Raw genomic sequence first — 57,671 nt, 5'->3', positions numbered from 1 at the left:
CGCAAAAAATTGGACGGAATACTTGGCCTAGTATATTAAGCTGCACTGCCTTTGTAATGATAAGAACTTCCTGATCTATCAATCCTGAGAAATCATGGGATTGAATCTTTTTTTTATTTTTCATTCTTTCTGCCTCCTCTTACTTTTCCACCAAATGATTGGAGCAACGTTCTCATCTCTTTTTTCCAAAAGGAAACTAGTGAGATAGTAGATACAATGCGAATTTCCACTAAAGGAATCTTGCGTACTGTGCCAAAGCTCGTGAGCAGTAACTCGCTCTTTGTCGTATTCATGATCTTTCCGCTTACGGTTTCATTACTCAAAACGGCTTCCACTCTCGTACCTTTCCATGAAAGAAAATTGGTCCGAAAAGATTCCTCAAAAAACTGTTGGACGAGTACTTCTCTTTTGTTAACCGTTTCGCCAAATCGAAGCGTAAGATTTTTTTGCAACTGATTATCATATAGGTGATGCTGATGCGTATTGGAATAGGAAGGAAAACCAAAGGGGATATTTGCTGTTTCAATATACGTGTAGGGAATCCATATTCGTTTCTGTAGATTCGTCAGCATAACAAAATCTCTACCAATTGCTGCGACTTTCCCCTCTGTTTCTAGACTACTGTCCACCTCGCCAAATGATGAAATGACGACTTGCTGGTTCCGTTTGCTTTTGAAGAACTTTTTGAGTGTCAATGATTTCCTGAGGGGCTCATGAATTCCGGCTATTTTAAATAAATTTTTCTGGCTGATATAATCTGTTAACACTCTAGTTTGTTCATCAGGCCCATTACTTGTTGGCGAGGAAAAAGCGGGATTTCTACTAACTTCCTTTATGAAGATCACCTCCTTACTATCATTCGAAAAGTAACGCTAGAACTATTTGATAAGTTGTTGTAAATGATTAGCGATTTCCTCAATGGCTACGCTATTTTTCCCTGTTGCCATATTATGATGAGCTCTTACCAAATCCTGATCATCAACAATATACATAGACGTCGAATGCGTAACGAAACCATCTTCATTTTTGTCGTAATAAAAATTCAGGTATTTTGAGAACTCTTTAGTCGATTCTTCTGTACCTCTAAAGAACAACCAGTTAGGGTCTTCGATAGTAAATAATTCTTTATAACGTACTATTTTCTCTTTCGTATCATATTCAGGATCTACGGTGATAGCTATGATGAAGTACTCATCTTGGGATATTCCCCTACCTTCCATTACCTTCTGCAAGGCTGTCAGATCCCACATAGTAGTTGGACAAACATCGGGACACTTTGTGTAGAAAAATGTGACAAGCTTCGGTTTGCCCTGGAAGTTTGTCTCGTTCCCGCCCACTTCGGTAAACGGCCATTCCGTTACTTCCCCAATTTTCGGTAGTTCCACTGCCTTTGACCACACGGCGTATATAATCCCGAAAAAGATAGGCAACATCAAAATGATGATGAACTTTTTCACTACTGTTCTCCTCTCCTGCCCAAATGATCTTCACCCTCTCATAGAACGGCGGATGAAGAAACAAACCAACGAATGAGAAAAGGCTATAAATATAGTGATGGTGAAAAGATTACTCGCAATCATTGAATTAGAATCAAGAGGTATATTGCAAAGTGCAGGATTTTTCAGCACTGCACCAAGCATCATACCCATTACGCCTCCTATCACGCCGTTATATAGACCATTTAATGAAGCTGGTGCTTTAATAAGCGAGCCGAATTGCCAACCGATAAACACTCCTAGTAATACGGGTAATAAATAAGTAGCGATTTGATCTTCCGGTAACAATAATTCGAAGTACAATGCTGTTGCGAAGGAAGAAATGGACGCAATTGCCATACAAATCGTTTTTGTGAATCGGTCTTCAAACAACAGTCTTTTCTTCCTCACTACTCGATAGTTGATTAGTATTTCACCAACACACCACATGAACAGCAAAATTATAAGTAGCATAGCCCCCTTCACGCCCTTTTAATAGAAATGAACAATACACCTAAACTACCGATGAAGAAAGCATGTAGAAACCAGACAAATAGCATTTGCATCTCCAAAACCGTGCCAATCATTGGTGCCATCAGCCCGACAATCAGACCATTTGTCAATCCAGTCACAAACGTCTGATAATCAATCAACAAGCCAAACCAAGCTCCAACTGCTCCTCCGATAATTGCCGAGAGTAATGTAATATACGTAAAGTGAAACGGCATATGCGTGATAAGCATGATTCCAAATAACAATGCGGCCATACCGCCCATAACCATGCTCATATTCATACCTAAATGAAAACCAATCAATTTCCTCATTTTTCGGATGTACATATAAAAGCCAATGATCAAACAGATGTCTGCATACAATAAAAACAGCAAGATCGACTGTTCCATAGGTCACCTCGAAATAGCATATGGAAGAACAGACAAAATGTTAACCTAATTGCGTAATATTTTTCCAAAAATAAAAGATAGAATTAAACTGCATACTTTCTTTTATTCCATGTACTTGTATACTTCCAACACTATTTTTTTGTACAAATAAGCGAAGATTTCACTGCTGATTACTCATCACACAAATATCATGCGAAGTTGCCTCTCGTTTGGTACACTTAGATATGTAGTAATTTTAAAAAGGGAAGTGTTTTTATGGTTGGACGTAACGATCCATGTCCATGTGGCAGTGGCAAGAAATATAAAAAGTGCTGTGAACGAAAAGAAGCTGTGACAGTTGAGGATTTGTTGACAGATGAAATGGAGCACTTATTGCAAACGTTTTATGATATTCATCCACAGCGATCAGATATACCTGCGTTCGTGGAATTTGCAAATACATGGAAATCTTCATTGAATAGTTATTTACCACAAGAAATGATTGAAACGATTGCGCTTGATGAATTCTTCTTCCATCAACGAAGAGATATTTGGGACGACTATGTGGCAAAGCAGAAGAAAAAACATATTCGGCCATCCATTCTAGAATTGCTTGATAGATGGTCAGAGCCGCGGGTATTTGTCGGTGAAGTAACTGCTGTCGGAGATACATATTTAACAGCTACAAGTATTCTTGGTGATGAAACGATTAACTTGTGGAAAGAAAGCGATAAACCTGTTCCCGTTGGCGTACACTTCTATTGCTTCATACTTTCCGATGGGACGTCTGAAGGTAATTATCTAGCAGTCTCAAGTTTAATTTTCTTCCCGATTGATCATTCGGAAGCAATCAAACAGTTTGCTAAAACACTTGCAGATACAGAGAATCCTTCACTAAAAGACTCCATCATGAAATTCTGGATTGCACTTGGTGAAAGTGGCTATACCGGAGATGAGTTTACCGAATTTGAAGCAGGCGTTATAGAGTCGGCTAGTGAATTTTTAAAGCAACATGACCGAGAATCGAACGCTTTGCTTGAAGTGCTCGAAGACTTCTTAGTAGATGAACAGCCGAAAGCGCGTAAGAAACTAGCGATCGCGGCGGGTGCAATCCGTTATGGACAAGACAATAATTATTACGAATCGCTTGATATGACATTAAAAGAGATCGCCGAAGCATTCGATGTTTCTACCTCTTCGATGAGTAAATATGCGAAGGATCTAGCGGAATATGCTAGCGATAAAAATTAATGAATATAAGGAGTTAGAAACATGGTACTATCACATTCCCGTTTATCAGATGCATGGGAAGCATATCAAGATGTAGATTTGCACGGTAAGCAAGTCCTATCCAGCATAGAATTCACGACGACCTATCTCTGCAATATGCGTTGTGAACATTGCGCGGTAGGTTATATGCTACAACCGAAAGATCCACAAGCATTACCAATCGAGCTGTTGTTGCAGAGGTTGGAGGAGATCCCCCACTTGCGAACGATTAGCTTGACTGGTGGAGAACCGATGTTCTCGAAGAAGTCCGTAGAGCAGTATGTCGTACCATTATTGCAGTATGCACATGCGCGCGGGATCCAGACACAGATGAATTCAAACCTAACTATGCCAATTGAACGTTATGAATTAATCGCACCGTATTTGAATGTACTGCATATTTCACATAACTGGGGTACAGTGGATGATTTCATCGATGGTGGATTCGCTCGGATGGAACGCAAGCCGCCACGTGAACGCCGTGCAGCACAATTCGGACGAATGATCGAAAACAGTCGCGCCTTGTCTGAAATGGGTGTTATGGTGTCAGCGGAAACGATGCTGAATCGCCGAACATTGCCTCATTTACAGACGATCCACGAACAAATTGTCCATGAAATGAAATGCGGACGCCATGAAATACATCCTATGTATCCTAGCGATTTCGCTTCTTCATTGGATGTGCTAACTTTAGATGAAACACGCACAGCAATGTTCGATTTGCTATCATACCGTGATCCACAAACTTGGATGCTATTTGGAACATTGCCATTTTATAATTGCAGTAACGACGCGAGAGACCAAGAATTATTTACGAAACTTGCAGCAAGTGAAAATGTCACTGTACGAAATGATCCAGATGGACGTTCCCGGTTGAATGTCAATATGTTTACCGGAGACGTGATCGTGACAGATTTCGGAGATGTTCCCCCACTTGGGAATATTCAAACCGACCATTTGACTGATTTATATGCTAAATGGCAACAACATCCATTAGCAAAAAGCGTAAGCTGTCACTGCCCTGCTGTTCGTTGTCTTGGACCCAATTTACTCGTGAAAGATGCCTATTATCCAGATGTAGATTTTTTGAAGCGACAGCAAAAATAAGGAAGACGAAAAAACCACGTATGACTCATAGTTGAGTCCATACGTGGTTTTTATTTTCCGAAGCCTTGGAAATGTTCATCAATAGCTTCTTGGAACTTCTCTGATGCGACAGCTTCTTTAATCGCTATGGCAAAATCCTTCTCACGATCTTCTTCTCTGACCGCAACAATATATTGCAATTCTTCACCAAGCTGTTCATGTGCAAGAGCATCTTCCAATTCCATTTCATTGACAATGACATAGTTGTCTGGAATGATCGCCAAATCACCACTTGCCATAGATGGAATTAGCTGAGCAATCAAGACGGGCTGGATATTCAAGTTTTTTGGATTACTCTCAATGTGTTTTTCTGTAACCGCATAAGTCGAAATATCTGGATCTAATGAAATTAACCCCTGCTGTTCGAGAAAGCGTAGTGCTCTAGCTGTGCCTAGTTCATCATTCGGAATAGTAATCCATGATCCATTAGGTATATCATCCATCGATGTCAACGAGTTGGAGTATAAACCAAGACCAACGCTTGGAACTTCCGTCAGAGCAACTATAGGCAAATCATATTCTTCGTTAAACTGATTGAGATTAATTTGTTGTTGGTTCATGTTGGCATCGATTTCGCCATCAGCCAACTCTTTATTCGGCTCGATTAAATCTACGTATGATTCGACTTCTACATTGTAACCTTGTTCTTCAAGTGCTGGTTTTAGTGCCTGATCGATGACTTTTGCATAAATTCCTGCCGTCGTACCAATTTTTATCGTTTCATTGCTACTTGTTGGACTACACGCTGTTAATAGCAATCCAACGATCGTCATCAGACCGAGTACTTTCATTTTCATCTTCAAATCGTTCCCTTCAAAAAACTGCTATCTTCATCATATTCGCTGTAATTTTCACTGTCAAACCAAATCTTGAAATTAAAAAGATGTGCAACATTGTACACATCTTTTTGCTCGCTATGTAATTTTACCAGACTGCCGGTTTTTGTACCATAAGCCAAAGCATCACCATAAGCAATCCAATATAGATCCAAGCAGTGCGTTGCAGTTTATTGACAACTGCATCCCTGTCATTGCCTGACTCATGGAATTTCTTCAATACAGAGGAAAAACCGGTAGCCAGGAAGAATCCGGACAGCAACATGACGCCTATTGTGAGAACAACCCACGAAGTGTGCCATGGCCACGGACCAAATAAAATCAGTAGGATACCGGACACAACAAGCACATGGCCTGAATGCATAACGAGTCGGATAATGACTCGGATAAACGCCAGATAGATGTCTTCCGCTTCTGCTTTAGCAGTACGTAGCCGGCGTATTAATGGCAGTAGGAGGAATAAAGGTCCTACTGAAATTATAGCCGAGACTACGTGTGCAAAGACAATCGCTCCGTAATAATAGTTCATTTAGGAGATTATTTCTGAATTGGGCTATATTCATGCACCCAAACTTTCATTTTAGGAAGCCAAGGCATTTTGTCGTGGATCGACAACATCGCCTGTTTATACTCTTCAACTGTTGTATGACCTTCTGATTTGGCGTCTTCATCTGTTAGTTCTCCGAGTGTTTGTTCATATAATTTATCAATTTTATACTCTTTACCTTCTAACGTCATCGTTTCGCCTGGGTATGCATAGACACCATTACGTCTAGTAGCCCACTTTTCACCGTTAAGTACTTTTTGTACGTCCTCCGGAATGGTTACAAGTCTTTCAATGGAACATGTTTTTTCTGGATAATTTGTCATGCTAACACTCCTCTTGATTCGTTAATCTTTCACATATACTAGTGTAACCCTTTTCATCAATGAATTACAGCTTTTACTTCCCAATAAAATACCCTCGCCACCGGAGTGACGAGGGATGGTACTTATTTCACTTCTACTGTATGTTCTTCGTGCTCGTGAATATCTTCATTTTCGATATGGATAATCACTTGATAACTGCCTGCTTTAGGGAATTGATAATTTGCTGTATATTCACCAGGCTTGGATTCATCCGTATCTACCCATGTAGTTTCTTTGTCTGCAGAGATGATTTCATAACGGACCTGTGCCTTAATTGCTTCGCCGTCAAGCTGCGCATGCGTCATCAACTCTGTATCTGTCGTTGCTTTTGCTTCCTCAGGTTGCACGAAGTGAATAGAAAGTCCTTCTACTCCATCGCCATGTTCATGATGTTGACCTTCTTGTGCGCTTTCGTGTTCATCCGGTTGTTGAGTAGCTTCTCCGATCTGAATTTGCTTTTCAGGCATGACGTGCATGCCCCGTGCAGTAACGTGAACTTGCACGTGATACAACCCGTCAGTCTCAAATGTGTTTTCTGCTGAATAAATACCTTCCTTATCATTGGTTGTTTCTACGAGAATGCTGTCTTCTTTCTTGCCTTCTTCCCAAATTTCATACTCTACTTCTGATGCATCATCTACATATTCTTCACCTTGCGTCACGAGCGTAGTGATCGTTACCGGTTCATCCACATTTCCTTGTTCAGGTACTGTAAGTTCAACTTCAATTGGTTCAGGTAAAACAGCTTCCGTCGGTACCTTCTCGTCTTGACCACACCCAGCGAGAATACCAATCATTGCCGTACTCATTACAAACATTCCGAAACGTTTCATCTTTTCATTCTCCTATCTATTCATTTTACTGTTATGATTATAAAATATGATTACGAAATTTCAATGAAGTTTCGACAACTTATTGAAACTTCATGTGGATTTCACATCTTTTCCGGAAAATTGGCGTATAGAGATTTTATGAAATGAGGCGTATTGAATTGGGTTACCAATTATTAGTCATTGATGATGAACCGCAAATGCGTGATTTAATTCGAGTGATTCTGGAAGATGTGGGATATAGCGTATTAGAAGCCAGCGACGGTTTGCAAGCTTTGTCAGTAATTAAGCAACATACTATAGATTTATGCATAGTCGATGTGATGATGCCCTATATGGATGGCTTCACATTTGCAGAGGAGATGAAACGAACTTCCTCGACCCCCTTGATTTTCCTATCTGCACGAGGCGAGGAATGGGATAAAGTCCAAGGGTTGAAGCTTGGTGGAGACGACTATATCGTCAAGCCCTTCTTACCAGGAGAACTTGTGGCGCGTATCGAAGCCGTCTTGCGCAGAACCTACCGTCATAATCCTGTTCCACTCGTATTACAAGCAGGTCCCCTTACCATTAATGAAGACTCGTATACCGCACAGCTTAACGGAAAACCTTTAAGTTTAACTTTGAAGGAGTTTGGCTTGCTATTGTTGCTAGTCAAACATAAAGGACGTGCATATTCCCGTGAACAATTACTTGAATTGGTCTGGGGCGACGATCACCAGAGCAGTGAGCGTACAATTGATACGCATATCAAAACGCTTCGATTAAAACTAGGAGACGCAGGTAAAATGATTGAGACGGTATGGGGGATCGGCTACAAATTAGAGGACTGTGAATGAATAATTTGAATCTAAGCAAAAAGATGTTGATTGTGTTTTTAGGTAGCATCACCTGTACCATATTATTCTCATTTTTCTTTATTCACTACTTGTATACCGATTTATATAAAGAACAGATTAAAGAGTCCATCATGTATCAGGGAAATCGAACAGCTTCTCACTATCATTACGGCGAGCTAAGTGATTCCATCATCGAAAAGATTCAATGGTATAACATCGTCTCGGAGTATGAAATCATCGTCGTGGATCGTCTGGATGATCTAACTTCCTATTTCCCTTATCAGATTGATTATCAATCACTCATTAATGAAAGCGACGAGAAGATACTAGAAACGGGTCAGCCTGTTATGAAAGAAGGCTATGTGGATGAATTAAAACGGGAAATCTTTGGTGGGATTTTCCCGATTAAAGGCGAAAATGGACTAATCGGTTTTATTTATATTTATGTTCCGCTCGCTGCGATTCAAGATGTTTTCCATGACAGTCTTCCAATCATGTTACTTGTAGGCAGTATTTTCTTTATGGTTCTTTTTTTAATTTTGCAACGTGTATGGCGTTCGTTATTCGAGCCGTTACAAACATTGCAGACCTATTCGGCAGAAGTGTCTAAAGGCGATTATTCGAACCGACTCAATACAGGACGGAAAGACGAAATTGGTAAACTGGCCACTGCATTCGACACAATGAGCCGTTCTCTTGAAGAACAAGATCAGCGCAAGAAAGATTTTACGTCAAATATTGTACATGAGCTCAGGACACCTTTGACGTATATTAGCGGCTACGCACAACTTTCACGCGATAAAATTGATTTGTCTCCTGATGATGTAAAACACTACTTATCGACCATCGAGAAAGAAACAGAACGCCTGAAGAAACTCATACATGATCTAGTCGAGTTGAATCATTTAGAGCAAGATATATATACACTCGAAACGGAACCGATTGCAATTGCACAATTACTATTGGATACATTGGAATTATTTTCAATACGATTACAGGATAAAAATATTCAATTGCACACATCGATTGATGAAGAATTAATTTTGGAAGGTGATCCTAAACGATTGCAACAAGTCTTTTATAACACGATCGATAATGCCGTAAAATATGCAGAGCAATTCATTTCTGTTCATCTCACCGCCAGTAAACAAGGTGTACAATACCGCATCGCGAATGACGGTGTGACCATCGGAGACGAGGATGTAGAGCGGATCGGAGAACGCTTTTTCCGTACCGATAAAGCACGAACTCGCACAACTGGCGGTACTGGACTTGGTCTATCGATTGTCAAAGAAATCGTCCGGTTACATGTAGGTACATTCACGATTTCCAATGAAACAACAGAAACTATTGTGGTGATTGAATTACCGGGGCAAATGCAAAGGAGTGAAAGCAGTTGAAACGTCTGATTCCTTTTCTGTTGCTGCTCGTAGTGTTCGTCAGTGGTTGTAGTCAACCTCTTGAACGTGGGAAACAAATCCGTGAATTCACCTTCACGGATCAGCATAATCAACCATTTAGTTCCAAGGAGCTTTCTGGTTCGCCATGGATTGCAGACTTCATTTTCACGAATTGTACAACAGTTTGTCCGTCGTTGACGAGTGAAATGGCGGATCTCCAAGCCGAATTGAAAGATCTGGACATCGACATGAACTTCGTCTCTTTCTCTGTAGATCCTGATACCGATACACCTGCAGTATTGAAAGACTATATCGCACACTTTACTGATGATGAATCGAACTGGCATTTTCTGACGGGCTACACCCAACTAGAATTCGAAGCATTTGCTCGGGAAGAATTCCAGACATTTGTGTTGAAACATGAATCTTCTACACAAGTTGTCCATGGCACAAATTTTTATTTAATGGATTCCGAAGGCTATATTCTCAAGGAATATAATTTCTCGAATGAAGCCTATAAAGAAGAATTATTGGCCGATCTAAAACGCATGAAATAACAGTCGGGTTGCGTGACGAATTTCGTCGATTCCGCTATACTAAGTAAGGAAAGCAGGTGTACGTGTTGGATTCTCGTTATTGGAAGGTCGGTTTTTTTACGGGATTGATTTCATTTGTTCTACTCATTTTAGGCGTGCGGACAGTCCTTGGACATGACTTGGTTGTCAATAACTATTTGACGTTTGCAGTGTTCGGTCTGATGGTCGGCATTGTCAGTTCCCTTTTATTGTTCTATGAACTATCGATTGCATTTAAAATGTTCATGGTCGTACTTGTTCTAGCATTTGCTGAAATGTTTCGCAGCTTCCTGATGATGGATAATGAATTTTCGGAAGCCATTGGCATTTTATCTTTGTTCATTATTTCATCATTCGGACTAGCCATTTCCGTTATCGTTCAATTTATCGTGAAATTAGCTCGTAAAAATTAAAAACCGGTTGGAGAATTATTCTCCGACCGGTTGTTTTTTTGTTTTTTTGATTTGTTTACTTCGTAGTTGACCGCATGCTGCATCGATATCGGTACCATTTTCAAGACGCACACCACCGTTGATGCCTTTGCGTCTAAGTGCCTCGTAGAACGATTTAATCGCTTCCGGTTCACTGCGCTGATACTGACCATGTTCATCTACCGGATTGTACGGGATCAGATTGACATATGACAAGTGACGCTTATCCGCGAGCAATCGACCCAACTCTTCCGCTTCTTTTACATGGTCATTGACGTCACGCAATAAAATATACTCGAATGTAATCCGACGATTCGTCTTTTCTAAATAGTAGTTGATTGAATCCATCAACTTTTCGATCGGAAATGCTTTGTTGATCTTCATGATGGATGAACGCAACTCATTATTCGGTGCGTGTAATGAAACCGCCAAGTTCACTTGAAGTTTTTCATCTGCGAAGTCTTTGATCTTTTCCGTCAATCCACTTGTTGAAACCGTAATATGACGCGCACCGATCGACAGACCTTTTTGATCATTTACGACATGAAGGAAATTCATCAGATTCGTATAGTTATCGAACGGTTCCCCTATGCCCATGACCACGATATGACTGACACGCTCATCTTCGCCCTTACCATCAAGATGCTCTTGCACTTTCATAATTTGACCCACGATTTCACCTGCATCAAGATCGCGGTTTTTGCGCAAAAGTCCACTTGCACAGAAACTACAACCGATATTACATCCTACTTGAGTTGTTACGCAAACTGAATGGCCATATGGGAATTTCATCAAAACCGTTTCGATTAAGTTTCCATCATGCATTTTAAATAGGAATTTCACTGTGCCATCCTGTGAAACTTGCTTGACGTTTTGTTCAAGTGTTTGGATCGCGAAGTTTTCATTCAATACATCAATGGTCTCTTGATTTATGTTTTGCATTTCATCAAATGATAAGACGCGTTTTTTATAAAGCCAGTCCCAAACTTGTGCTGCACGGTACTTTTTTTGTCCGTTTTCTATGAGAAAGTCTGTCAATTGTTCAATTGTCAAACCATATATCGATTTTTTCATGTGATTTCTAGCCTCATTTCAAAAATTACAATCTTTTTATTATACTACAAGAATCCGGTTAAAGGAACAACTGATTCGTTTTATAGTGGTTTTTGCTGAACGTTTTTGTCAGTTCTAAGTTTCAGGAAAAATGCCAATAGATTCAATGCCGCAAGCACAACGAAGAATATTCCCATTCCGGTATGTCCTGTAGCGATTCGGTCATATGCAAAATACGCCATCACCAGACCAATGACGAGATCAATGATTTTTGAATTAAACAAGTTACTACCTCCTTACTGTCCTACCTGTAGTATATCAGAAAAAAGCACCTGCAGACGAATTTCCATTCGAGACAGGTGCTGGATAAGTTATCTATTCTTACACATTTGTTGCAGTAAGATTATGCTCTTTGATGAAATCTGTAAGAACTGACTCAAGATTTGGTGTTCCGATTTCATCCAAGTCATAATAGACTCGTGTACAAGGCTTGTTGATGTTGATGACACGTGAAAGATCCATAGGTGTACCGATAATGACTGCATCTACATCAGCTGCATTGATCGTCGCTTCCAAATCTTTCAACTGCTCTTCGCCGTATCCCATTGCCGGTAAGATATTTTCGATGTGCTGATACTTATCGAAAGTTGTAATCAAGCTTCCTACCGCATATGGACGTGGGTCGACAATCTCAGCTGCACCTAGACGCTGTGCTGCAATTACACCTGCACCCAGTTTCATTTCACCGTGAGTCAATGTCGGTCCATCTTCAACAATTAGCACGCGCTTGCCTTTAATAATTTCGGGATTATCTACAGAGATTTTGGATTCAGCTTTAATAATTGTGCTATTTGGTGCCGCAAATTTAATATTGTTTTCGACCGTCTGAATTGCTTCTTCAGATGCACTGTCAATTTTATTTATAATTGATACATCTGTTGTACGCAAGCAAACTTCACCTGGATAGTATTTCAACTCATGGCCAGGACGATGCGGATCAAGAACTGTAATTGCCAAGTCTGGCTCGTAGAATGAAAAGTCGTTGTTCCCGCCATCCCAAAGAATTACGTCACAGCCGTCTGGATCATTTTCAGCAGCGTCTAGAATATCTTGGTAATCTACACCTGCATAGATGATATTTCCACGGTCAACGTGTGGCTCATATTCTTCCATTTCTTCAATCGTACATTTATGTTTTTTGAAATCTTCTACTGTTGCATAACGTTGTACACGCTGTTCAGCCAAGTCGCCATAAGGCATTGGATGACGGATCGCTACTACTTTCAAATCATGCTCGAGTAATGTTTCGATGATTTTACGTGATGTTTGGCTCTTCCCTGTTCCTGTTCTCACTGCACAAACAGAAATAACTGGTTTATTACTTTTGATCATCGTTGCTTTTGACCCAAGTAGTGTAAAGTTAGCGCCTGCCGAGTTTACAATCGCACCAATCCCCATAACTTTTTCGTAACTAAGGTCACTATAAGAGAATACACATTCATCTACTTCTAGTTCTTTAATCAACTCAGGTAGTTGATCTTGTGAATAAATAGGAATTCCTTCAGGATACAATTCACCGGCTAATTCAGTTGGATATTTACGTCCATCGATATCCGGGATTTGCGTAGCTGTAAATGCTACGACATTGTATTCCTCTTTACCACGGTAGTATGTATTGAAATTGTGGAAGTCTCTTCCTGCTGCACCAATAATGATTATATTTTTAGTTTTCATAAATTCATCTCTCCAATCAAGCTTCTTTCTATTATTATAAGCCAACATGTATAAAAATACAATAGAAAAAGTTTAAAATACACGATTTTGTATACATATACATTGATTGTATGTCCTGTGCTTTGTCACAAAAGCTAATTTCACAAGGCTTTATGCTACTTCGTATACATTAATGCAGAGAAAAAGCCATTCAGTATCGAATGGCTTTTGATCGATTTATTCATTTAGTAAGTTGTTTAAGCACTTCAAACAGCGTATTCATCTGTTCGTCTGTACCGATGGAAATACGTAAATACTCACGAATGTCCGCTTGATCAAAGTGACGGACTAAAATTCCACGGTTTTTTAATTGTTGATATAACACTTTTGCGTCCTTATGCAGAGGTTTTACAAAGACGAAGTTTGCATCCGAAGGAAGAACTTCAAATCCTAATTCTTCTAAAGTATGGACTGTAGATTCACGTGTGCGAATAACTTTATTAATACTTTCCGAGAAGTACGCATGATCTACAAATGCAGCAGTAGCCCCCGCCATAGCTAAACGATCAATCGTGTACGAGTTGAATGAATCTTTGATGCGCGTCAATCCAGCAATCAATTCAGGCTGTCCAAGTGCGAATCCGACACGCAATCCAGCGAGTGCACGAGATTTAGACGTGGTTTGAATTACAAGTAAATTTGGATAGCGATCAATCAGTTTCATCGCAGACGGACCTGCAAAATCAATATACGCTTCATCAATAATGACTACTTGATCCTGATTGTTTCGCAAAATGTCTTCAATTACATCCAACTCAGCATAAATACTTGTTGGTGCATTTGGGTTTGGTAGAATGACGCCGCCTGGTGAATTATAGAATTGCTTTTTGGGTAATGTGAAATCAGCATTTAATGGTACTTTTTCGAATGAAATATTAAATAGCTTGGAATAGACTGGATAAAAGCTATAGCTAATTTCAGGAAACTTAATAGTTTTTCCTGGCTCGAAAAATGCCATGAATGAAAATGCCAGTACTTCGTCAGAGCCATTACCAACAAAAACATGATCTTTTGTCAGTCCGTACGTCTCCGCTATCGCGTGACGCAATGGATCTACTGTTGGTGAAGGGTAGCGCTGTAACGTGTTACCATTCAATTCTGCTTGAATGGCCTCTAATACTTTAGGGCTTGGTGGATATGGATTTTCATTCGTATTTAATTTAATGATATCTGGCTGATTTAACTGCTCACCCGGAACATAAGGTTCTGTACGGCGCGCAACAGTGCTCAGAAATCTACTCATTGCGTGGCACTTCCTTTTTCGGTCGTCTTTCACGTAACACTTGCTGAACATCCGTTAGATCGACGTCAAGAATATTCATCAATACAAGTGTATGGTAGACTAGGTCTGCAATTTCATTGGACACTTCTTCTTTATCAGCATTTTTTGCGCCAATTACGACTTCTGTAGATTCCTCTCCGACTTTTTTCAATACTTTGTCGATACCTTCGTTAAATAAATACGTCGTATACGAACCATCTATCGGATTCGCTTTGCGATCTGCGATTTCGTCGATTACTTCATAGACAACTTCACGTAATGATTCTTCTTTTTCCATTACCGTTGTGAAGAAGCAAGTTTTCTCGCCTGTGTGACACGCCGGACCTTTTGGTGTAACTTGAACTAGCAATGTATCTTGATCGCAGTCTACAGATATACGTTGTACTTGCTGTGTATTTCCGGATGTTGCACCTTTATTCCAGAGTTCCTGTCTTGAGCGGCTATAAAACCATGTTTCATTTGTTTCTAGCGTCTTTTCAATAGATTCTTTATTCATGTAAGCAAGCATTAAGACTTCGCCTGTGCGATCGTCTTGTACAACCGCAGGGATTAGACCTTTGTCGTCGAATTGTAATGCATTGATGTCTAGTGTCATTTTAGTCATTCCTAACTGCAATATTTTCTTCTGCTAAGTAATTTTTCAAGTCTCGAATATTGATTTCATTGAAGTGGAATACGGAAGCGGCCAGAGCTGCATCTGCTTTTCCTTCTGTCAATACCTCTTTAAAGTGTTCGGGTTTTCCTGCGCCACCACTTGCGATGATTGGAATATTGACAGCTTCAGCCATAGCGCGGTTGAGTGCAAGATTATAACCGTCTTTGACGCCATCTTCGTCCACACTATTGACGACTAGCTCACCAGCGCCAAGTGCTTCCATTTTCTTCGCCCATTCAATCGCATCGATCCCTGTTTCTTCCATACCACCTTTTGCATAAACCGACCACTTGTTTTCGCCTTCTTGACGAACATCCATTGATAACATTACACGCTCTGATCCGTATTTATCTGCTACTTCTTTAATTAGTTCCGGATTTGTCAAAGCTGCACTATTGATGGAGACTTTGTTACCACCCAGTTCAAATACTTTGTCCACATCTTCGAGCGTACGAATTCCTCCGCCTACGATGAAAGGAATCGGTACTTCTTTTGCAATTTCCTCAATTAAATCGAGGAACATACCACGATTTTTCGTCGATGCGGAGATGTCATAGAAGACGAGTTCATCTGCGCCGTCCGCGACATATTTTTTTGCTAATGTAAGGGGATCTGCCACTTCCTGTACGTCTAGAAATTTCTTTCCTTTTACAACTTTACGATTATCTACGTCTAAACACGGAATGATCTTTTTAGTTGTTGACATGACTGTCGTCCCCCAATAGTTTTTTTAAGGATAGATTGCCTTCATATAATGCTTTGCCAATAATAGCGCCGTACATGTCTTCAGCAGCAAGTCTCTTAATGTCCTCTTCTGTCGATACACCACCTGATGCGATGATATCGATCGAAGACGCGTCATCCATTATTTTCAGTTCTTCAAAGTTTGGCCCCTGAAGCATGCCGTCTTTCATGATGTCTGTATAGACAACTGTTTTGACGCCAATTTCCGCTAAGTCCTGCAATAAATCAACTGCTTTGACGTCACTTGTTTCTGTCCAACCGTCAGTTGCAACTAAGCCGTTACGCGCGTCGATTGAGACAGCAATTTTGTCACCGTATTTTTCAACGGCCTTCTTCAAAAAGTCAGGGTCTTGGATCGCTGCAGTGCCGATAATGACACGTGCAACACCGTTTTCGATATGCGAGTCGACAATTTCCATGTTTCGAATTCCGCCGCCTACTTGAACGGGTACGCTAACTGATTTTGCGATGGCTTCGATGGCTTGTTTGTTGGCGGAGTTTCCTGTTTTGGCGCCGTCTAAGTCTACGACGTGTATGTACTCGGCTCCTTGGTTTTGCCATTCTTGTGCCATGTTGGTTGGTGAGTCATTGTAGATTATTTCTTGTGCGTAGTCACCTTGGATGAGGCGAACACATTTGCCGTCTCTAATGTCGATTGCTGGGAATAAAATCATCAACTAGTCCTCCTAATAAATGAAATAATCATTAAAAATCCATTGGTACCGTTGATCTGCGTTCCAGGCGGACGCGTTCGGGAGGGCCCGCGGTGAGCCAACCAGGTCGCTAGTGCAAAGATATGCTCCTAACGCTTCGCTTTTACTCGCAAAAGCCGTTCTTCGTGACGGCTCTCGCTCCCTTTGGTTGTCTCACCTGTCGGGCTGATCCTCCCCGAGTCGCCGCCTTGCACTCCGATCAACTAGTAAATTGTTATCACAGTTAATCCACAGTAAATATCAAACTGTGAAAGTCTATTACAAAGACCCTTTTGTAGAAGGAATGCCTTTTATTTCTGGGTTGATGGTGCTGGCTACGCGTAAGGCGCGGCCGAAGCTTTTGAATACGGATTCTATAATATGGTGTGTGTTCTTTCCGTAGTTCAAGTTGATGTGTAATGTGATTTTGGCGTTGTTTGTGAACGCTAGGAAGAACTCTTCGACTAGTTCTGTGTCGAATTCTCCTACCTTATCTTTCATTCCATCTACGTTAAAAACAAGGAATGAACGACCGCTGATATCAATGGATGCAGTGGATAGTGCTTCGTCCATTGGTGTGGAAACTAAGGCAAAGCGTTCTATTCCTTCTTTTGTCCCGATACATCGGTTGAATAGTTGTCCAAGTACAATACCGATGTCTTCGACGGAATGGTGTTGGTCCACTTCAATGTCACCATCACATGCTACGGATAGATCAAAACGTCCGTGTTTTGCGAATGCCGTCAGCATATGGTCAAAGAAACCAACGCCAGTGTGGATATTCGTCTCTCCCGTGCCATCTAACGAAAAGTCCATTTCAATAGATGTTTCACCTGTCTTACGTGTTAGTTGTTGTTTACGCATTAGTATCCTGCCTTTCGTACTTTTATCGAGTTGGCATGGCCTGTTAATTGTTCAGCATCTGCTAGAGTAATGACGTCATCTGCCACTTCTGCCAAAGCGTTCTCGGAATAATAGATAATACTCGACTTTTTCATGAAATCATACACACCTAATGGAGAAGAGAACGCTGCTGTTCCACTCGTCGGTAATGTGTGATTCGGTCCAGCCATATAGTCACCCAAAGCTTCGGGTGAATGTTGCCCTAGGAAGATTGCTCCTGCATTTCGTATCGCTGCCAAGTGCTCCATAGGCTGATCAATCATGAGCTCCAAATGTTCTGGTGCTAAACGATTCACTATATCAAATGCTTCCTCTAATGAGTCGACTATAATGATACGTCCAAATTGCTCTATAGACTGTGTTGCGATTTCTTTACGATCGAGTTCAGCTAGTTGACGTTCTACTTCTTTGGAGAGCTCAGCCGCAAATGCTTCACTTGTTGTGATGCACACTGCAGCCGCGCGCTCATCGTGCTCTGCTTGGGACAACAAATCTGCTGCTGCATAAATAGGATTCGTATGAGCATCGGCTACGACACAAATTTCACTTGGTCCAGCAATCATATCGATCGCTACATCACCGAACACCCACTTTTTCGCTCTTGCAACGTATGCATTACCTGGGCCCGTGATTTTGACGACTTTTTCAATTGTCTCTGTACCATACGCTAGAGCAGCTATCGCTTGTGCCCCACCTACTTTATAGATTCGATCTACACCCGCTTCTTTTGCTGCAACTAAAACATAGGGATTAATCTTGCCATCACGTTGAGGTGGAGTCACCATGGAGATTCGTCCAACTCCTGCAATTTTAGCTGGCAATGCATTCATTAAGACCGTCGACGGATAGGCTGCTTTTCCGCCCGGTACATAAAGTCCTACACTGTCGATTGGTGTTACTTTCTGACCGAGCATGATCCCTTCATTCGGATTTAAGAACCATGATTGCTCTTTTTGCGCCTCGTGATAGGTCGTGATACGCTCTTTTGCTGAGCGCAATGCACGGTAGAAATCATCTGTAACTGCTTGTTCCGCTTCATTAATTTCTTCTTCTGTGACAATCAAGTTATCTAGCTTCACGCCGTCAAAACGTTCAGTGAAATTTAGAACTGCTTGATCGCCCTCGGAACGAACCTGGTCAATGATCGATAAGACATTGCGATCAAATTCCAAATCTGTTTGATTGGAATCATTGCGTCTTAGTAGCTCTTCTGTGAATTCAGCTCCACGTATGATCTTCATGAACGCACCCCCAAGCCTTCCTTCATATCTTTAATGAACTGCTGGATATCTTCAGTTTTCGTAGCATAACTCGCTTTGTTGACTATTAAACGGGCACTAACATCTGCCATCTCTTGCAAGACGACGAGTCCATTTTCTTTTAATGTTGTACCCGTTTCGACGATATCGACAATAACATCTGACATGCCGATCAAAGGCGCGAGTTCAATCGATCCATTCAATTTAATCATTTCTGTACGGATACCTTTTTTGTCAAAAAACTCTTTCGCAACTAATGGATATTTTGAAGCGACTGTCAGAAATGGTATGTTTTCAATTGGTGTATCGGGATATCCCGCCACCGCCAGCTTACAACGCCCAATTCCTAAGTCCAGTAATTCATAGACATCACGAGGATCTTCCATCATGACATCTTTCCCCACAATTCCTACGTCCGCTGCGCCTTTTTCAACATACACTGGAACGTCTACTGCTTTGACAAAAATTAATTTGATCTTTTGTTTATCATCATAAATGACCAGCTTCCGGCTTTCATCCGTAAATTCTGAGAAATGCACATCTGATTTCTCTAGAAACTTCATCGCCCGTTCAGCTGTTCGTCCTTTTGCCATTGCTACTGTTAGATAATCCATTCAGGTACCCCTTTCTTGCTTGCGATCAAATCAAGCAATTGTTTGAAGTCGATGAACTCTTTCATTTCTTCTTGATCTACTAGATTGTTTTGCTGTTCTGTTAATTGAATCGTGTAGAGACTGTCTGTCTGATGTTCCGCATCTTTCATAGGTTTAGAAATTACACGATAGTCACGCTCTCTCAACTCATTCGTAATATCGATTGCGTATTTAATGCGGCTTTCTTCATATATTACAGTCACATCGATACTATATCGTTCCTTCTTTTCTCTAGTAGATGAAGCTTTTACTAATGATTCGATTTCACATGCAAAACCAATTGCCGGTAATTTCATTCCAAACTCTTCGCTTAATGCGTCATAGCGGCCGCCCATCAATACGGGCTTGCCGAAATTCTCAACATAGCCTTGGAAAATGATTCCCGAGTAATACCCCATGTGGTTAATCAAGCCGAGATCGATGACGATGTGCTTCTTCAAGCCGTATAGTTCGACGATATCGCATGTTCGCTGTAAATATTTGATCGCATCCTGTGCCGATTCACTAACCTGTAAGTTTTGTAGTCTTTCAAACACAACTTCAGGTGCACCGTATAATAGAGGTAATTGCTCGAGTACTTCTTTAATAGAAGGGTCTATAGACAATCGCTGTAAGAACGGACCTATTTCCACGACGTTTTTTGCTTGAATCAACGTCTTGAGTTCCGCAGTTTGTTCTGCAGTAATATCAGAGTCCGCAATTAATTCATTAAAGAAACCAGCATAACCAATTTCGATTTTCACATCTGTAAAACCAACGTCTCGTAATGCGTGACATGCAAGCATAATTGTTTCAGCATCTGATGCGGGTGAACTTTTGCAATAGAACTCGACTCCCGCCTGTGTTTTACCGATACGTTCATTTTCCTGGAACGTCTGCCTAAAGACTTCTTGCACATAATAATAACGCATTTCTTCGGGTAAATTATCATTCAACTGTACGAGTTGCTGTGTCAATGGTATCGTTACATCCGGGCGTAATACGAGTACTTCGCCGGTATAGTCAATCACCTTGATCATTTCGTTTTGATTGATTGAAGTACGGACATTAGAATACAAATCATATTGTTCAAATGCGGATGTTTTAATTCGCTTATAGCCATATGTAGTGAATCGTTTCCCTAATGTGCCGATGATTTTTTCATGCTTTTCATGTTCATTTCCAAGAATTTCAGAATACAAGATATTTTCTACCGCCTTTCATGCGAAAAATATACTTCACTGCTTTACTACGCTAAAGTTAATTATTACTATAATGGTTATAGAGAGCATTGTCAACTGTAAGTAGCATCGTTCATCTGCTACAATATGTAGTAAAGAAAAGGAGACTGAAAACTATGTTTGATTATCATATGCACAGCGCATTTTCAGCGGATTGTGAAATCCCGATGGAAGAGATGGCCAAAGCTTCTATCGCTAAAGGCCTTACCAAAATTTGCTTTACCGATCACATCGATTATGAATATCCGGATGAAACGATTTATTTCGATTTTGATAAAATGGAATATGCACAAAAGATTCTTCAATTGAACGAACAATTCGATGGACAACTGACGATTAAAAAAGGGGTTGAAATCGGCTTGCAACCTGATCTCTTGCATCTTTATGAAGAATTAATGGACGAGCATGAATTTGATTTTGTCATCTGTTCACTGCACACAGTCGAAAATAAATCCTTACATTATCGCGAGTTGTTTGAAGATCGTTCAACAGAGGCTGCCTTTGAGACATATTATAAAGAACTATTGTATTGCGTTCAGCATTATAAGCGTTACAGTGTGCTTGGACACGCGGATTTGATTAAACGCTATACTGATCAACCACCAGCTAATCTATTTCACGACTATTTAGAAAAGATCTTCAATACTATTATACCAGATGGTAAAGGGATTGAACTGAATACTTCGGGAACTCGCTACGGATTGCCACATAATATGCCAAGTGAAGATATTTTGCGTTTGTATAAACAATGCGGGGGCGAAATCATTACACTTGGTTCAGATGCGCATAGAACAACTGAAATCGCACATGAGTTCAAAGAATCTCTAGAATTATATCAGTCAATCGGCTTTGACTATTTGGCTACATTTACAGCAGGCCAACCTGAATTCCATAAAATCTCTTCTTTATAAGATATATAGAAAAGTGACGAAAACTTCTTTGGAGTTTCGTCACTTTTTATTTTCAATATATCCCTATCGTCTGAACAACCATGTTTTCAATAAAGCCAAGCGTTCACGAAGTCCTACTTTTGCTCTGACAGATTCAGGAGTCTTCGCTGCAACGACATCAGACTCCCATCCGATCTGTCTAGCCAGAAATCTCGCTCTAGCCAAGTGATAATCACTGCTGATTATGGTCACGCCTTCCACTTCAGGAATGATATTTTGGCTGAATTGTAGATTCTCATTTGTAGAAGTGGATTGATCTTCTATAATTAAGCGTTCTTTCGCAATACCATGTTCTTGTAAATAACGATACATGGCTTCGGCCTCGCTAATGCCCTCATCTTTTCCTTGTCCGCCCGAAAGAACTAGCTGCACATGCGGATATTGCGTTGCATACTCTACAGCGCTTTCCAATCGGTAACGTAATGACAACGAAGGAACCTCCCCGTTCACTTTGGCACCTAGAATAATTGCATAATCATATTTTCCTTTCGCTATCATTTGTTGTGCTTGTTTTATTCGTTCCCCTGGTAACATCCAAAACATCCCCAGTCCCACCATGATTAAAACTACCATTATGGCTATACCCCACAATTTCTTCATTCAGACACCCCTTGCTATATTCATAAGACTGCGATGAATGAAAAGTAGTTTCAAAAAGAGCAGCGAAGCTTTTGGCCGCGCTGCTCTTACTATCCATCTTAAGGTTTCTTCACAACTTGCTTTTCATTGACCATACTATGCACTTCAGTAGGTAGTCCCCAAAGCTTGATGAAGCCGACCGCTGCCGCTTGATCAAATTCATCATCAGCTGTATAAGTCGCTAATTTCTCATCATATAGCGAATTAGGGGATTTACGACCTTCTACTATTGCATGGCCTTTGAACAATTTCACACGAACTGTACCGTTGACGAATTGCTGTGTCTCTTTAATGAATGCCTCCAGCGCATTACGTAATGGGGAGAACCATAGACCATTGTAGATCAATTCACCAAGCTTTTGAGAAATGATCGGCTTGAAGTGCGCTAATTCTTTTACAAGCGTTAAATCTTCAAGTTCCTTATGTGCTTTCAACAACGTAATAGCTCCTGGCGCTTCATATACTTCACGGGATTTGATACCGACTAAACGATTTTCTACATGATCAATACGTCCGATGCCATGTTTTCCGGCAATTTCATTCAACTTGGTGATTAGTTCACTTAATGTATACTTTTCTCCATCAATCGTAACCGGAACACCTTGTTCAAAGCCAATCTCGATAATATCAGCGGTATCGGGCGCATTTTCAATGGAAACCGTTAAACCAAATGCGTCCTCTGGAGGCGTTGCCCATGGGTCCTCTAGAATTCCGCATTCATTTGCACGCCCCCACAAGTTTTGGTCCACTGAGTATGGATTATCCAAATCAATCGGAATGGGAATATTATGTTCTTGCGCATAATGAATTTCTTCTTCACGTGACCAGCTCCATGAACGCACTGGTGCTATGACTTCAAGCGTTGGATCTAACGACTTGATCGCTACTTCGAAACGTACTTGATCATTTCCTTTTCCAGTGCATCCATGAGCCACTGCAGTTGCTTGTTCTTGATGCGCAATTTCCACCAACTTTTTGGAAATTAGCGGACGAGATAAAGCAGAGACTAGTGGATATTTATTCTCATAATATGTTTGAGCTTGCAATGAAAGAAGGACGAAATCCTGTGCGAATTCTTCACGCGCATCAATAACATAGCTGCTAACCGCGCCAACTGTAAGAGCTTTTTCCTTAATGAAGTCGAGATCTTTTCCTTCGCCGACATCTAAGCAAACTGCTATTACACTATATCCTTGATCCGTTAACCACTGAATCGCAACTGATGTGTCTAAACCGCCTGAGTAGGCTAAAACAACTTTTTTCTTTTCCATGGGTAAGTCCCCTTTCATGCAAGAGTATGTATGTTTATTCAACTTAATGTATTTTTATAATAACATATTGTAGTAAAAATGCAATAGGAAAGCATAAAAAAACAGACACATTATGTAAAAAAATGTGTCTGTTTCATATCACTTATCGTATTCCGTGTGCAACCATCGCATCGGCTACTCTCAGGAAGCCTGCTACGTTAGCACCCATTACTAGATTGCCTGGTTTACCGTAGTCCGCCGCTGCATTGCTGCAGTCTTTATAGATATTCTGCATAACCTCTTTCAAATGCATATCTACTTGTTCTTCTGACCATGATAGACGCTGGCTGTTCTGAGACATTTCCATAGCGGAAACAGCTACGCCACCCGCATTGGCAGCTTTAGCTGGTGCGAATAACACATTGTGTTCTTGGAAAATGACAATTGCTTCAATTGTACATGGCATATTTGCACCTTCACCAACTGCTTTAACACCATTTGCGATTAGCATATGTGCAGCAATTTCATCGATTTCATTTTGTGTAGCACATGGAAGTGCAATATCACATGGAATAGACCAAATTTCCGTACAATTTGCATGATACTCTGCATCAAGATGTTCTTTCGTATATTCCCAAATACGTTTATTGCCGTACTCTTTTAGTTCCTTCACTAATTCAAGATCAATTCCGTTCTTGTCGTAGATATAGCCATCAGAATCACTACATGCCACAACTTTCGCTCCAAGTTGCATAGCTTTCTCCATTGCATACGTCGAAACATTACCTGAACCTGAAACCACAACAGTCTGACCTTCTAATGATAGCTTGTTTTCTTTCAGCATCTCATCAACAAAGTACACTGTACCGTAACCAGTCGCTTCTTTACGACCAAGGCTTCCACCATGATCAGGATTTTTCCCAGTTAAAATACCTGCTTCATAGCCACCTTTAATCCGGTTGTATTGACCAAATAAATAGCCGATTTCACGTTTACCAACACCTATATCTCCTGCCGGCACGTCGATGTCCGGTCCAATATGTCTGCTAAGTTCTGTCATGAAACTTTGCGTAAAGCGCATGACTTCACGATCAGACTTCCCCTTTGGATCGAAATCAGATCCACCTTTACCTGCCCCGATTGGCTGTCCTGTTAAAGCATTTTTGAAGATTTGCTCAAAAGCGAGGAATTTCATAATACTATTATTTACAGATGGGTGGAAACGAAGTCCTCCCTTATAAGGTCCGAGATCACTATTGAACTGAACTCGGAAACCTCTATTTACTTGCACCTTACCTTTATCATCTTCCCACGCTACGCGGAAGGAAATAATTCGTTCCGGCTCTGTGATTCGCTCAAGAATTCCGTTTTCCATGAATTCGGGATGCTTAGCAAAGACGGGACGAAGAGAATCAAAAATCTCTCTTGTCGCTTGTAGAAATTCCTTCTCATCTGGATTCCTTTTTTTCACCAATTCATATACATTATGAACGTAATCATTTGCTCGTTTGCGATTATTATATTCTACCTCATCAACCTTTGTCATCTGCAATCATCCCTTTCCTTAGTTGGTAATTAAAAATTATTGACTAACCAGTCGCTCATTTACTCAGTGACTATGACTTCAAAATACTTGTATGTTAAAAGAGTAAATTCTACTAATATAAATTGAATTTTAATTGTTCGAAATATTTCTTTGTATTCCAATATTATCACTGAAAAGATAGCAAGTTACAAGATTTTTTTAGAATATCTCCATTTCGACTTAACTTTTGTGTCAATTTTATGTACTATATTAAACTTTATCATTTACATTAGACTGAATTTAAGGTATTATCAAACTATTCAAACGAACTATGTGAGGTTCTAAATGTAAGCGCATACACATACTAGTGAGAACAATACGAAAAGAAAGAGGCGAAGCGCCATGACAAAGAAAACAGGTACAATTCGATCAATCCTAGGAGCGAACCTCCTCCTCATCATGACTTTTGCTTTCCTACCTGCTTTACTCGTAAATCCAGATATGGATATGTTCCAAAGCGCTATGAAATTATTAAATAACGAGTGACAACTCATATGACAGAGCCTTTCCTATTATTTAAGGAAAGGCTCCTATATTTATCGTTTGCGAATAGTAAAGCGATCTTCTAATAGCAGCCAATTTTGTGGGAATGCTAGCCCGAGTTTCCAGTACATGATTCCACGCAACTTAAATTTCTTCAGCAAGTTAAACTTCTCGTTGATGCTTCGTGCATCTTCAAACCACACTTCATGTTCGGTTCCTGTTTCATCATAATACGTATAATGTGGCGCTTGGGCTAATGCGTCGTATTCAATAGCAACATTCTGCTCGATTGCCAGATTAGTCGCCATTCGTGGACTTAATGCTCTAGCGGCTTTACTGTCCGATTGACCAAATGGAGCTGTCCAATCATAACCGTATAGATTCTGTCCTAAAAACACTTTTTCATTCGGGATTTGACTTACGGCATATTCCACTACTTTTGTGACTGGACCGATTGGGCTCACAGCTTGTGGTGCACTATACGTATATCCCCATTCATACGTCATCAATACAACGAAATCTACAATCTCTCCATGTGCTTTATAATCATGGGCGCCATAAATACCTGTCGTTACTTCCCCAGCTTTTGGTGCAAGTGCTGTGGAAATCGTCAGGCCCGCTTTATGAATTTGATCGCGCGCATTACGTAATAATTGATTGTATAATTCGCGATCTTCGGGGAATAATAATTCGAAATCGAAGTGAATATCACTATAGCCGATTTCTTTTGCTACTTCAATGGCACTTTGAATCATTTGGTTTTGTGCTGCTTGATCAGTAAAAATTACATGCGCTAAATCCGCACTGAATGAATAGTTTTCTAAATTCGTCAGCACTAATATATTTTCAGCACCTGCATTTTTTGCGATAGTCGGAATATCTGCTAAAGCTGGTGCTTTAAGTGAACCGTCACGTTGTACTTCATAACTAAACATCGCGAGATACGTTAGACCATCCACACGTTCACGAACTTCCGCCAGCATATCTTGACTGACAGGATTACGCGGTTCTACATATAATAATGAATCAATTAACATTTTTACTTCTTGTGGTATATACAGACGCTGACCGATCATTAACCTTCTAGTAGGGTCGATTGCATTAATTTGCGCCAAGCGCGCAGCTGTTAAACCGTATCTCTGTGCAATTGTATATAGGCTATCTCCAGGTCGCACCCAGTAATAAGAGCCTATTATTGGAATGACAAGCGCTTGTCCCACAGCTAATCGTATTTCGCTTTCTAATTCATTAGCATCTGCTATTTGCTCGTAAGGCACACCGTATATGTTACCAATTTCATATAAACTCTCCCCTTGCGAAACTACATGAATCTGCATGTATCCCCACTACCCTTCTTGAGTTCTATCCTTATGATATGATGGTGCGTTACAAACTATGCATGAGTCGTGAATGCCATTTCATATGTATAGGATTTCGATGATTCCACATACTACTCTCGATGTACATGACAATTGGAGGAGGAAATAAATTTGACAAATCAATTCGAAACATCTCAACACATGCAAGGTGGACAGGTACCCCCATCGATGAATCACGGGGGACATGAGTTATTTGATGTCAAAGAGATATTAAGCGCGACTGTCGGAGCATTGAACCAAGCGATGATTTTACGTCCACACGTCCAAGATCCAGAACTTCTCGATATTCTTGATCGACAATACCGATTCACACTGGATGAGTACAATATCCTTGTCGAAAGTTTTAAGACAGGAAAAGATCCTTCACATCCTACACAGCGCTATCAAATGAAAGCAGGCAGCGATTTCATTTACGGCATGAAAGAAAAAGCACCGTCTAAACCTATTCAATCTACAGGTGAAATCAGTGATGAAATCATCTCCGGCTTTTTGTTGGGCGCCACAAAAGAAGGCGCTACAGGCAAAACGGCTGCTTCATTAGAAGTATGTAATCCAGTCGTTCGCCGTGTACTTGCAGATTCTGTGCCCAACTGTATAGAAATGGCATATGAGTTGTCCATTTACCAAAACAAGCATCAATATTATCAAGTTCCACAATTAAATGATCAGGATATGAATATGTTGCTTAATTCTTTTGCGCCTTCGCAAGGTCAACCGGGTATGCCAAACAACCTTCAATAAGTTAACAATTCAAGCAGATGGAGTTTTTCTCCATCTGCTTTTTGCTTTTACACTCGTTATATTTGTATACTAAGTAGAAGCATACAAAAGAGGAGTGTCTATATGAAAGTTGCGATCTTTGATTTTGATGGTACGTTGTACACTAAAGAAACCTTTAAATTACTCATGGAGCAATTAAAAAATCATCCTACGTACAAGCAGTATTATAGAAAGTTCTATCGCTCGATATTACCACTTTACATTCGCTATAAATTAAAAATACTGCCTGAATCTGTCATGAAAGAGCGCTCGATGCACCTTTATCTTAAAGCCTTAGACTCATTAACGATGACAGAACTACATGAGTTTTTCAAAGGCATGCACAACGTTATGATGCCGGACTTTAACGAACAAGTCATTAATCGACTGGCAAAGCACCGAAAAGATGGATACCATGTCTTGCTCGTTTCTGGAGCCTATACCCCTTTCTTAAAAGCAGTTACAAGTCACCTGATATTTGATCGAATTATTGGTACAGAAATTCCATCAAATGGCGAACATCTTGCAATGGATCAGCCCTTATTACATATTCAAGGAACACGTAAAAACGAACAAATTTACCAAGCACTACTAGGAAAAACTATCGACTGGGACAATAGCTTTGCCTATGGAGACAGCATTTCCGACCTTCCAGTTTTAGAAATAGTTGGCTCCCCTGTAGCAGTTCGTCCAGATGAGAAACTTGCTACTGTGGCCAAACAAAGAAATTGGGAAATACTATAAAAAACGCGAAGAGCTCTGATTATGTCAGAGCTCTCCACGTCAAGTCGATTTTAATGTATTAATATATAAACTACCATCTGTCTGAATTTCCGCATAGAGAACATGCTCAGGCTTAGAAATCCCTTGCTTTTTTAATTGTTCTGTTAGCCAAGTATCGGTCAATTGAAGTTCTCGCATATTTTTCTTTTCTACTTTCCCATTAGTAATAATTTCAGTCGGAATATATTTTGGCGTTGGTGATGGGGCTTTGACATCCTTCTTTGTCGCATATTTCTCGCCCGTATTTAGCAAGACACTCAAATTACCATTCGTTTCGAATATCGCGTAATTGACATCCTTCATCGAAAATACCGACTGCTCTCGAAGCAACATGTTTAGATCATTGAAACTCAACCGTAATTTACGCATGGAACCTTCTAGGATTTTTCCATTTTGAATAACAATCATCGGTTTATCATCGAGTAATACGCGAAGTTTAATGGATTTGAATGATAAAAAGTTAGCAATAATCGTTAACACTGCCCATAAAACCATTCCATATAAGCCATTTAAGAAAGGTGTTTCAGACTCTCCCGCCAAGTCGGCTGCAATCGAACCAATTGTTATACCTGTTACATAATGAAAGAAAGTAAGCTGAGACACTTGTTTCTTCCCCATGAAACGCGCCAAGATCAACAGTACAGTAAATGAAATCACCGTTCGTAAAGTCATTTCCCAAAAAGCCAATTCCCAAAATTCATCTATGTTCACTGCATACACCTCCAGTAGTCGGAGTATGTGTAAACTATAGGAATTTATACAGCAATTCTTTTAACTCCAGTTGTAAGGAGTTTTTTGGTAGACATAGTAATTGAGCCAATTAGAGAATAATAAATGCGTGTGGGAACGCCAAGTATTCATAGGTTCTTTTGATGGATCATCATTCGGATAATAATTTACAGGAATGTCAATGTCAGCACCTTTTTCTACATCGCGGGCATATTCATCTCCCAACGTGTGTGCATCGTACTCTAAATGTCCAGTTACCATAATATGCTTTGCATCATTTGAGATCACAATGAATGCACCTGCCTCTTCAGAAGCAGAAAGTAGAGTCAAATCGGGATGACTCTTTATTTCTTCTAATGAAACCCCCGTGTGGCGTGAGTGTGGCGCTACAAATACATCATTGAATCCACGTGCCAAGTTCACTGTCGGATCGGTAATATCATGTGAAAATACTCCAAAACATTTCTTAGTCAACTCGAACTTGTCAATTCCGTAATGATGATAAAGGGCCGCTTGTGCCCCCCAGCAAATATGGAGCACTGATGTAACGTTTGTTTTTGTCCATTCCATGATCTCTTCTAACTCTTTCCAATAGACTACATCTTCAAATTGTAAAAGTTCGATTGGCGCACCTGTAATGATCATACCGTCAAAACGACGATTTTTAACATGTTCAAAAGTAGTATAGAAGGTTTCTAAATGAGTCTGACTGACGTTTTTTGAGACATAGGATGCTGTATTGAGGAATGTGACATTCACTTGTAATGGAGTATTTCCAAGCAATCGAAGCAATTGTAACTCGGTCTTCTCTTTTTCAGGCATCAAGTTCAAAATCAAAATATTGATTGGACGGATATCCTGTGTTGTGGCACGTTCCTCATCCATAATAAAGATTTTCTCTTCTTTCAATAATTCTCCTGCTGGTAGATGTTTCGGTATATTAATCGGCATACTATTTCCCCCTTAACGTTCTATTATTACTATTTCTATACAAAAAACCCTCATTTCTTTTAGATAAGAAAATGAGGGTTGACTGTTCACCGTTCTTATCTCTCAAGACAACAATCTTGTTGGAGGTAGCACCTTCCTGTATGCACAGAGGTTGCTGAAGCTTCATCAGGCCAATTCCCTCAGCTTCTCTTGATAAGAAATATTTAATTAATGACTATTATAGCATTAATAATTTAATTGTATAGCAGAATTGTCAAATTGTTCTGCGCATTTTAGTTTTGTAAATTGTAGATAGTCTATTTTTGTGTATAATAGAAATTACCAACCACTTTTCTTCGAGGAGGAGCTTATGAAATCTTTAGGTATAGTTCGCAAAGTTGATCATCTCGGCAGGATTGTCATTCCAAAAGAACTTCGAAATTCTATGTCGATCGATCAGGGTGACCCTATCGAAATTTTCGTAGAGGATGACAGAATTATATTGAGAAAATATCAGGTCAACAGAGCATGTTTTATCACCGGCGATGTGATGGATGAAAACAAACAATTGTCGAACGGTCTATACATCAGTCCACGAGGCGCAAAAATCCTTATAGAGCAACTGAAAGATTTCACATAATACAAATATATAAGAACTATTGTAGAATCTCTTCTTATGAAAAAGGACTAAGGACAACAGTTACAGTTGTCCTCAGTCCTTTTGTTCAAATTTCTCTTGATCCACTCATTAGGAATTATTGTATTACGTTAAACTGTTAATAAACTCCTCAATCTCTTCTTTAGTTTTACGATTCTTACTTACCAAACGACCTTTTTCTGTTCCTTCGCCAAATGCCACGAAACTAGGAATACCGAATATATCCAACTGACTGCATAGGTCTATAAATTCATCGCGATCAACCGAGATGAACTCATACTCTGCAAACTCAGTTTCTAGTGTAGGTAAGAATGGTTCAATCACTCTACAATCTGGACACCAGTCTGCAGTGAATAAGAAAATCACTCTTTCTTCCTGTGTAAGTTGCTCAAATTGCTCTAGAGATTCTAATTTTTTCAATTTCCAACACTCCTCTTTACGAATAGTATAAGCTCACTATAACACTCTTATCGGTACTTCTTCTCTTTAGACGACTTATGTAAAATCCTTTCACTTAGTTCAATTAAAGATGTTTTTTAATAATTAACCCCCTAATCACGAACGTTCACAAATAATTCAATAACTACGTTCGCATTTAACTGTTTTTCAGATTTTCGGGAAAAGCAATTGACAATAGTTTTTGACGTGTTATGATTAGTTCTAAATTAATAGTTGTTAAACAATTTTGACGAAGAGATACCTTCCTAAAAAGGATTTTCCAGAGAGCTGATGCAAAGGTGAAAGTCAGCAAATTCTGAGGTTGGGGGCACTTCTGAATTGATTAGCTGAACTCTTTTAGTAGGCTGATCCGTCACATGCACGTTACGCATGCTGAATGAAGGCTGCAATTGCAGCAAACAAGGGTGGTACCGCGTTAGTTTATCGAGCTTTTCGCCCCTTACTTATACGTAAGGGATGGAAGGCTTTTTTATTTTACCTATAAGGGGGGTAGCGCGCAACATACATATACGATCAATTGCACCTAGTTTCTACAAAAATACCACTACATACTATCGAAGGAGAGAATGAATATCATGGCTTTTAAAATACTTATTAGTGACCCACTTAGCGAGGACGGAATTTTCCCACTACGACAAGCAGAAGGTTTTGAAATTGTAATGGAAACGGACATGACACCAGATCAGCTGAAAGAGCGTATCAAAGATTTCGACGCCCTACTAGTACGTAGTCAGACAACAGTTACAAAAGAATTGTTGGAAGCAGCTGACCAATTAAAGATTATCGGTCGTGCTGGAGTAGGTGTCGATAATATCGATTTGGACGCAGCTACTGAAAAAGGAATTATCGTTGTCAATGCTCCAGACGGTAACACAAACTCTGCAGCAGAGCACACAGTCGCTATGATGATGTCTATGGCACGCAAAATCCCTCAAGCATTCAACTCTTTGAAAAATAATAAATGGGATAGAAAATCATTCCTTGGTGTGGAGTTGAAAGACAAAACTTTAGGAATCATCGGGCTCGGTCGTATTGGTGCTGAAGTCGCAAGACGCGCAAGAGGACAACGCATGAATGTAGTGGCATATGACCCGTACCTAACAGAAGATGTTGCAAAGAAATTGGGTATTGAAATTGGAACAGTAGATGAAGTGCTCGAAGTAGCAGACTTCATTACAGTTCACACACCTTTACTTAAAGAAACCCGTAGAATGATCAACAAAGAAGCATTTGAGAAAATGAAAGACGGCGTACAAATTATCAACTGTGCACGCGGTGGAATTATTGACGAAGATGCTCTATACGATGCAATCGTTGCCGGTAAAGTGGCGGGTGCAGCATTGGACGTATTCGAAGAAGAGCCATTCCTCGACCACAAATTATTGACATTACCTGAAGTAATTGCGACTCCACACTTGGGAGCAAGTACATTCGAAGCACAAGAATCAGTAGCAGTCGACGTAAGCCGCGACGTAGTGAACTTCTTGACAATCGGATCTGTTCGTAACCCAGTAAACTTGCCATCTGTTTCTCGTGATGTGTTGGCGAAAATCGAGCCATTCTTCGATCTTACAGAGAAGTTGGGTATGTTCTTATCACAAATCCAAAACTCCGTTATCCATGAAATCAATATTCAATATGCTGGCGAATTGGCAAACTACGATGTGCGCGCACTAACTCGTAATACAGTCAAAGGTCTTTTGAAGCGTAACCTTGGAGAAACTGTAAACGATGTAAATGCGAAGTTATTAGCTGATCGTTACGGCATTAAAGTAAATGAACAAAAAACAACTACTGGTAAAGGTTTCTTGAACTTGATTACAGTAGAAATTGTTACTGAAAAAGGTGTTCGCAAAGTAGCGGGTACACTTCTAAATGGTCTTGGTGCACGTATTGTAAAAGTGGACGATTATGTAGTGGATGTAATTCCAAGCGGTCACTTATTATTCATCCGACACAGAGACCAGCCAGGTGCAATTGGTCGTGTAGGGACACTTCTTGCAGAAGAGAATGTCAACATTGCCGCGATGCAGGTTGGACGTTCCACTGAAGGCGGATATGCTATCATGATGTTAGCTGTCGACAACCACGTTGAGTCGGCTTCTATCAAGCGTATCAAAGAAGTTCAAAATATAAATGATGCAAAAGCAATCGATCTATAAGAATGAAAACATCCAGCTGATATTTTCTCAGCTGGATGTTTTTTATGTACGATCGACAAAGAAATCAAATCCCATAGCAGTCAGAATTCCGAACACTAAACACCAAAGCGCAATACTGATCGCTGACCAAATTGCCGTATTCATTTTCTTTGCGCCTAATACAAGACCAATAAAAGCCGCGATGTGTGTTCCGATCAAAATCGGACCCACTAGTGCTAAAACCGGTAATCCATATATGTTCATAATTTGTTCTGCACGTTGTTGACGTTTCGACTCGCCTTTTCCCTTCTTCTGTTTTCTACGTGCCATCCATTCCTTAATGCGTTGGAAACCAACAATCAACAGAAGAATTGTTGTCATATTACCTGCAAATGAAAGAATGATTACCCACATAGGTGATAGACCTCGAATAATACCTAGCGGCACGACAATCATAATTTCTATCCACGGTATAGCCGCTCCTAAAAACACCAATAAATATTCTAGCATCTAATACCTCCTTGCTGTACGAACAGCTAAAAACAAGTAAAATAGAATCAAAACCGATGAGATCATCTCATCGGTTTTCTAATGTGCTAAGTATAGGGAAAAGACCATGTAAGTTATCGATTTCATAAGTAGGTTTCACTTCATCATTCGGAAGCTTATTTTCACGATTAATCCATACATTACGCATACCAATACGACTTGAACCTAAAATATCTGTCATTAAGTTATCACCTATCATCAACGCTTCATTTGCTTGGGCGCCACTTAAATTAAGAACATGCTTGAATATAGATACGTCAGGTTTTCCTTTACCAAATGCACCAGAAACGATAATATGATCAAAGTAGCTAGGGATTTCAGGTGAAATCGTTAATTTAATCTGTTGTAAACTTGGTGAACCGTTTGTCAAAAGAATTAACTGATAGTTACCCTTCAATTTATCCAACACTTCAAATGTCTCTTCGTAAATATAGGGGCTATTCTTACGCTCTCTTGGAAATACATCCGCTAATTCCCAACCAAACGCTTCATCATCAACCCCTAATTTCTTTAACCCATTGACCCAAGCTCCCTTTTGATAGCCAGGAACAATCTCTTTCATCTTCTGAAACTCTTCTCCTTCATCGTCAAAGACACCCCATAATCCTTCAAAAGGATTAATTCCGATATTTTGAGTATGTGGAAATATCTCATATGTAGCATACAAGTCTCTTGCTTCCTGACGCACAGCATGCTCAAGTTCTACTGGATTGACTCCTGTTTTCTTTGTCGCATATTCACATGTTTTTTGAAATGCCATAGAAATACTCTTGGCATCCCATATCAATGTATCATCCAGATCAAAAATCAATGTTTTAATCATCGTGACATCCCCTTTGCAATTATAATAATTCAGTTATATCCTACTCTTATTATACACATTATTTAGATGATTTGTTAGTACGTTCCCTAAACAGCGGGCTATACACAGATTATTTTGTACAGTCATGCATATATTTCAAAGTGTAAGGGAACCTACTGAATAGGAGGTGAGCTGGAATTGGGACAACATTACTTTATCGGCATCTCTATTGCTCATCCTGTTGATGACATAGCCCAACAATTTCGTACAGAATACCAATTAAACGAGAAATACAAAGTAATTCCGCACGCTAAAGATTTACATTTGACTATGCGCTATATCGGAGAGCTTGACGAGGCTAAGCTCCCATGGCTGAAATCCAATCTACAGAAAATCGCTACATCGCATACAGAGTTCACAGTGTACTTACAAGGTTTATCATTTTTCGGATCTGCAAGTGGACCACGTGTCGTTTTTCTAGCGGTTCAGAATTCTGACACTTTATGCGAACTACAAAGGCAAATCGCTAGACGTACAGAGAAGATCCTAGAGTTGGAAAAAGACACTCGTTTCGTTCCGCATATCACGATAGCAAAAAAACGCAAGACCACTGAAAAAATGCGATTAGAAAAAAAGTCTATAGAACCTGTTCCTATTACAATAGCAGGTTTCACATTGTTTAAAATTCATCCTAAGAAAAGCCCCTCTTATGAAGCCCTCGCGTATTTTCAATTAAAAAAGAGTTGATTGCACACTACGCAATCAACTCCTTACTGTTTTATTACACTTTAAAACGGGCCATATCATTTTGAAGTTGCTCTGCAAGTTGAGCCAATGTTTGTGAACTGGATGTGATTTCCTCATTAGCTGCTAACTGTTCTTCTGTTGCCGCACTAGTAGATTGAGCTTCGTTTGCTGCTTGAATAGCTAATTCTTCTACTCGTTTAGCTCCATCCGTCACTTCATCTGTCATCGCGCGAATCTGTTCGATTGCTGCTGATACTGTGGATACTTTTTCACTGACATCTGACGTTGCGTGCTCAATATCCATAAAGATGGCATTTGTTTTCTCTGTTGATAATAAGCCTTCTGACACACATTTTCTACCTTCATCCGTGCTCGTTACCACTGTTTCTACATCGTGAATAATCGTATCAATCATTCGACCAATTTCTTGTGTAGACCGCTTGGATTGTTCCGCTAAATTTCGTACTTCTTCAGCTACAACAGCAAAGCCTTTCCCATGCTCTCCTGCACGGGCTGCTTCAATTGCAGCATTAAGAGCAAGTAAATTAGTTTGCTCAGCAATTGCCGCAATCATGGATGTAACGCCACGGATACTTTCAGTGTGTTTGGACATTTTATTGATAGTTTCCACGGATTCACCAATCGTCTCACTGATATTGGTCATCTGATTAGTCGTTTCTTTCATTAAGGCAGAACCTTCCCTCACCAATCGCGCCACATCTTCTGACGAATTCAACATTCCCTCATTATCCTGTGTGATAACATCAATGGCCGTAATCATCTCTTCCATTGAGACAGTTGATTGATTGACAATATTCGCCTGCATCTCACTCGTCTGTAAATTCTTTTCCGTAATTTCCGCTACCATTTCAGAAGCAGCTAAACTCTCTTCCGCACTTGCAGATAATTCTTCTGATTGTGCTGCCAAATGCAAAGCAGAATTTTTCGCCCGATCGATAATACCTCGTAAATCAGTAACCATTTTATTCAGCGTAATAGACATATCGCCAATTTCGTCACTATTTTTGATATTCACTTCTTCAATGGTAAAGTTTCCTCCCGATACTGCAGCTAGTGCATTCGTCATTTGACCAACCGGACGGCTAATCAATCGACTAATGATCGTCGTGATCACTACACTACCAATGACTCCCAGTGCGATTAAGATTACCATTAACAAAGTAGCACTGTTCGTATAACTCGCCACTTCCTTTTCCAACTCTTCTTGCTGTTGTCTTTGGTAATCAGTCATTTGATTAATATTATCAGTTATAGTTTGTTGATAACCTGCTCCATTCGTTCCAATTACAAGCGCTTGATCATCATTCCCTGCACGTTTCTCTTCTATAATAGATAGTAGTACCTTGTCGTATTCTACACTCGCTTCCCGAATAGATCCCAACGCAGTCTGCATAGTATCGTTGTTTATAATTTGCTCCAATTCATTTAAGCGTCCTTCTATACGCGATTGGGTTTCTTCTAATTCGTTTATGTACGATTCTGAACCATATAACATAAAACCTCTAATATTTTTCGCTAAATTATGTTGGTCGCTTTGCTGTTCCTCTAGCAAAATAACTTTATGCATCCGATCGTTAATTAAAAATGAATACTTTTCGTTAACACTCTTCAGCGCTAGGAACCTTATTAAACCAATTACAATGATAATGATGACAAGACTCATAAACCCAACCCATAACTTTTTCCCCACCGTGAACTTCATATTCGTATAGGGATATTTGGGGTTTATGATAAAATAAAGCATTTTACATATTAATTTGTCGTTTTATATTCTTTTTCTTTCATAATTATTAAGAGCTACTTTAATGCTGAACAAGTACATTTAATAGAGCTTTATACTTTCTCTATAAAAATTAAAATAACAGTCCCAAGAACTCAACCTCATACATTTAATTCCTAATTTAACTAGTTTACACATAGAAATTTCAACTCAAGCCAAACATCATCTTGTAACCGCGAATTGCTTTATAAACCACTTGATTATTCAGTAAATTCTTACATAGTATGATATGAATTTTTTCTTTCGTCAGAATGGTATTTATTTTGTTTTTCTAGTATACTAGAATTTCATGACTCTTGAGAGATGTACTCAAGGTGATTTTGTATTTCTACATAAATTTACAATATATTAGTACAAATTGCAGTAAGAGACTGAAGCAGTTAGGACGTGTTACTCGTGTCAACAGAACTTTTTATTACAACGGACTTTCAACGCCGATGGGTCAATGAATTGACTGAGGCAGGTCCGTTTTTCAGCGGCTTTTCAGAACGATCTGATGAGCTTTCAAAATTCCCACAAGAGAATATAGAAAAACTCATAAAAATGGGTTATACGACATTAACCTTACCTAAAGAGTTTGGAGGTGGGGGGATCACAGTGACGGACATGGTGCTCTTTCAGGAGACCATCGCTCGTTTTGACAGTGCTACCGCTCTTGCTATCGGCTGGCATCAGGGAGTCATTGGCGAACTGTATGAGAATCGTAAATGGACGGAAGAACAATTAGCACAGTTTAGTGAAGCGGTTCAACAAGGCGCACTTGTTAATCGTTCCGTTACTGAAGCTCAAACTGGCAGCCCTACGCGTGGCGGTCGACCACAAACGACTGCTGTTCGCACTGAGAGTGGCTGGATGATTTCAGGTGAAAAGACGTTTACGACTATGGCGCCTGCCCTTACCCATATACTTGTATCTGTTTGGATTGAAGAAAAGCAGAAAACAGGCTTTTTCTTGTTGCCAAGTGACGCAAACGGTCTCTCCATTAGAGATACTTGGCATATGATTTCAATGCGCGGTACCGAAAGTCAAACGCTTGTACTGGATCAAGTGATAGCAACGGATGATCAGTTAGTAGAAGTGAATGAAGCACCTCGCGGCAACAACCAAAACGGCTGGCTTCTTCATATTCCCGCATGTTACATGGGAATTGCCCAAGCCGCACGTGATTATGCAGTACACTTTGCAGCAACTTATCAGCCAAACAGCCTCAATGAACCCATTGCTTCCCTTTTCAGTATCCAAACACAAATTGGGAAGATGGATTTAGAACTGATTAAGGCACGCCATTTACTTTATGATATCGCGAGAATTTACGATGATCCTGCTCGTCGAGTTCATTTACAAAATGAACTGGGGGTAGCGAAGTCGATTGTAACGAATAGTGCGATCGAAATTGTTAACTTAGCGATGCGTATTGTAGGTGCGAAAAGCTTGGAAATGTCCAATCCTCTTCAGCGATATTATCGCGATGTACGAGCTGGTCTTCACAATCCGCCGATGGATGACATGACGATTACAAAGCTCGCACAAGCAGCAATTAGTGGACAACAATGATTAAACGTCTACTCGTGAGCGGTTATAAAGCCCATGAATTAGGTATTTTCAATGAAGATCATCAAGGTATTCCTATCATTAAAAAAGCGTTAACAGATCAATTGCTAGCTCTTCTAGACCAAGGACTCGAATGGGTTATCGTCAGTGGACAACTTGGAGTGGAAACGTGGATTATTGAATGTGTGTGGGATTTGCAAGAAGACTACCCCAACTTACAATACGCGGTCATCACACCATTTCTTGATCAACAATCTAAATGGAATGAAATAAAACAAGAAACATATGAACAAATCCTATCACTCGCAGATTATTCAGTGAGTCTGACAAACAAGCCGTATGAAGCACCTTGGCAATTTGTAGAGAAGAATAAGTTTCTACTTCGAAATTCAGATGCTTTGTTACTGGTATATGATGAAGAAAATGAAGGTTCACCGAAGTTCCTTAAGAAAATGGCAGTACAACTAGCTGAGACTACTAACTATGAGGTATTATCGATTACTGCCGATGATTTACAACTCATTGCGGAAGATTTGCAGCGGGAACAATGGGAATAACAAAAAGCGAAATGCCATCAAAATAGGCATTTCGCTTTTTTTCTATTTGATTACTTTCAAAACTTGCTTAAATTCATCTGTCCCTGCCTCACCAAGCAACTCATACAAAGCTGTTTCTACACACGTACCTGAGACTCCAAGATGTTTCATCTTTTGTAAGCCGATCATTTTATTAGCTTCTGTTCTTGAAGTGACTGCATCCACTACCACTTCTACTTCATAGCCTTGTTTCACAAGATCAGCCGCTGTCATATACACGCAAATATGCGTTTCAATTCCTGCAATTAATACTTGCTTCCTACCCAACTCGTTCAACTGTTTAACAAATTCTTCATTGCCCATTGCACTAAATGTCATTTTGGCAATCGGTTGTTGTTTTTCAAGCAAGTTCGATAACGATTCGGTAGTCGGTCCTAGACCATCAGGATATTGTTCGAGCCATAGTATAGGAATATCCAATACTTGTAATCCTCTGATCAGTTTTTCCAAGTTATCATGTAATTCCTTACTTTCATTAACGATTTGCGCGAGCTTTCCTTGTACATCGACTAATACGAAAACTGTTTGATTTGTTTGCAACATGCTTTATTCATCCCCTTTTCATCATTCTCGCTAGTATAGCATGTTGACAGACTTATTTGAAAAATATCCATCTCTGATTAATTTAGTAAAAAACCGTCTCTCTTCCGTTAGCGAAAGAGAGACGGTTTGGAATGGTTATTAGTTTTGTACTGTCGCTTTTTGTTTGGCTTTTGCTTTCGCTTCAATACGACGAGCATGCAAGATCGGCTCCGTATATCCACTTGGCTGTTCTGCCCCTTTAAATATCAGGTCAGACGCTGCTTGGAACGCGATGGAATCATCATAGTTCGGTGCCATCGACTGATACAACTCATCATCCGCGTTCTGCTGATCCACTACTTTTGCCATACGCTCCAAAGTTTCTTTTACTTGCTCTTTCGTACAAACCCCATGACGTAACCAGTTTGCAATGTGCTGACTCGAAATACGTAATGTTGCACGGTCTTCCATTAATCCGACATCATTGATATCAGGAACTGTTGAACACCCTACTCCTTGGTCAATCCAGCGAACAACATAGCCCAGGATACCTTGTGCGTTGTTATCTAGTTCAGATTGTACTTCTTCGGCAGACCAATCCGCTTTAGGTGCCAATGGGATGTCAAGGATACCATCGCGGTAATCGATCGAACTGTCAATTCCGGCTTGTACATCTTTAACATTTACTTCATGGTAGTGCAATGCATGCAAAATTGCAGCTGTTGGTGATGGAACCCACGCAGTGCTAGCTCCAGCTTTTGGATGAGCAATTTTCTGTTCAAGCATTGCAGCCATTAAGTCAGGCATTGCCCACATTCCTTTTCCAATTTGTGCGTGGCCAGGTAGACCCGCTCCAATTCCTACTGCTACGTTTGCAGATTCATAAGAAGATAGCCATTCAGACGTCTTCATATCCGCTTTGCGAATAACTGGACCTGCTTCCATAGACGTATGAATTTCGTCACCTGTACGGTCAAGGAATCCAGTGTTGATAAATGCAATACGCTCTTTCACTTCATTGATTGCCGATTTCAGATTCAGTGACATTCTACGCTCTTCGTCCATAACTCCGATTTTAATTGTGTTGCGCTCAACACCTAGTAGATCTTCAATACGATCAAATAGTTTATTCGCAAATGCCGCTTCAGCTGGACTATGCATTTTCGGCTTTACAATGTAAATGGAATTGTGAAGGGAGTTTTTAAACTCTGTGTTTTCTTTAAAGTTATGTGTAGCAATCAGTGATGTAAGAACACCATCCAAAATCCCTTCAGGTACCTCATTGCCATTTTCGTCTAGGATAGCATTATTAGTCATTAAGTGACCTACGTTACGTACGAACATCAATGAACGACCACGCAGAGTCAACTCCTTGCCATCTCCGCCTGTATACGTACGATCTGGATTCAATTTTCTTGTAACTGTGTTACTACCGCGCTTGAATGTTGATTCCAAGTCGCCCTTCATTAGACCAAGCCAATTACGGTATACACCAACTTTATCTTCAGCATCTACTGCAGCAATAGAGTCTTCACAGTCCATCAATGTAGAGAGTGCCGCTTCAAGTACAAGATCTTTCACACCTGCTTTATCACTTTTACCAATTGGATTATTCTTATCGATAGCGATTTCGATATGCAATCCATTATTCACTAACAATACAGCAGTCGGTGCGTCTTCAGAGCCATTATATCCAACGAACTTGGACTCATCTTGCAATGGAGTTGTGTTACCACTTTCAAGCGTTACTTGAAGTTTACCTTCTGCAATTTTATAAGCTGTTACTTCTGCATGAGATCCTTCAGCTAAAGGCGCTGCTTGATCTAACAAGTTTTTCGCAAAATCGATTACTTTTTGTCCACGAATCGGATTGTATTGAACGCCAGCTTCAGCACCCGCTTCATTACTAATTACATCCGATCCATAAAGCGCGTCGTATAGACTTCCCCACCTTGCATTCGCTGCATTTAATGCATAACGAGCATTATCGATGGGAACTACCAATTGTGAACCTGCTTGGTTTGCGACTTCATTGTCAACGTTTGCTGTTGTTACTTTGAAATCTTCAGGAACTGGCTCTAAGTAGCCAATTTCTTGTAAAAACTCTTTATATTTAGCGAAATCAATTTCGCCTTTATTATTTTGGTGCCATTCGCTAATGGTCTTTTGCAATTCATCACGTTTTTCTAATAGCGCTTTGTTTTCAGGAGCAAGTTCATGAATGAGCGAATCAAAGTTTGTCCAAAATTGATCACGTTGGACTTCTAAGTCCGGAAGAACTTCTTCGTTTACGAAGTTATATAGTTCTGTTGCGACTTGCAATTTACCTACTTTTTCATAGTTTGTCATGGATAAAGCCACCCCTTAATGTTTTTTGCGCTATTCTGTTGTATAACATATAGCGATGAACACCTATCATCGTCCATTATTCGGCAACACCCCATAGCCTGTCGATCAAAAATCGACACATAACAAACGAATGACTTCTTCACTTGAAGACGTGTTAGTACATATCATACCTAAAGTCTAGTTGACTTTCAACTGAATTGTGTAAATTTTCACATCATGGTTAATTACGTCTGAGTCTAGCTATTGACATCAGTTATATAACAGTAGAGGAAATATACTGTTTCATTATTTCACTACGCCATTTGTTCTTTAGGTACCCGCCACTAAATTCAGATAGCAAGTTGACACACTATTTTGCATGTGATAGTTTTAGAGACAATCATCTGAATTGAATAGTTTGAAAAGTAGGTGGAATGAAAATATTTTCATTTCTTAAAAGGGAATCCTTTTCTTGGAGCGGTCCCGCCACTGTGAAGACGCCCATGCGTCCAGCCAGACACCTGCCTATTTTTCATGACGCTTAATCCTACGATGAATAGGGAAGTGTTAGACAGACGCAGTCTATAAACGCATGCTATTTTTAGCATGTTATTTTATATGTACTCGCATTTCTAACATCTCCCCTAGAGATGTTTTTTTATTATAAAAAATCAAGGGGGAATTTATCCATGGTAAAAAGTAGTATAGCGGGCTATCCGGTCATAGGTGAAAATCGTGAGTGGAAACGCGCACTTGAGGCATTTTGGTCAAAGAAGATTTCAGAGGATGATCTTCTTCAAACAACGAAAGAGATTCGCTTGGCGAACTTAAAAAAACAGCAAGATGCCGGAATTGATTTCATTGCTGTAGGTGACTTCACATTGTATGATCGTGTACTCGATACGTCTGTAATGTTTGGAATCATCCCTTCACGCTATAACTGGAAAGGCGGACAAGTTTCCACTTCCACATACTTTTCGATGGCTCGCGGTAATGATGAGGCAGTCGCTTCCGAAATGACAAAATGGTTCAATACGAACTATCACTATATCGTGCCCGAATACGAAGGTCAGCGTTTTGAACTAACTGAAAATAAACCGCTAGCTGCTTATCGTGAAGCAAAGAAAGAACTAGGTATTGAAGGTAAACCCGTTCTACTTGGCCCCTATACATTATTGAAATTATCTAAAGGGTTTGAGGATAATGATGTACCATCTATCATCCTGCAATTGATCCCACTTTATCAAAGAGTACTCCAGGAATTACAGGATGAAGGAGTACAATGGGTTCAAATCGATGAGCCGATTTTATGTACATCAATCAGCTCAGATGAAATGAAAACTGTAACAGAAATTTATTCACAACTGACAAATAATCTAAGCGGACTGAATATTCTTCTACAGACATACTTTGATTCAGTTGAACATTATACAGAAACGATTGCGTTACCTGTTGCAGCGATCGGACTCGATTTCGTCCACGGACGCGAGAAAAACTTAGATAATCTGAAACAACATGGCTTCCCAAAAGACAAAGTACTTGCGGCAGGGATTGTAGATGGACGCAACGTATGGCGTTCTAATTTACAGAAAAAGCTTACATTGACTGAAACAATCCAACAGCAAGTTTCACCTGATAAATTGTGGATTCAACCTTCATGTAGCTTGCTCCACTCACCTGTCACGACTCGCTCGGAACAGAAACTAGATCAAACCATCTTGAACGCATTAGCATTCGCTGATGAGAAGATAGAAGAAATCAAAGCTATTCAAACAGCTTTACAATATGGAAAAGAAAAATTCACTAAAGTATTTGAAGACAGTGAAGCAGCACTGACTGCATTTAATGCCCTTCCTGCTCGCAATAATAAAGAAGTACGCCAAGCGACTTCCGGAAGTCTACTTTCTGACAGTAAGCGAAATCTTCCATTTGCAGAACGTAAAGTGAAGCAACAGGAAAAATTCCAATTGCCACTACTTCCTACTACAACAATCGGTAGTTTCCCACAAACGCCAGAAGTACGGGCTACACGGAATAAATGGAGAAAAGGTGAAATTACGAATCAGCAATACAAAGATTTTGTTAATGCTGAAATTAAAGAATGGATCGATATTCAAGAGGACTTGGGACTTGATGTCTTGGTACATGGCGAATTCGAACGTACGGACATGGTGGAATATTTCGGTGAAAAGCTGGACGGTTTTGTCTTTACTGAGAAAGCATGGGTACAATCCTACGGTTCACGTTGTGTTAAGCCTCCAATCATCTTCGGAGACGTTGCGTTCACTAAACCCATGACTGTGGAAGAATCCGTTTATGCAAAATCCCTTACAGATCATGAAGTAAAAGGAATGCTTACGGGTCCTGTCACTATTTTAAACTGGTCATTCGTTCGTGACGACTTGTCGAGAGAAGAAGTGACAAACCAAATTGCACTCGCTTTGCGTAAGGAAATTGAAGCGCTTGAAGCAGCCGGCATTCATATGATCCAAGTTGACGAGCCAGCACTTCGAGAAGGTCTTCCATTAAAGAAAGCTGAGTGGAAACATTATCTGGACTGGGCTGTTAATGCTTTCCGCGTATCCACAGCATCAGTCGAAGATACGACGCAAATTCATACACATATGTGCTATTGTGATTTCAATGACTTTATCGAAGCGATCAGCGCACTGGATGCAGACGTCATCTCTATTGAAACTTCACGTAGTCACGGCGACTTGGTCGAGGCTTTCAATGAGTATCATTACGACAAAGGAATCGGTCTAGGTGTCTATGACATCCATAGCCCACGCGTCCCTGCAGTCGAAGAGATGACAGAGATTATCAACAAAGGTCTTGAAGTGCTAGAGCCTAACCAGTTCTGGATCAACCCGGATTGTGGTTTGAAGACAAGAAAGCGTGAAGAAACAGTTGCAGCATTGAAGAATATGGTAATTGCCACTGTTCAGGCACGAGAAAAGTTAGGCGTAGTAGCGGTAAAATAACGAATTTAGTACTGTCTAAGAAACCAATATGGTTTCTTAGACAGTTTTTTTGTTCATAGAGTTTGTAATAGAGCAGCTTGCATGGGTGTTGGGGATGTTACATTCATTCGCTAACCCTTTCAATCTTGCACTTGAATTTGAATTTGAATTTGAATTTGAATTACACATTATAAAAGAGGACATCCCATGAAGTATAGTAACTTCCGGGACATCCTCTTTTTACTCTATTATTAATCAATCAAACTGCTTCGTTAGGTTCGCCATCTCAATAGCAGACACCGCTGCGTCCCAGCCTTTGTTCCCCGCCTTAGTGCCTGCACGCTCGATTGATTGCTCAATTGTATCCGTTGTGAGCACTCCAAAAATTACAGGGATACCTGATTGCATACCAGCTTGCGAAACACCTTTTGCCACTTCATTACAAACAAAGTCAAAATGAGGAGTCGCACCACGGATGACCGTGCCTAGTGTAATGACTGCGTCATATTTTTTAGAATCTGCCATTTTCTTTGCGATTAACGAGATTTCAAACGCACCTGGCACCCACGCTATGTCTACATCCGCTTCATCTACACCATGACGTTTAAACGCGTCTTGTGCACCAGAAAGTAACTTCCCTGTGATGAACTCGTTAAACCGCCCTACGACGATACCTACTTTTAAACCAGTACCTACTAAATGTCCTTCGAATAAATTACCCATTTTTCATCTCTCCTCATAAAGTTAATAAATGACCTAGTTTTTCCGCTTTTGTGTGTAAATACTTTTCGTTTGCTTCATTAAATGGTAGCTGGATCGAGACGCGTTCCACCACTTCTAATTCATATCCTTTTAAACCAGCGATTTTCTTCGGATTATTCGTCAGCAAACGCATTTGCGTAATACCGAGTTCACGAAGAATTTGTGCGCCGATACCGTAATCACGTAAATCAGCCGCAAATCCAAGTTTTTCATTCGCTTCTACCGTATCATAGCCTTGTTCTTGCAGTGCATAGGCTTTCAGTTTATTCATCAATCCTATGCCTCTGCCCTCTTGACGCATATACAACAATACACCGCGCCCTTCTTCTTCAATTTGAGAGAGAGCCGCTTGCAGTTGTGGACCACAGTCACAACGGCATGATCCAAAGACATCGCCTGTTAAGCATTCTGAATGAACTCTCACTAAGACCGGCTCTTCTGTCGTAACGTCGCCCTTTACCAACGCAACATGTTCTTTGCCTGTCATAGTCTCGGTATAGCCGACCATGCAGAATTCTCCATAGTCCGTTGGCAGCTTGATCTCTGCTTCACGTATAACTAAATGCTCTCGCTGTAGACGGTAATGAATGAGGTCTTGAATGGTGATTAGTTTCAAATCTAATTCTTCAGCCATCTGACGTAACTCCGGCACACGCGCCATCGTTCCGTCTTCACTCATAATTTCACAAATTACACCTGCAGAAGCACTGCCTGCCAGTCGCGCCAAATCTATCGCAGCTTCAGTATGTCCCGTACGTTCCAGTACACCGCCTGATTTCGCTACGAGTGGAAATATATGTCCAGGACGTTTGAATTCACCTGCTGTTGCATTCGGTCCCATCATTTTAACGATTGTATCTGCACGTTCAAATGCACTGATCCCGGTATGGGTGGAGTTGTGATCGATACTGATTGTAAACGCCGTACCATGTGAATCCGTATTATTATCGGTCATCATCTGCAAGCCTAGTTGGGCTGCTTTCTGTTCTGTTATCGGTACACAAATCAAGCCTCGACCTTTCGTTGCCATGAAGTTGATGATTTCAGGCGTAATCTGGTCGGCCAATGCTACAAAATCCCCTTCATTCTCTCGATCTTCATCATCCACTACGATTACAACTTTACCTTGTCGTAAATCTTCTAACGCTTCTTCAATTGTATGAAACATCCTCATTCACTCCTTCACATAAATCCGTGCTGTTGTAAAAAATCTTTCGACATTGTTTGATCCGTATCTTGTCTTTTTTGCAACATATTCTCAACATATTTTGCGAGCATATCGCATTCAAAGTTGACTACATCCCCTACCGGCTTTTTCGAAATGACTGTCATTTCCTGCGAATGTGGAATCAACGAAATCGTAATATCCGTATCTTTCACTTCGAAGATCGTCAATGAAGTACCATCCAATGCGATAGAGCCTTTATGTAACAAATAGGGATCATATCCTTGCGGTAATGACAAGCGTATATATAATGCATTATCAACTGTTCGCTTATCACGGATCGTGGCTATTCCGTCTACATGTCCCGTGACAAAATGTCCACCTAACCTGCCATTTGCCGCGAGTGCCCGCTCTAAATTCACAGGACTTCCCATCGCTAATTGTCGTAGCGAAGTAGAGGATACGGTTTCAGGCATGACGTCCGCTGCAAATCGATCTTTCGAGAAACTCTTTACCGTCAAACAGACACCGTTGACCGCGATGCTGTCTCCAACCTTAACATCTGTCAATACAAGAGATGCTGCTATCGTTAGTGTCATAGACTGAGCACCAGGTTGTATTTGCTGAACTGAACCAATCTCTTCAATTATTCCTGTAAACACTGTTTAATCACTCTCTTTCGGTACAGCTATGATTTTAATGTCTGGACCGATCATTTCCACACTTTCAAATGTTAGCGGAAGTGCCTCATTCATCATTAGAGGATCCAGCCCGCTAATTGGCGTCAAAGACCCAATTCCACCAAGTAATTTTGGCGCCACATAGCAAATGACTTTCTGTACAGCTCGCGCTTTTACAAATGAAGCATTAATAGCGGCGCCACCTTCTACAAGCAATGTCATGACACCACGTCTTCCTAGCTCTAGTAGAATATCTTCTACAATTAGCTGAGGTTTCTGCATTCGGATGATCTGGACATGCGGCTTCTTCAGTAACTTTTCACGTGATAATTCCGCATATTTTCCGCAAAAAATCCACGTCGGTGCTTCTGTGTTTTGAATGATCTGGCTAGATTCCGGTGTTCGTAAAGATGTATCTAAAATAACTCGAATAGGATGTTGTCCACCTAGGGGCAGTCTGGTGGTGAGAAGAGGATTATCATGAAGAAGCGTTTGCACACCTACTAAAATTGCATCTTGCGTATGGCGAAGCTGATGGACATCGAGTCGCGCTTGCTCACTCGTCACCCATTTGCTATCTCCTTTTGAAGTCGCAATTTTACCGTCTATCGTCATAGCTGTTTTCATTGTCACATGAGGTGTTTTATTTTTAATAAAATGAAAAAATGGTGCATATAGGTTTTTAGCAAGTTCAACGGAAACCGATTCGGTTACTTCTACTCCTGCCTCACGAAGTTTTGCAATGCCTTTACCTGCTACAAGCGGATTCGGATCCGCTGTTGCGACGAAGACACGTTTGATACCCGCTTGAATAACGGCATCTGCACAAGGTGAAGTTTTACCGGTGTGTGAACACGGTTCAAGTGTTACATACAAATCAGCATCCGTTGCTTTGGCTCCAGCCATATCTAGCGCCACTCGTTCGGCATGGCGCTCTCCCGCTTGTAAATGTGCGCCCATTCCAATGATCCGGCCCGCTTTTACGACAACCGCACCTACAGGTGGATTAGGAGAGGTTTGACCTGCCACATTTTCCGCGAGTTGCAAAGCCATTTCCATATAATTTTGATTCATTGAGCAACACTCCAACTTACGGTATTCCTCTAGTGACAATTCTACATACAAAAGCCCCGCAAAAGAGTATGCGGGGCTTGTAACCATGACTAAATAAACGTTATAAACAGTAATGAAAAATCATTACATGTAGTATATACGCACTGTTCCTTCTCTCATCCAGACTTTAACTGTCGGCTTTGGAGTTTCACCAAATCCACCTTCTGCTTTATATAAAGCATCCGGGTCACGGACTAAGAGCTTGTAAGCTCATCACCGTCGGTAGGGAATTACGCCCTGCCCCGAAGGAAACTTATTCGATTAATTAAGAGTCTAGCACATGTGATGACTAAATAACAACAACTGAATAATTATTCAGATAAAAATACCCATTTGTCTACTGTAAATCGTTCCACTGCTTCCATGTTTGGAATGTATCCGATTCCATCTCCTGTCGGAACCGTAATATAACCTTCATTAGCCACTACTTCTGGTGTAATAATATCTTGTTCCCAGTAACGTGAAGACCCCGCTGTGTCACCAGGGAGCGTGAAATTAGGTAATGTTGTCAATGCTATGTTTTGCGCTCGGCCAATACCCGATTCCAGCATGCCGCCACACCATACATCGATCCCTTTTGTAGCACAATAATCATGAATTTTCTTCGCTTCTGACAAGCCACCCACTCTACCAGTTTTCACGTTAATAATTTTACAACTACCCAGTTCGATAGCTTTACGCGTATCTTCCAACGAATGAATACTTTCATCTAGACAAATTGGTGTCTTAATTTGTTTTTGTAGTGTTGCGTGATCGATAATATCGTCGGAAGCAAGTGGCTGCTCAATCATCATTAAATTAAACTGGTCCAGTTCTTTCAACAACTCTACATCGTCTAGTGTATAAGCAGAGTTCGCATCTGCCATTAACGGTACATCAGGATAGGCTTCTCGAATGGCACGAATCACTTCCACGTCATATCCAGGTTTGATTTTCACTTTAATGCGCTTATATCCCTCTTCTATAAATCCATTAATATTGGCCAATAAATCTTCAACATGTTCCTCAATTCCAATGCTGATACCTACTTCAATACGTTGCCGTTTCCCTCCGAGTGCTGCGGCAAGCGTCATATGGTGATGTTTCGCATATACATCCCATATCGCCCCTTCAATTGTCGCTTTAGCCATATTATTTTTGCGGATATGCCCAAATAAATCACTTACTTCATCGGGATGTGAAATAGTCTTGCCAAGCACTGCAGGAATCAGGAAATCACGCAGCATGTGAATCGTCGTTTCGGTCGTTTCTTCACTATACCAAGGTGCCGTAAACGCAACCGACTCTCCCCATCCCTCATGCCCGTCCGCGTCTGTGACAGTTGCCAAAAGGAAATCTTTCTGCTGTATCGTTCCGAAACTTGTTGTAAATGGATGTTTCATCGTCATATTCATTCTACGAATTGTAATCGAGTTAATTTTCATTGGATAAGCTCCTTTCATTTTGCAACGGAATGATGGATCGTTTACAGAAACGATAGTACTGGACAGGTTCTTCTGTTCTGCATACATCGACCAAAGCGAACCCTTCATTACACAGTTGTTGAAATATATTTCTCGTTTCCATTCGCCATTCATAGGCCAATTGCGGATTTTCTTTCTTCAACAATTGAATTTGTTTGGGTACTGGCACTTCTATCGCTTCTGCCTCCAGCCAATCATTCGTTTCGAGCAAAAGTACGACAGGGTGTGAATCTTCACTCAAGTGAATTTGAAAAGGACGACTATATGTGAGATCAGGTTGCCATTTCTCCAACACACGCGGACTATCAATCCACCAGGCCACTTGAAAACGATCAGTCGGTAAGCCTTTGTTTAACCCATCGTCCATACTCCCATAGCAATTAACTATATAGTCATAACACACACCGTATAACTTCGCAGTATTTAAGTAGGCGTTGCGACTTTCGAGTGGATCGAATGTCCAGACGATTAATCGATATCCCATTTCCCGCGCCAGACGAAGTTGTTCTTCTTTTAAAAGCTTACCAATGCCCATCATTTGAAATTCTTCATCTACCGCAAGCATGTGAGAGCATAGATATACTTCCCCTTTTGAATATCCTGCAAAGCTATAGGAATAGCCAATCAAACGATTTTCTAGAAATGCTCCGACAATTAAGCCACCATTTTTGACTGCAGTGATGGTTTGATGGACAGGAATAGGTTCCATTCCCCAAATCCGCTTCTCAAGTTTTTGTACGGAATAAATGTCTTCGATAGCTGTCACTTTTCTAACTTTTATATCCTTCCTCATACTGTCACCTTCTATTTTTTAGATTGGAATGTTAATTCGATGGCAGTTGTCAAAATTTCGACTCCTGTTGCCAATGCATCTTGATTAAACGTCATATATGGATGGTGAAGTCCTGGTGTTAAGCCACATCCCAATCCAAGCATTGTACTTTTGACACTCGGTCGGCGGACAGAATAAAAGTGAAAATCTTCTCCTCCGGGTGTGACGACAGTACGTGTAGCCTTCTCTTCGCCAATTACTTTAACAATCGCCTGATACATAAGATCTTCCGCTTCGGCATCTACTTCCGCTGCGACCATTTCCGCCATTATTTTATAGTTAATTTCTACATCGTATTGTCTTTCAACCGCTTGAATTACACGTTCCACTTGTTCATATAATTCGTCCATGACACCATTTTCTTGGGCACGTAAATCCAAACTGAATTTCGCGTTTCCTGGAATAATATTTGCGGATTCGCCTCCCGCTTGGAACATCGTCATCTTTGCTGTATGGGAAACCATCGGATTACAATGTATGGACTGCAAGCCTCCCACTAACGAAGCACCAATCTCGATAGCATTCTTTCCTTGATGTGGCCTTGCGCCATGTGCTTCCGTCCCCTTTATCGTTCCACTAATCATCTTCGCCGCCCCGTGACGCAGTGAAGCAGCGGAGTAACCGTCCGCCATTTCATCTGCAGCCCGTACATGAACGCCAAATAAGTAATCGATATCATCGATCAATCCCTGCTCAAGAACAGCTAAAGCACCTTCGCCCTTCTCTTCTGCTGGCTGGAAGAATACTTTCAATGTTCCTTTTTGAGGAATACCACGCTCTTTTGCCATAAGCAAGGCGCCAATTCCCATGGTCATATGTCCATCATGTCCGCATGAGTGATTCGCTTGATAAACACCATCTACTTCTTGCCACAATGCATCTATATCCACGCGTAATCCGACTACTGGCTTACCTTCACCAATCGTCACGGATAAACCTGTTATTCCATCAAATACATTCACATGAAATCCTTCACTCTCAAGAAATTCTTTCAAGTAAGTTGTTGTTTCCGTTTCCTTCCAACTGACTTCCGGATGACTGTGTAAATGCGCAAACACTTCATCTAGTTTCGGCTTCAGTAACTGTACTTGCTCATTCATTAAGACGCCTCCTAATATCTGTCGTTCATTGTTATCTATCGCATGATTTAATCCTGACTTTTCAAACTTCTCAATAATTCTAACATAAAAAAGACTTCTCTTTCACATCGTGTGAAAGGAAGTCTTTTTTGTATTCACTAAAAAGTCCAAAGAATCATCATACCAAATAATAGCGTCATGTAATTGACTGAATATAAGAACATGAAGTTAGCCCACTTATAATCATCTTTTGCATAAAACCCGTAGATACTAGCCGCAATATATCCAAGGTTCATCAATGTCGCGATGATAATGAAAGTAGTACCGAACATCGTTAATAAAAACGGTAACGGCAATAAACATAATACATAAACCAACATTTGGCGCTTAGTGAAATTAAAACCATAAACAACAGGCAACATCGCTACGTTAGCCGCGCTATAATCTTTGTACTTTTTCATAGCAATTGCAAATGTATGAGGCATTTGCCAAATGAATAGTATAGCAACCAAAACAATAGGTACGATATGATCCGCCGACATAATAGCTGCCCATCCTATGAGGGGAGTTACTGCTCCCGACACACTACCAATGACTGTATTTAATGTATATTTACGTTTAGACCACATGGTATAGGGTATTACATACGTAAACCATCCGATAAATGCATAAATCGCCGCTTCTAAAGTAGTGAATAATAATAATAACATGCCAATCCCCGATAATATCAAACCGGTTTTTAATACGGTTTTCAAAGCAAAACTTCCTGTCACAGTCGGACGTTTTTTCGTTCTCTCCATCACCGTATCAATATCAGAATCAAACCAGTTATTCATTACAAGTGCACCTGCAACTAAAAAGGTGCTACCTATCATGGTTAGCAGAAACACACCCCAGTTACCTGTAAGTGTCATACCTGAAAAATATAGTGCCAACCAAAACCCCGTAAAAACCGGAAAGACATTCGCGATTAGTACAGGTCCTTTAACTAATGATTTAATATCCGAGAAGAAGGTAGACGCCGAGCGGCTTTGAGTCGTACTCGAAACAACATGGGCTTCTTTCGTCATATGGGTCCGTTCTCCTTTTACGTTACATTTAAATATTTTTCCATTCGTACATATAACTATATCATTTTCTTAAAAGTAAAATCAAAAAATCAAGACGATTCCTTTTAAACTGTTACAAATATTTGTCCAAAGTGCATAAATAAACATATTGCACGATAAAATTTCCTTTTATATACACAGTCAGCGTACTATATATTATCATTTCCCCTATGATTCGACAAAGCACGAACCTTTACCCCCTATAGGTTAGCACCTTAGTATACCCACCATAATCAATCGAATGTCATTGATTTTTTTATTATAAAAAGAAGCTGAATATCTCTTTAAAAGCGCTTGAAACCGATAGTTTTCTTAATAATTAAATTGATATTAATTTAATTATCCTGTAAACTCATGTAATAGTATCGCGAGAATAATGATGGTTTTTCCTTGATCTCTTGAACTATCTGCATATTATAACTTATGTCTGATTTTAAGAGATCCGAGCAAAAAACAGCATTTCGTGATGAAAAAATTATAAAAAGAAAGGGTTTGATTTTTTGAGAAAGTTTATGTTATTTTTATCTGTCTTTACATTACTACTATTAACTGCGTGTGGTAACAATGACAGCAAAGATTCCATTAGTACAATTAAACTAGCAGATGCAGGATGGGATAGTATTCGATTCCACAACGGCATTGCACAAATCATTTTAGAAGAAGGCTACGGCTATGATACGGAAATAGTAAACGGTACTTCTTCTGCAACATTGCAAGCGTTACAGCAAGGTGATCTACACGTTTATACAGAAGTTTGGTCTGATAACTTGGGTGACGCGTATACAAAAGCAATCGACAGTGGAGACATTGAATCCGTTTCAACAAACTTCGACGATAACTCACAAGGCCTGTATGTCCCTACATACGTTATTAAAGGCGATCCAGAGCGTAATATTGAGGCAGTAGCTCCGGATTTGAAAACAGTAAAAGACTTAGAAATGTATCCCGAACTATTCCAAGATCCTGAAAACAAGGATAAGGGACGGATCATCGGTGCACCATCTAGCTGGATAGTTAGTAAACACTTAGATGAAAAGTTAACTACTTATGGATTAAATGAAAAGTTTACGTATTTAGCTCCAGGTTCTGACTCATCTATCGTAGCGGACTTAGCTAGCGCATATAAAAAAGGTGAGCCTTGGGTTGGGTATTACTGGTCACCTACTTGGGTCACTGCAACATATGACTTAACACTTTTAGAAGACGAGCCATTTGATCAAGAGGCTTGGGATAAAGATAAGTCTGGTGAATTCCCTCCTAATGATGTCTACGTCAGTGTCCATAAAGACTTGAAAACACAAGCTCCTGAAGTAGTAGAGTTCTTCAGCCATTACGAAACTAGCAGTGCTTTAACAGAAGATGCATTAAAATATATGGGTGAAAATGAAGCTAGCCCAGAAGATACTGCAAAGTGGTTCATGAAAGAAAATGAAGAACTTTGGACTTCATGGGTGCCTGAAGATGTTGCTAAAAAAGTAAAAGCAGCACTGTAATACATTATAGATTTTCCGGGTGGACGCTTTCCGCTCCACCCTTTTTAATTTGCACGAATACTAAAAGTAGAGAAAGAGAGGGACAAGCTAGTACGTCCTAGCTTACTGCCTATGAATGAATTCCCTAACGTCAGAATACCTATAGGAGATTATGTAGAAAAGTTTATTGATTTTCTTGCAATGAACTTTGGCTGGCTATTTGATTTCATCTTCACTATTGCCTCCACTACAATCCGAACGATTGAAACAACTTTACTCGCTACACCTTGGTGGGCCATCATGATTGTGGTTTTCCTACTTGGTTGGTATTTTAATTCCGTTTTAAACGGTATTATGTTTGCCGCCTTTATCTTTTTGATTGGATCCTTCAATTTATGGGAAGATACGATGACAACAGTTGCTATTATCGTCATTTCAGTTGTACTATCCCTTGCGATCGGTATTCCAGTCGGCATCTTAATGGCATTTAGTAAAACATTTTCCGTCATCATGCGTCCTCTATTGGATGCCATGCAGACGATGCCTACATTCGTCTACTTGATACCCGTAATATTCTTTTTCCCTCTGGGGAACGTTCCCGCAATCATTGCGACCATCATTTATGCGTTACCTCCAGTGATCCGTTTAACAGAACTTGGTATTCGAAACGTTGATTCTGAAGTGATTGAGTCTGCAGAATCATTTGGCTCTTCTCGAAACCAAATGTTAATGAAAGTACAATTACCACAAGCATTGCCTACTATGATGGCAGGAATCAACCAAACGACGATGATGGCCTTATCCATGGCTGTTGTTGGTTCAATGGTTGGTGCTCACGGTTTGGGTGAACGTGTACTATTCTCTATTAACCAAATCAATATTTCACTAGGATTCGAAGCAGGTATCAGTATCGTGTTCTTAGCGATTATTATTGACCGTTTAACAAATGGAGTAGCAAACCGCCTACAAAATACAGGGAGGAGATCAGCATGACCGTTAAACTTAAAGTAGAAAATGTCACCAAGATCTTTGGTCCTCGCCCGAAGAAAGTCATTCCTATGATCGAAAAAGGAACTACTAAGCGGGAAATCCTTGAAAAGACTGGACATACAGTAGGTGTCTATAATGCCAACATGGAAATCATGGAAGGTGAAACTTTTGTAATTATGGGGCTATCTGGAAGTGGTAAATCAACACTGATCCGTTGCTTCAACTTGTTGAACAAGCCTACGTCAGGTGCAATTTATGTAGATGGTGAGAATATTGTCAAGTACAATAAAGAACAATTGAAATTTTACCGTCAGAAGAAAATCGCAATGGTCTTCCAGCATTTTGGTTTATTCAGCCATAGGACCGTTATAGAAAACATTGAATACGGTCTAGAAATTCGCGGACTATCGAAGAGTGAGCGTCGCAATATCGCACAAAAACATATTGAGACGGTCGGTCTGAAAGGGTATGAAAATCAATATCCTGATGAATTGTCAGGCGGTATGCGGCAGCGTGTCGGTATTGCACGTGCTTTGACAAATGATCCCGATATTCTATTAATGGACGAGCCATTCAGTGCGCTCGATCCGCTTATTCGCAGAGAGATGCAAATGGAACTTTTGGATATTCAAACACGTCTTCAAAAAACGATCATCTTCATCACACATGATGTCAACGAAGCATTCCGTATTGGTGACCGCGTGGCGGTTATGAAAGATGGTCACGTAGAGCAAATCGGTACCCCGGAAGAGTTATTAGAAACACCTGCAAACGATTATATTATGGACTTCACTCGTGAAATCGACCGTTCGAAAGTGTTACAAGCTATGAATATCATGTCAAAACCGTTAAGTGTTATGAACGGTAAAGATGGTTTGCATGTCGCAATCAAAAATATGAAGGAAAACGGTATTTCTAGTGTCTTCATTACGAATCGTGAACGACAGTTGCTTGGCTTAGTAACAATCGACTGTGCGATTGAAGGCGTGAAAAACAAAAAAACATTAGATGAAGTGATGACAACTGATGTATTGACCGCTACTCCTGAGGAATATGTACAAGACATAATTCCCCGTGTACTAGATTCGAAATACCCACTTGTTGTTATAGATGAAACGAACCGAATTGAAGGTATTATTTTACGGGTTCATGTACTTTCAAGCATAATTAGCAACTCCGCTGATGATGAAGAAGAGGAGACACTAATTAATCCAGTCGAAACAGTTAAAGTAGCTGAATAACAAAAAAGGGAAGAATGGGCATCGTGCCCATGGGCTAACCTAAATTTTTGAGACAATATAAAACACCTTCGAAGTGGTACACTTGTAAAAAGTACTTACAACGGAGGTGTTTTTGCGTGGGCAAAAAATGTATATTCAAGCGAAGTAAAATGGGCAGTTGTCAAAGATAAATTGAGTGGGGAATTAACAACTAAAGAAATTATGGAGAAGCACGGAGTCAAAAATAAATCCCAGATTGAAACCTGGATGAGATGGTATCGTGCAAATGAAATATATCGTTTTGATCAACCGATAGGTAAACAATATACCTTCGGTCATGGGCCAGAACTTTCGAGT

At 40.2% G+C, this 57,671-nt stretch carries 60 protein-coding genes, 3 riboswitches and 1 other annotated feature (1 of these 64 running past the window's edge); of the genes, 20 read left to right on the top strand and 40 right to left on the bottom strand.

The annotated features are described in order from the left end of the window. The 5 genes from H605_RS0102675 to H605_RS0102655 form a co-directional block, all read right to left on the bottom strand. Positions 1-124, bottom strand: the 5' portion of a protein-coding gene (locus tag H605_RS0102675) for a hypothetical protein (protein ID WP_029052772.1). It extends 167 nt beyond the left edge of the window; the window shows 124 of its 291 coding nt (coding positions 1-124); its start codon is at positions 122-124; the stop codon falls past the left edge of the window. After that, positions 114-767: a hypothetical protein gene (locus H605_RS17305; RefSeq protein WP_248681195.1), complete on the bottom strand. Its 654-nt coding sequence runs from the start codon at positions 765-767 to the stop codon at positions 114-116. The genes H605_RS0102675 and H605_RS17305 overlap by 11 nt, the downstream gene beginning before the upstream one ends. Before the next feature lie 111 nt (positions 768-878). After that, positions 879-1,457, bottom strand: a complete 579-nt coding sequence (locus tag H605_RS0102665; protein ID WP_029052771.1) for an SCO family protein — start codon at positions 1,455-1,457, stop codon at positions 879-881. Positions 1,458-1,487: 30 nt separating this feature from the next. Then, the gene (locus H605_RS0102660; protein WP_037561495.1) at positions 1,488-1,949 is read right to left on the bottom strand and encodes a hypothetical protein; all 462 of its coding nucleotides are present in this window, start codon (positions 1,947-1,949) and stop codon (positions 1,488-1,490) included. An 8-nt stretch (positions 1,950-1,957) separates the two neighbouring features. Next, positions 1,958-2,377, bottom strand: coding sequence for a hypothetical protein (locus H605_RS0102655; RefSeq protein ID WP_029052769.1), 420 nt, complete (start codon positions 2,375-2,377; stop codon positions 1,958-1,960). A gap of 255 nt (positions 2,378-2,632) precedes the next feature. Here H605_RS0102655 and H605_RS0102650 point away from each other — a divergent pair, with 255 nt between their 5' ends. Next, the gene (locus H605_RS0102650) at positions 2,633-3,607 is read left to right on the top strand and encodes an SEC-C metal-binding domain-containing protein (RefSeq protein WP_029052768.1); all 975 of its coding nucleotides are present in this window, start codon (positions 2,633-2,635) and stop codon (positions 3,605-3,607) included. Positions 3,608-3,628: 21 nt separating this feature from the next. Beyond that, on the top strand, positions 3,629-4,732 hold the full coding sequence (yfkAB, locus tag H605_RS0102645; RefSeq protein ID WP_029052767.1) for a radical SAM/CxCxxxxC motif protein YfkAB: 1,104 nt from the start codon (positions 3,629-3,631) through the stop codon (positions 4,730-4,732). Between the two features lie 50 nt (positions 4,733-4,782). Here yfkAB and H605_RS0102640 read toward each other — a convergent pair whose 3' ends face one another. From H605_RS0102640 to H605_RS0102625, 4 genes are all read right to left on the bottom strand, one after another. Beyond that, positions 4,783-5,568 (bottom strand): MetQ/NlpA family ABC transporter substrate-binding protein, encoded by a 786-nt coding sequence (locus tag H605_RS0102640; protein ID WP_029052766.1) that lies wholly within the window; start codon positions 5,566-5,568, stop codon positions 4,783-4,785. 127 nt (positions 5,569-5,695) lie between these two features. Then, positions 5,696-6,136 carry a hypothetical protein gene (locus H605_RS0102635; RefSeq protein WP_029052765.1) on the bottom strand — a complete coding sequence of 147 codons (441 nt, stop codon included), beginning with the start codon at positions 6,134-6,136 and terminating at the stop codon, positions 5,696-5,698. 8 nt (positions 6,137-6,144) lie between these two features. Beyond that, positions 6,145-6,477 (bottom strand): ASCH domain-containing protein, encoded by a 333-nt coding sequence (locus H605_RS0102630; RefSeq protein ID WP_029052764.1) that lies wholly within the window; start codon positions 6,475-6,477, stop codon positions 6,145-6,147. 122 nt (positions 6,478-6,599) lie between these two features. Continuing rightward, a complete protein-coding gene (locus tag H605_RS0102625) occupies positions 6,600-7,349 on the bottom strand; it encodes a FixH family protein (protein WP_029052763.1) in 750 nt (249 codons plus the stop codon). Positions 7,350-7,492: 143 nt separating this feature from the next. Between H605_RS0102625 and H605_RS0102620 the strand changes: the two genes are divergently transcribed. The 4 genes from H605_RS0102620 (at position 7,493) to H605_RS0102605 (ending at position 10,573) form a co-directional block, all read left to right on the top strand. Continuing rightward, complete coding sequence (locus H605_RS0102620; RefSeq protein ID WP_029052762.1) at positions 7,493-8,185, top strand: response regulator transcription factor; 693 nt, start codon at positions 7,493-7,495, stop codon at positions 8,183-8,185. Continuing rightward, positions 8,182-9,585 carry a sensor histidine kinase gene (locus tag H605_RS0102615; RefSeq protein ID WP_029052761.1) on the top strand — a complete coding sequence of 468 codons (1,404 nt, stop codon included), beginning with the start codon at positions 8,182-8,184 and terminating at the stop codon, positions 9,583-9,585. The genes H605_RS0102620 and H605_RS0102615 overlap by 4 nt, the downstream gene beginning before the upstream one ends. Beyond that, on the top strand, positions 9,582-10,142 hold the full coding sequence (locus H605_RS0102610) for an SCO family protein (RefSeq protein WP_029052760.1): 561 nt from the start codon (positions 9,582-9,584) through the stop codon (positions 10,140-10,142). The genes H605_RS0102615 and H605_RS0102610 overlap by 4 nt, the downstream gene beginning before the upstream one ends. Before the next feature lie 65 nt (positions 10,143-10,207). After that, positions 10,208-10,573 carry a hypothetical protein gene (locus H605_RS0102605; protein WP_037561493.1) on the top strand — a complete coding sequence of 122 codons (366 nt, stop codon included), beginning with the start codon at positions 10,208-10,210 and terminating at the stop codon, positions 10,571-10,573. Between the two features lie 15 nt (positions 10,574-10,588). On the opposite strand, the gene rlmN is transcribed toward H605_RS0102605, so the two are convergent. The 11 genes from rlmN to hisZ all read right to left on the bottom strand — a co-directional run bounded on the left by rlmN (position 10,589) and on the right by hisZ (position 20,786). After that, positions 10,589-11,665 (bottom strand): dual-specificity RNA methyltransferase RlmN, encoded by a 1,077-nt coding sequence (rlmN, locus tag H605_RS0102600; RefSeq protein WP_029052758.1) that lies wholly within the window; start codon positions 11,663-11,665, stop codon positions 10,589-10,591. Positions 11,666-11,745: 80 nt separating this feature from the next. Beyond that, positions 11,746-11,928 carry a hypothetical protein gene (locus tag H605_RS0102595; protein ID WP_029052757.1) on the bottom strand — a complete coding sequence of 61 codons (183 nt, stop codon included), beginning with the start codon at positions 11,926-11,928 and terminating at the stop codon, positions 11,746-11,748. 97 nt (positions 11,929-12,025) lie between these two features. Beyond that, a complete protein-coding gene (locus tag H605_RS0102590) occupies positions 12,026-13,378 on the bottom strand; it encodes a cyclic 2,3-diphosphoglycerate synthase (RefSeq protein ID WP_029052756.1) in 1,353 nt (450 codons plus the stop codon). A 220-nt stretch (positions 13,379-13,598) separates the two neighbouring features. Beyond that, the gene (hisC, locus tag H605_RS0102585; RefSeq protein ID WP_029052755.1) at positions 13,599-14,660 is read right to left on the bottom strand and encodes a histidinol-phosphate transaminase; all 1,062 of its coding nucleotides are present in this window, start codon (positions 14,658-14,660) and stop codon (positions 13,599-13,601) included. After that, a complete protein-coding gene (hisIE, locus tag H605_RS0102580; RefSeq protein ID WP_029052754.1) occupies positions 14,653-15,303 on the bottom strand; it encodes a bifunctional phosphoribosyl-AMP cyclohydrolase/phosphoribosyl-ATP diphosphatase HisIE in 651 nt (216 codons plus the stop codon). The genes hisC and hisIE overlap by 8 nt, the downstream gene beginning before the upstream one ends. After that, positions 15,296-16,060 (bottom strand): imidazole glycerol phosphate synthase subunit HisF, encoded by a 765-nt coding sequence (hisF, locus tag H605_RS0102575; protein ID WP_029052753.1) that lies wholly within the window; start codon positions 16,058-16,060, stop codon positions 15,296-15,298. Before hisF ends, hisIE begins: the two co-directional genes overlap by 8 nt. Next, entirely contained in the window at positions 16,047-16,772 is a 726-nt protein-coding gene (gene hisA / locus H605_RS0102570; protein ID WP_029052752.1) for a 1-(5-phosphoribosyl)-5-[(5-phosphoribosylamino)methylideneamino]imidazole-4-carboxamide isomerase, read from the bottom strand. Before hisA ends, hisF begins: the two co-directional genes overlap by 14 nt. A gap of 297 nt (positions 16,773-17,069) precedes the next feature. Beyond that, a complete protein-coding gene (gene hisB, locus H605_RS0102565) occupies positions 17,070-17,654 on the bottom strand; it encodes an imidazoleglycerol-phosphate dehydratase HisB (protein ID WP_029052751.1) in 585 nt (194 codons plus the stop codon). Next, positions 17,654-18,934 (bottom strand): histidinol dehydrogenase, encoded by a 1,281-nt coding sequence (hisD, locus tag H605_RS0102560; protein ID WP_029052750.1) that lies wholly within the window; start codon positions 18,932-18,934, stop codon positions 17,654-17,656. Before hisD ends, hisB begins: the two co-directional genes overlap by 1 nt. After that, positions 18,931-19,566 carry an ATP phosphoribosyltransferase gene (hisG, locus tag H605_RS0102555; RefSeq protein WP_029052749.1) on the bottom strand — a complete coding sequence of 212 codons (636 nt, stop codon included), beginning with the start codon at positions 19,564-19,566 and terminating at the stop codon, positions 18,931-18,933. The genes hisD and hisG overlap by 4 nt, the downstream gene beginning before the upstream one ends. Continuing rightward, the gene (gene hisZ, locus H605_RS17300; RefSeq protein ID WP_051210446.1) at positions 19,554-20,786 is read right to left on the bottom strand and encodes an ATP phosphoribosyltransferase regulatory subunit; all 1,233 of its coding nucleotides are present in this window, start codon (positions 20,784-20,786) and stop codon (positions 19,554-19,556) included. The genes hisG and hisZ overlap by 13 nt, the downstream gene beginning before the upstream one ends. Positions 20,787-20,941: 155 nt before the next feature. Between hisZ and H605_RS0102545 the strand changes: the two genes are divergently transcribed. Continuing rightward, entirely contained in the window at positions 20,942-21,736 is a 795-nt protein-coding gene (locus tag H605_RS0102545) for a histidinol-phosphatase HisJ family protein (RefSeq protein WP_029052748.1), read from the top strand. A 63-nt stretch (positions 21,737-21,799) separates the two neighbouring features. On the opposite strand, the gene H605_RS0102540 is transcribed toward H605_RS0102545, so the two are convergent. The 3 genes from H605_RS0102540 to gdhA all read right to left on the bottom strand — a co-directional run bounded on the left by H605_RS0102540 (position 21,800) and on the right by gdhA (position 25,210). Continuing rightward, a complete protein-coding gene (locus tag H605_RS0102540) occupies positions 21,800-22,375 on the bottom strand; it encodes a YdcF family protein (RefSeq protein WP_029052747.1) in 576 nt (191 codons plus the stop codon). 98 nt (positions 22,376-22,473) lie between these two features. Then, the gene (locus H605_RS0102535; protein WP_029052746.1) at positions 22,474-23,685 is read right to left on the bottom strand and encodes an argininosuccinate synthase; all 1,212 of its coding nucleotides are present in this window, start codon (positions 23,683-23,685) and stop codon (positions 22,474-22,476) included. A 142-nt stretch (positions 23,686-23,827) separates the two neighbouring features. Next, positions 23,828-25,210, bottom strand: a complete 1,383-nt coding sequence (gene gdhA / locus H605_RS0102530) for an NADP-specific glutamate dehydrogenase (RefSeq protein WP_029052745.1) — start codon at positions 25,208-25,210, stop codon at positions 23,828-23,830. A gap of 381 nt (positions 25,211-25,591) precedes the next feature. Here gdhA and H605_RS19115 point away from each other — a divergent pair, with 381 nt between their 5' ends. Further along, positions 25,592-25,735, top strand: coding sequence for a hypothetical protein (locus tag H605_RS19115; RefSeq protein WP_169535189.1), 144 nt, complete (start codon positions 25,592-25,594; stop codon positions 25,733-25,735). Between the two features lie 50 nt (positions 25,736-25,785). Here H605_RS19115 and H605_RS0102520 read toward each other — a convergent pair whose 3' ends face one another. After that, the gene (locus H605_RS0102520; RefSeq protein WP_029052744.1) at positions 25,786-27,069 is read right to left on the bottom strand and encodes a LysM peptidoglycan-binding domain-containing protein; all 1,284 of its coding nucleotides are present in this window, start codon (positions 27,067-27,069) and stop codon (positions 25,786-25,788) included. A gap of 147 nt (positions 27,070-27,216) precedes the next feature. Between H605_RS0102520 and H605_RS0102515 the strand changes: the two genes are divergently transcribed. Beyond that, the gene (locus tag H605_RS0102515) at positions 27,217-27,852 is read left to right on the top strand and encodes a spore coat protein (protein ID WP_029052743.1); all 636 of its coding nucleotides are present in this window, start codon (positions 27,217-27,219) and stop codon (positions 27,850-27,852) included. Between the two features lie 102 nt (positions 27,853-27,954). After that, positions 27,955-28,614 carry an HAD family hydrolase gene (locus tag H605_RS0102510; protein ID WP_029052742.1) on the top strand — a complete coding sequence of 220 codons (660 nt, stop codon included), beginning with the start codon at positions 27,955-27,957 and terminating at the stop codon, positions 28,612-28,614. 39 nt (positions 28,615-28,653) lie between these two features. Here H605_RS0102510 and H605_RS0102505 read toward each other — a convergent pair whose 3' ends face one another. Next, the gene (locus H605_RS0102505; protein WP_029052741.1) at positions 28,654-29,358 is read right to left on the bottom strand and encodes a YetF domain-containing protein; all 705 of its coding nucleotides are present in this window, start codon (positions 29,356-29,358) and stop codon (positions 28,654-28,656) included. Positions 29,359-29,424: 66 nt separating this feature from the next. After that, positions 29,425-30,333 carry a homoserine O-acetyltransferase MetA gene (gene metA / locus H605_RS0102500; protein ID WP_029052740.1) on the bottom strand — a complete coding sequence of 303 codons (909 nt, stop codon included), beginning with the start codon at positions 30,331-30,333 and terminating at the stop codon, positions 29,425-29,427. Positions 30,334-30,425: 92 nt separating this feature from the next. Further along, positions 30,426-30,532: riboswitch (SAM riboswitch) on the bottom strand. A gap of 150 nt (positions 30,533-30,682) precedes the next feature. Between metA and H605_RS0102490 the strand changes: the two genes are divergently transcribed. Next, positions 30,683-30,952: an AbrB/MazE/SpoVT family DNA-binding domain-containing protein gene (locus H605_RS0102490; protein ID WP_029052739.1), complete on the top strand. Its 270-nt coding sequence runs from the start codon at positions 30,683-30,685 to the stop codon at positions 30,950-30,952. A 123-nt stretch (positions 30,953-31,075) separates the two neighbouring features. Here the strand turns inward: H605_RS0102490 and H605_RS0102485 are convergent, their stop codons facing one another. Then, on the bottom strand, positions 31,076-31,390 hold the full coding sequence (locus H605_RS0102485; protein WP_029052738.1) for a thioredoxin family protein: 315 nt from the start codon (positions 31,388-31,390) through the stop codon (positions 31,076-31,078). A 256-nt stretch (positions 31,391-31,646) separates the two neighbouring features. Beyond that, positions 31,647-31,872: a binding site (T-box leader), on the top strand. Positions 31,873-32,004: 132 nt separating this feature from the next. Here H605_RS0102485 and serA point away from each other — a divergent pair. Next, the gene (serA, locus tag H605_RS0102480) at positions 32,005-33,591 is read left to right on the top strand and encodes a phosphoglycerate dehydrogenase (RefSeq protein ID WP_029052737.1); all 1,587 of its coding nucleotides are present in this window, start codon (positions 32,005-32,007) and stop codon (positions 33,589-33,591) included. A 42-nt stretch (positions 33,592-33,633) separates the two neighbouring features. Here the strand turns inward: serA and H605_RS0102475 are convergent, their stop codons facing one another. Together H605_RS0102475 and H605_RS0102470 are read right to left on the bottom strand one after the other, a co-directional pair. Next, positions 33,634-34,080 (bottom strand): small multi-drug export protein, encoded by a 447-nt coding sequence (locus H605_RS0102475; protein WP_029052736.1) that lies wholly within the window; start codon positions 34,078-34,080, stop codon positions 33,634-33,636. A gap of 67 nt (positions 34,081-34,147) precedes the next feature. Then, positions 34,148-34,942 (bottom strand): HAD family hydrolase, encoded by a 795-nt coding sequence (locus tag H605_RS0102470; protein WP_029052735.1) that lies wholly within the window; start codon positions 34,940-34,942, stop codon positions 34,148-34,150. A 177-nt stretch (positions 34,943-35,119) separates the two neighbouring features. On the opposite strand from H605_RS0102470, the gene thpR reads away from it, so the two are divergent. Beyond that, positions 35,120-35,668 carry an RNA 2',3'-cyclic phosphodiesterase gene (thpR, locus tag H605_RS0102465; RefSeq protein ID WP_029052734.1) on the top strand — a complete coding sequence of 183 codons (549 nt, stop codon included), beginning with the start codon at positions 35,120-35,122 and terminating at the stop codon, positions 35,666-35,668. 34 nt (positions 35,669-35,702) lie between these two features. On the opposite strand, the gene H605_RS0102460 is transcribed toward thpR, so the two are convergent. Further along, positions 35,703-37,391 carry a methyl-accepting chemotaxis protein gene (locus H605_RS0102460; protein ID WP_276324876.1) on the bottom strand — a complete coding sequence of 563 codons (1,689 nt, stop codon included), beginning with the start codon at positions 37,389-37,391 and terminating at the stop codon, positions 35,703-35,705. 474 nt (positions 37,392-37,865) lie between these two features. On the opposite strand from H605_RS0102460, the gene H605_RS0102455 reads away from it, so the two are divergent. Next, a complete protein-coding gene (locus H605_RS0102455; protein WP_029052732.1) occupies positions 37,866-39,023 on the top strand; it encodes an acyl-CoA dehydrogenase family protein in 1,158 nt (385 codons plus the stop codon). Continuing rightward, positions 39,020-39,577, top strand: coding sequence for an SLOG family protein (locus tag H605_RS0102450; protein ID WP_029052731.1), 558 nt, complete (start codon positions 39,020-39,022; stop codon positions 39,575-39,577). Before H605_RS0102455 ends, H605_RS0102450 begins: the two co-directional genes overlap by 4 nt. A gap of 42 nt (positions 39,578-39,619) precedes the next feature. Here the strand turns inward: H605_RS0102450 and H605_RS0102445 are convergent, their stop codons facing one another. After that, positions 39,620-40,159 (bottom strand): hydrolase, encoded by a 540-nt coding sequence (locus tag H605_RS0102445; RefSeq protein ID WP_029052730.1) that lies wholly within the window; start codon positions 40,157-40,159, stop codon positions 39,620-39,622. Positions 40,160-40,297: 138 nt separating this feature from the next. Further along, complete coding sequence (locus H605_RS0102440; protein WP_029052729.1) at positions 40,298-42,487, bottom strand: malate synthase G; 2,190 nt, start codon at positions 42,485-42,487, stop codon at positions 40,298-40,300. A gap of 389 nt (positions 42,488-42,876) precedes the next feature. Further along, positions 42,877-43,009: riboswitch (cobalamin riboswitch) on the top strand. 146 nt (positions 43,010-43,155) lie between these two features. On the opposite strand from H605_RS0102440, the gene metE reads away from it, so the two are divergent. Next, positions 43,156-45,450 carry a 5-methyltetrahydropteroyltriglutamate--homocysteine S-methyltransferase gene (gene metE, locus H605_RS0102435; protein WP_029052728.1) on the top strand — a complete coding sequence of 765 codons (2,295 nt, stop codon included), beginning with the start codon at positions 43,156-43,158 and terminating at the stop codon, positions 45,448-45,450. Between the two features lie 234 nt (positions 45,451-45,684). Here the strand turns inward: metE and ribH are convergent, their stop codons facing one another. From ribH to cyoE, 8 genes are all read right to left on the bottom strand, one after another. Then, positions 45,685-46,152, bottom strand: a complete 468-nt coding sequence (gene ribH / locus H605_RS0102430; protein ID WP_029052727.1) for a 6,7-dimethyl-8-ribityllumazine synthase — start codon at positions 46,150-46,152, stop codon at positions 45,685-45,687. Positions 46,153-46,165: 13 nt separating this feature from the next. Then, a complete protein-coding gene (locus tag H605_RS0102425) occupies positions 46,166-47,359 on the bottom strand; it encodes a bifunctional 3,4-dihydroxy-2-butanone-4-phosphate synthase/GTP cyclohydrolase II (protein ID WP_029052726.1) in 1,194 nt (397 codons plus the stop codon). Between the two features lie 14 nt (positions 47,360-47,373). Next, positions 47,374-48,018: a riboflavin synthase gene (gene ribE / locus H605_RS0102420; protein ID WP_029052725.1), complete on the bottom strand. Its 645-nt coding sequence runs from the start codon at positions 48,016-48,018 to the stop codon at positions 47,374-47,376. A gap of 3 nt (positions 48,019-48,021) precedes the next feature. Then, complete coding sequence (ribD, locus tag H605_RS0102415) at positions 48,022-49,110, bottom strand: bifunctional diaminohydroxyphosphoribosylaminopyrimidine deaminase/5-amino-6-(5-phosphoribosylamino)uracil reductase RibD (protein WP_029052724.1); 1,089 nt, start codon at positions 49,108-49,110, stop codon at positions 48,022-48,024. 143 nt (positions 49,111-49,253) lie between these two features. After that, a riboswitch (FMN riboswitch) is annotated at positions 49,254-49,403 on the bottom strand. Positions 49,404-49,460: 57 nt separating this feature from the next. After that, a complete protein-coding gene (menC, locus tag H605_RS0102410; RefSeq protein ID WP_029052723.1) occupies positions 49,461-50,573 on the bottom strand; it encodes an o-succinylbenzoate synthase in 1,113 nt (370 codons plus the stop codon). Continuing rightward, positions 50,563-51,405 carry a GNAT family N-acetyltransferase gene (locus tag H605_RS0102405; protein ID WP_029052722.1) on the bottom strand — a complete coding sequence of 281 codons (843 nt, stop codon included), beginning with the start codon at positions 51,403-51,405 and terminating at the stop codon, positions 50,563-50,565. The genes menC and H605_RS0102405 overlap by 11 nt, the downstream gene beginning before the upstream one ends. A gap of 11 nt (positions 51,406-51,416) precedes the next feature. Then, a complete protein-coding gene (locus tag H605_RS0102400) occupies positions 51,417-52,544 on the bottom strand; it encodes a M20 peptidase aminoacylase family protein (protein ID WP_029052721.1) in 1,128 nt (375 codons plus the stop codon). Positions 52,545-52,681: 137 nt separating this feature from the next. Next, the gene (gene cyoE / locus H605_RS0102395) at positions 52,682-53,593 is read right to left on the bottom strand and encodes a heme o synthase (RefSeq protein ID WP_029052720.1); all 912 of its coding nucleotides are present in this window, start codon (positions 53,591-53,593) and stop codon (positions 52,682-52,684) included. A 551-nt stretch (positions 53,594-54,144) separates the two neighbouring features. Between cyoE and H605_RS0102390 the strand changes: the two genes are divergently transcribed. From H605_RS0102390 to H605_RS19690, 4 genes are all read left to right on the top strand, one after another. Continuing rightward, positions 54,145-55,125 (top strand): ABC transporter substrate-binding protein, encoded by a 981-nt coding sequence (locus H605_RS0102390; protein ID WP_232321245.1) that lies wholly within the window; start codon positions 54,145-54,147, stop codon positions 55,123-55,125. A gap of 111 nt (positions 55,126-55,236) precedes the next feature. Further along, positions 55,237-56,097 carry an ABC transporter permease gene (locus H605_RS0102385; RefSeq protein WP_029052718.1) on the top strand — a complete coding sequence of 287 codons (861 nt, stop codon included), beginning with the start codon at positions 55,237-55,239 and terminating at the stop codon, positions 56,095-56,097. Further along, positions 56,094-57,335 (top strand): quaternary amine ABC transporter ATP-binding protein, encoded by a 1,242-nt coding sequence (locus H605_RS0102380; RefSeq protein WP_029052717.1) that lies wholly within the window; start codon positions 56,094-56,096, stop codon positions 57,333-57,335. The genes H605_RS0102385 and H605_RS0102380 overlap by 4 nt, the downstream gene beginning before the upstream one ends. 57 nt (positions 57,336-57,392) lie before the next feature. Then, a partial coding sequence (locus H605_RS19690; protein ID WP_155979466.1) for a helix-turn-helix domain-containing protein occupies positions 57,393-57,671 on the top strand: 279 nt, incomplete at its 3' end.

The sequence above is a fragment of the Sporosarcina ureae DSM 2281 genome (assembly GCF_000425545.1).
Lineage (GTDB): Bacteria > Bacillota > Bacilli > Bacillales_A > Planococcaceae > Sporosarcina > Sporosarcina ureae.
Note: the sequence above shows the minus strand (reverse complement) of the source record. Positions and strands in the feature narration are given on the sequence as shown.

Excerpts from the sequence above, each read along its gene's own strand:
- H605_RS0102640 (WP_029052766.1), bottom strand. The coding sequence starts at position 5,568 with ATGAAAATGAAAGTACTCGGTCTGATGACGATCGTTGGATTGCTATTA.
- H605_RS0102385 (WP_029052718.1), top strand. The coding sequence starts at position 55,237 with ATGAATGAATTCCCTAACGTCAGAATACCTATAGGAGATTATGTAGAA.
- H605_RS0102545 (WP_029052748.1), top strand. The coding sequence starts at position 20,942 with ATGTTTGATTATCATATGCACAGCGCATTTTCAGCGGATTGTGAAATC.
- H605_RS0102490 (WP_029052739.1), top strand. The coding sequence starts at position 30,683 with ATGAAATCTTTAGGTATAGTTCGCAAAGTTGATCATCTCGGCAGGATT.
- H605_RS0102450 (WP_029052731.1), top strand. The coding sequence starts at position 39,020 with ATGATTAAACGTCTACTCGTGAGCGGTTATAAAGCCCATGAATTAGGT.
- ribD (WP_029052724.1), bottom strand. The coding sequence starts at position 49,110 with ATGAATCAAAATTATATGGAAATGGCTTTGCAACTCGCGGAAAATGTG.
- H605_RS0102425 (WP_029052726.1), bottom strand. The coding sequence starts at position 47,359 with ATGTTTCATACAATTGAAGAAGCGTTAGAAGATTTACGACAAGGTAAA.
- H605_RS0102535 (WP_029052746.1), bottom strand. The coding sequence starts at position 23,685 with ATGGAAAAGAAAAAAGTTGTTTTAGCCTACTCAGGCGGTTTAGACACA.
- hisG (WP_029052749.1), bottom strand. The coding sequence starts at position 19,566 with ATGGATTATCTAACAGTAGCAATGGCAAAAGGACGAACAGCTGAACGG.
- H605_RS0102475 (WP_029052736.1), bottom strand. The coding sequence starts at position 34,080 with ATGCTAGAATATTTATTGGTGTTTTTAGGAGCGGCTATACCGTGGATA.
- gdhA (WP_029052745.1), bottom strand. The coding sequence starts at position 25,210 with ATGACAAAGGTTGATGAGGTAGAATATAATAATCGCAAACGAGCAAAT.
- H605_RS0102470 (WP_029052735.1), bottom strand. The coding sequence starts at position 34,942 with ATGATTAAAACATTGATTTTTGATCTGGATGATACATTGATATGGGAT.
- metA (WP_029052740.1), bottom strand. The coding sequence starts at position 30,333 with ATGCCGATTAATATACCGAAACATCTACCAGCAGGAGAATTATTGAAA.
- rlmN (WP_029052758.1), bottom strand. The coding sequence starts at position 11,665 with ATGAAAAAATCGATATATGGTTTGACAATTGAACAATTGACAGACTTT.
- H605_RS0102590 (WP_029052756.1), bottom strand. The coding sequence starts at position 13,378 with ATGAAAACTAAAAATATAATCATTATTGGTGCAGCAGGAAGAGACTTC.
- hisD (WP_029052750.1), bottom strand. The coding sequence starts at position 18,934 with ATGAAGATCATACGTGGAGCTGAATTCACAGAAGAGCTACTAAGACGC.
- H605_RS0102655 (WP_029052769.1), bottom strand. The coding sequence starts at position 2,377 with ATGGAACAGTCGATCTTGCTGTTTTTATTGTATGCAGACATCTGTTTG.
- H605_RS0102650 (WP_029052768.1), top strand. The coding sequence starts at position 2,633 with ATGGTTGGACGTAACGATCCATGTCCATGTGGCAGTGGCAAGAAATAT.
- metE (WP_029052728.1), top strand. The coding sequence starts at position 43,156 with ATGGTAAAAAGTAGTATAGCGGGCTATCCGGTCATAGGTGAAAATCGT.
- H605_RS0102625 (WP_029052763.1), bottom strand. The coding sequence starts at position 7,349 with ATGAAACGTTTCGGAATGTTTGTAATGAGTACGGCAATGATTGGTATT.
- H605_RS19115 (WP_169535189.1), top strand. The coding sequence starts at position 25,592 with ATGACAAAGAAAACAGGTACAATTCGATCAATCCTAGGAGCGAACCTC.
- hisC (WP_029052755.1), bottom strand. The coding sequence starts at position 14,660 with ATGAGTAGATTTCTGAGCACTGTTGCGCGCCGTACAGAACCTTATGTT.
- serA (WP_029052737.1), top strand. The coding sequence starts at position 32,005 with ATGGCTTTTAAAATACTTATTAGTGACCCACTTAGCGAGGACGGAATT.
- hisIE (WP_029052754.1), bottom strand. The coding sequence starts at position 15,303 with ATGACTAAAATGACACTAGACATCAATGCATTACAATTCGACGACAAA.
- H605_RS0102445 (WP_029052730.1), bottom strand. The coding sequence starts at position 40,159 with ATGTTGCAAACAAATCAAACAGTTTTCGTATTAGTCGATGTACAAGGA.
- H605_RS0102405 (WP_029052722.1), bottom strand. The coding sequence starts at position 51,405 with ATGAGGAAGGATATAAAAGTTAGAAAAGTGACAGCTATCGAAGACATT.
- ribH (WP_029052727.1), bottom strand. The coding sequence starts at position 46,152 with ATGGGTAATTTATTCGAAGGACATTTAGTAGGTACTGGTTTAAAAGTA.
- H605_RS0102540 (WP_029052747.1), bottom strand. The coding sequence starts at position 22,375 with ATGAAGAAATTGTGGGGTATAGCCATAATGGTAGTTTTAATCATGGTG.
- menC (WP_029052723.1), bottom strand. The coding sequence starts at position 50,573 with ATGAAAATTAACTCGATTACAATTCGTAGAATGAATATGACGATGAAA.
- H605_RS0102390 (WP_232321245.1), top strand. The coding sequence starts at position 54,145 with ATGTTATTTTTATCTGTCTTTACATTACTACTATTAACTGCGTGTGGT.
- H605_RS0102440 (WP_029052729.1), bottom strand. The coding sequence starts at position 42,487 with ATGACAAACTATGAAAAAGTAGGTAAATTGCAAGTCGCAACAGAACTA.
- H605_RS0102520 (WP_029052744.1), bottom strand. The coding sequence starts at position 27,069 with ATGCAGATTCATGTAGTTTCGCAAGGGGAGAGTTTATATGAAATTGGT.
- H605_RS0102400 (WP_029052721.1), bottom strand. The coding sequence starts at position 52,544 with ATGAATGAGCAAGTACAGTTACTGAAGCCGAAACTAGATGAAGTGTTT.
- hisB (WP_029052751.1), bottom strand. The coding sequence starts at position 17,654 with ATGCGTAAACAACAACTAACACGTAAGACAGGTGAAACATCTATTGAA.
- H605_RS0102615 (WP_029052761.1), top strand. The coding sequence starts at position 8,182 with ATGAATAATTTGAATCTAAGCAAAAAGATGTTGATTGTGTTTTTAGGT.
- H605_RS0102620 (WP_029052762.1), top strand. The coding sequence starts at position 7,493 with ATGAGGCGTATTGAATTGGGTTACCAATTATTAGTCATTGATGATGAA.
- H605_RS0102630 (WP_029052764.1), bottom strand. The coding sequence starts at position 6,477 with ATGACAAATTATCCAGAAAAAACATGTTCCATTGAAAGACTTGTAACC.
- yfkAB (WP_029052767.1), top strand. The coding sequence starts at position 3,629 with ATGGTACTATCACATTCCCGTTTATCAGATGCATGGGAAGCATATCAA.
- H605_RS0102460 (WP_276324876.1), bottom strand. The coding sequence starts at position 37,391 with ATGAAGTTCACGGTGGGGAAAAAGTTATGGGTTGGGTTTATGAGTCTT.
- H605_RS0102635 (WP_029052765.1), bottom strand. The coding sequence starts at position 6,136 with ATGAACTATTATTACGGAGCGATTGTCTTTGCACACGTAGTCTCGGCT.
- hisA (WP_029052752.1), bottom strand. The coding sequence starts at position 16,772 with ATGATTTTATTCCCAGCAATCGACATTAGAGACGGCAAATGTGTTCGC.
- H605_RS0102510 (WP_029052742.1), top strand. The coding sequence starts at position 27,955 with ATGAAAGTTGCGATCTTTGATTTTGATGGTACGTTGTACACTAAAGAA.
- H605_RS0102380 (WP_029052717.1), top strand. The coding sequence starts at position 56,094 with ATGACCGTTAAACTTAAAGTAGAAAATGTCACCAAGATCTTTGGTCCT.
- hisF (WP_029052753.1), bottom strand. The coding sequence starts at position 16,060 with ATGTCAACAACTAAAAAGATCATTCCGTGTTTAGACGTAGATAATCGT.
- cyoE (WP_029052720.1), bottom strand. The coding sequence starts at position 53,593 with ATGACGAAAGAAGCCCATGTTGTTTCGAGTACGACTCAAAGCCGCTCG.
- H605_RS0102660 (WP_037561495.1), bottom strand. The coding sequence starts at position 1,949 with ATGCTACTTATAATTTTGCTGTTCATGTGGTGTGTTGGTGAAATACTA.